Source organism: Vibrio amylolyticus (assembly GCF_023145695.1).
In the GTDB taxonomy this organism is placed as follows: Bacteria; Pseudomonadota; Gammaproteobacteria; order Enterobacterales; family Vibrionaceae; genus Vibrio; species Vibrio amylolyticus.
The window spans coordinates 1-57671 of record NZ_JAJHVV010000003.1 but is presented as its reverse complement, the minus strand read 5'-3'; the positions used below and the strand labels follow the sequence as shown (position 1 = coordinate 57671).

Below are 57671 nucleotides of genomic sequence, written 5' to 3'. Positions count from 1 at the left end.
CTGGAATAAATGCAACACCTAACTCTAATGCTAAAGGGGCGCCAAACAAGAACCCACGAGCTTCAGTACCCACAATTTTGGTGAAACCCATATCTTTGTATTTCTCTACAAGCAGCTGAATCGTTGCACGGTAAGCCTGTGCGTCTTCCATTAGGCTGGTAACGTCACGGAATAGAATGCCTTTCTTTGGGTAGTCAGGAATGCTTTTGATACTAGATTTGATTAATGAAATCGTTTCGGTAGTCATAATTTAACTTACTTAGAATTGGCCAACTTGCCCTGAATATTTCATCTCTAGGGCTAACCAGCATGGATTACAATGCAACAAATGGCGTAACCAGTTGCTGTAGAAAAAACAAACGCCCACTCAATGAGTAGGCTTATTTAATTTTAGTGGCTTTCTTTTGTGCCATCAAGCGACTCTATCACAGGTAAACGGATAAACCACGCTAACAGGACAAACATGAATATCAACAGAGCGGCATTTAACCAAAGGTGTGGGATAACCCAAATTGAGAACGAAAAACTCAGCACAATCATGAATGCGCCGCGTTGTTTCACTTTCCGTGTCACCCCCCTATGCTGGTGCCAGTTGTCCAACATTGGCCCAAGCGTGGGGTGCTGATGTAACCAACGATGAAAACGAGGGCTGCTGCGCATAAAACAGGCACTGGCTAATATGATAAATGGTGTGGTCGGAAGTAGCGGAACCACGATACCAATGACGCCTAGCACTAAGCTCAAACCACCAACAATATTGAGGAAAAAACGTCGAATATTGATGGGATACTCCAACATAATCACGAGTAAAATCTATTGCGTGAAACTATAGCGTATCGTCAAAAGAAAAAATACCAACAAACCGGAAGGAAGCTTATTGGTATTTTAGTAAACATAAAATGAAACGGTTGAACTTGTAAGAGCCTTGGATGAAAATTAAGCACCTAAGTTACATCTACTCAACTCAAGCATTAGCCCCATGATAGATATCGAGTGTAAAGCTACTGCTCCCCAATTTACTTAACGAGATTTGGCATGCACCATTAATCGAAAGATCAGAGGTCATAAAGTTCTTATTACAGTTTTCACCCAACTTCACTCCACCTGAAATATGCTGTGAAAGATAACCGTTCGCCCACTGCCCTTCCAAACCAGCAGGCAATAATGTGACTTTGCCTTCTGAAAGATCAGCAACACCAAACAGTGCATCTACCGGTCTCGCACATTCTGAACACTCTATACCTTTTTCAATAATCGTACTGAGATCTTTCAGATCCGCATTAAAGCACTTCAGATTTCGTAAATAGTCGTGAAATAAGGCACGAACAAGTAAAGTGGTTGCAGCGCCATGCTCATCACTTGATGAAGCATCCACTAAATAGAAAACAAATTGTCCATTCATTAGCCAAGCATAGTCAAAGACTAACGGCATCATGTCGGTCGATTGAAGTAATCGATAATTACATTTCCATATCCCTTGCGAAGTATCCTTCTCCGGCAGCAAGGCATGAAGCAGATCTCTTGCAGCGCTTGGATTGTCTTGTAAATATTCTAAATGCCAGTGCAGTTCCTGATCTTCTGGCATGTCTCCGCCACCATCAACTTGAAACCATTGAGTGGAAAAATCACGCATATCAGACATGTGATCAGAACTGTCTTCCATCGTACTTTCAATTGCACTGCCCAAATGCTCAAAATTGGTCATTGGCTTTGGTAAGAAATCTTTAATACCAAATTTAAGTGCTTTCGCTACGTCCGACATATCATCGGTCGCTGAGACAACAATTAACGGTAACGACGGATACTCTAAGCTCACCTCTTCTGCGAATTCAATACCATTTAAAATTGGCATCGCAAGATCACAGATAATTAAATCAGGTTCATCCACTCGAAGCTTTTGTAGCCCTTCGAGTCCGTTTTCGGCCTCTACGATGTCATACCCCTGGCTTTCCAGATACCCACTTGTGATACGACGAAAAATAGGGTCGTCATCGACAAGTAAAATTAGTTTCCTATTTGTTGCTGGATACGCCGAATGCACCGTTGCCGTATTATGACTTTTGTACATAAGCTTTCGCCTCTTATCTCCAAATATACTAACGTCTCTAATTGCTATTGTTATTTTTGTTAGCTACACATCACTCTATAAAAAGTAGCCCTGAAAGCGAGTTTATACAAATCTTCCACTTTAAAACGCCGTTGCATACTATATGTACCAATATCACATTTTTCATCACTTGTTGACGCGCCTCAAACTTTAGTGCTTGATAAGCGTATAAATTATCCATACCTGTACATTTCTGTGCCGAGAATAATGAAATTAGACGACCTAAATCTCTTTAGACTTGTTGTGGAGAATGGGAGCTACACGGCAACTTCCCGTAAAACTCTTGTTCCAGTTGCAACAATTACTAGACGCATACAAGCTTTAGAAGAATCTCTTAATCTTCGATTGCTGAATCGCCACGCGCGTAAACTTTCCTTAACAGAAGCAGGTGAACGATTTTTTCAAGAATGTGCTCCCATGCTGCAACGTTTGACTTCACGGGCGGAAGAGCTGACTGATGAGTGCCGAGGCGCAGCTGGAAAGATTCGTATCTCCGCACCTTCAAACCTCACGAAACGTATGATGATGCCAATGCTAAATACGTTCATGAAACAGTTTCCTGATATTAATATTGAACTTGCGACCAGTAACCTTGCCGATCAACTCGACCCGACCGAGTGGGATGTCATCTTCCGCGTTGGCCCGCAACGAGACTCAAGCTTAATCGCGCGAAAGATCAGCGAAGTAAAAGACATTTTGGTGGCAAGTCCTGAGTACCTTGCTTCAGTGCCCTCCCTAAAACATGCAGAAGACTTAAGTGACCATGCTCTTCTAAAAGGACAGCCTCTTACTCGCTGGCAGCTATCAAACGTCTCAGGTGAGACGGTTGTGAATAATGAAAAAGGGCGCTTTCATGGCAGTGATCTTAGTATTGTTCGCAGTGCGTGCTCCGATGGACTGGGTATAACCCTAATGCCCGATGTGATGTTAAAAGAGTACATCGAAAGTGGGAGCTTAGTGAGAGTGCTAGAAGATTGGAGTGCCAACCCTAGAGATATTTATATGCTCTACAATCACAAAGAGCACCAACCAGAAAAAGTGCGGCTGTTTATCAATTTTGTCATCGACTATGCGAAGTCTAAATCGCTCTAGCTCTAGCAAAACGTAACATAACCATTTAACCATCAAGTGGTACGCTCAATAAAAACACAAAAGCGCGAGGCTCTTCTTAAAAGGCTCGCGCTTTTTGTATATTATCGGCTTCACTAATAAAAAACTGGGCTTAATAAACAATTCCATTTAATAAGTGAAGGGAACTCGGTGACTTTAGAGATATTCAACAAACTTGGAGAGATCTCGTTCAGGTACCTTCATTGGCGTACAACCCGGTGTACCAAGGTACAAAAAGCCCACGATCTCATCTTCGTCGCTCACACCCAATGATTGCTTAACCGTTGCATCAAACATCCACTTACCTGAACGCCAGAAACCTTGGAACCCTTGTGCGACTGCTGCCATTTGCATTGCTTGAACAGCACACCCTGCGGAAATCACCTGTTCGACTGCGGGTACTTTCTCATGCTCGGTGATTTTAGCAATAACCGTAATCACCATTGGCGCTCTGAAAGGGGCTTTTTTCGCTTTTTCAACAACAGCAGCATCACTTCCAGAATTAATAGCTGCTTGCTCTAATATAGATGAGAGTTTATTAAGCCCTTCACCTTGCGCAATAACAAAATGCCATGGGGTTAACGCTGCATGGTCTGGCGCTCGTAATCCAGCCTTAATAATGTTCTCCAACACGGTTCCTTCCGGAGCTGGTGCTGACAATTTGGCAATAGAACGACGGTTAATCAATAAGTCGAGAGCATCCATCTTTAATCCTTTCATTATTATATTTTTCTGACCTTGTTGATAATAACTCTCGATAACAAAAAAGGCGAACGTTAAACGTTCACCTTTTCAACCTATTACCGAAGTAGTGACAACAAAGGTGTTCTGCTACAACTGATTGTCAACATCACTCCTTTCTAGTGACGTACTATTGAGCTAAGTGTTTTCTTCGTTAGTTCCTTCACTATAAAAGCCTTGGTCTAAACCGGCTCTCGTTAATAAGCCGTCAGAGGGTGCGAAGCGATTACCATATTTCTCTGCATGCTCATTCAACATTGCCACTACCGTTTTCACACCAAGCTTATCAATATACCGGAAAGGACCACCTAGGAACGGCGGGAAGCCGATCCCGAAGATCGCGCCGATATCGCCGTCACGAGGGCTTCGAATGATCCCTTCATCCAAGCAGCGAACCGCTTCATTGAGCATTAGTAACGTACAACGAATGGCGATCGCTTTTTCGTTCAAGCGAACTTCTGGCGTTAATTTCAGAAGTTTATAGACGGATTTATCCACCTCTTTTTTCTTACCTTTGTAAGAATAGAAGCCTTTATTGCTCTTGCGCCCTTTTCGACCATCATTAAGCAACGTGTCAAATACATCTGGCCCTTGGAATCGCTCGCCTAATTCTGAAACTAATATCGGCATAATCTTCGCACCGATATCAATACCAACTTCATCAAGCAAAGTAATTGGCCCAACAGGGAAGCCAAAGTTCAATAGCGCTTTATCAAGATGCTCGATAGGCTCACCAGAGAGTAAAACTTCGGCGGCTTCATTCATGTAAGGAGCAAGGATGCGGTTAACATAGAATCCAGCACGATCTTTAACGACAATGGGTGTTTTACCCTGTTTTTTCGCCAAAGCGACAACAGTAGAGATGGTTTCGTCACTGGTTGTTTCATGAGGAATAACTTCGACCAACGGCATTTTTTCAACTGGGCTGAAGTAGTGTAAACCAATGACGTTTTGTGGCCGCTGTGCATTCTCTGCAATTTTTGAAATCGGTAATGATGACGTATTGGTTGCGAAAATGGTGGTATCTTTCGCGTTTTTCTCTATATCTGCCACCATTGACTGTTTTAGTGATAGGTCTTCAAAAACCGCTTCTACCACCACATCCATTTGATTAAACCGCGCAAAATCAATACCACCAGATATTTGCATCATCTGGGACTGTTGCTGCGCTTTGGTGATAATACGGCGCTTTCGCTGCTTATCGAGTAACTTATTGTTGTATCTAAGCGCATTAAGCACACCGTCATTAGAGACGTCTTTCACTCGAACTGGCAGCTTGGCTTTGGTTACGGTCACATGGCCAATACCCGCCCCCATTAAACCTCCACCAAGTATTGCTACACGATCGACCGATGCCGGATCCGCGCTGCTACCATGCTCTTTTTTCATCTCAGTGGTGGCAAAGAATATCGATCGAAGTGCTTTCGACTGTTCGGTCATAACAAGCTCGCCAAAACGCTTGGCTTCAAGCTCAAAGCCTTTTTTCAGACCTTTCTCTAGGCCATGACGAATCACTTCTAAAATACTGTCTACAGCAGGGTAATTACCGCGTGTTTTCTGATACGATTTTTTCGCCGCTTGTTCAAAGACAACTTTTCGCCCCAAGCCTGTTTTCGACATCAGCTTTTCTTTTGTCGACGCTTTATGAGACTTCTCTTTTGAGCCTTTTTTCTTTGCCGCTTTATCTAACAATGAAAGGGCGACATCGAATAAAATACTTTGCGGTACACACGCATCGACTACACCAAGCTTTTTAGCTTTTTTAGCTCGAAGTTGTTTACCCGTCAGGATCATATCCAGTGACGGTAGTAGCCCAATTAGGCGTGGCAGTCGCTGCGTGCCACCAGAACCAGGTAGAAGGCCGAGTTGCACTTCAGGTAAACCTAAACGAGTTTTATCAGAGTCAGTACAAACGCGATGATCACAGGCAAGCGCAAGCTCTAAACCGCCACCTAAACATGGGCCATGAATAGCCGCCACACTTGGGTATGGTAAATCAGACAAGGCTTGGAACATCTCCTGCCCTTGCTTCGCCAATGCTTCCGCTTCTTTTGCAGTGTTGCAAGCCGCTAACATACGAATATCAGCGCCAGCGACAAAATTGTCAGGCTTTTCAGAGTAAAGAATAACGCCTTTGAGCTCACCTTGATGAGACTCGAGTTCAACCAGAATATCCTTCATTTCATCGGCGAACGCCGCTTGTAAGGTATTCATTTTTTCGCCCGGCACATCAATGGAAAGCCAAGCCACCTTATTCTCATCCACTTTTAAGTGGAACGCTTTAGTATCAGACATTACTCAACCTCCAAAATCATCGCTGCACCTAAACCACCGGCGGCACACGCAGTATTCAATGCTAAACCACCGCCACGGCGTTTCAACTCACGCAATGTTTGGGTCATCATTCTCGCACCGGTTGCCGCGAACGGGTGACCATAAGCAAGTGACCCCCCGAGAACATTGAATTTATCCATATCAATTTCACCTATCGCTTTGCCTCGCCCTAAATGTTGCTGAGCAAACGAGTCACTGGCAAACATCTTAACGTTAGAAAGGGCTTGAGCGGCAAAGGCCTCGTGCATATCAATCAAAGTTAAATCTGATAACTCAATTCCAGCCCGAGCCAATGCGAGTGGCGTTGCAAAAGAAGGCCCCATCAGCATATCTTTCTCGACACCAATGGCAGAAAACGCGTACGAACGAATAAAACCCATCACCTCAAGGCCAAGTTCTTTTGCACGCCCTTCTCTCATTAACATGACGGCCGCTGCACCATCGGTAAGTGGTGTACTGTTCGCTGCTGTAACAGAACCGTATTGACGGTCAAAAGCAGGGCGGAGCTTAGCGTAACTTTCAAGCGTCGAATCAAGACGAATATTGTTATCTTTATCTATCCACTTTTTATAGGGTTCAGGGAAAGCGGTCATCACCTCGCCTTCTATTTTTCCGTCTTCCCACGCTTTAGCGGCTAATGTATGAGAGCGGTGTGCTAAAGCATCTTGATCAGCACGCGAAATACTGTGCGTTTTCGCCATTTGCTCTGCGGTTTGGCCCATTGAAATGCCCGTTGAGTATTCAGCAACAGCAGGAGGAACAGGAACCAGATCTTTTAACGATAGACTTTTTAATATTTTAAGTTTTTGTCCTACCGTTTTGGTTTTGCTCAACGCCAATAAATTCGCCGCTAGTTTTTTCGAGACACCAATAGGTAAAACAGAAGAAGAGTCGGCGCCACCTGCAATACCGATATCAACGCTACCAGATACTATACTTTCGGCGACGTTCACTGCAGATTGGAAGCTAGTCGCACAAGCACGAGTCACACTGTACGCGTCGGTATGGACATTCATCCCAGTACCCAACACAATTTCTCGTGCAATATTTGGGGCTTCTGGCATTTGAACCACTTGTCCAAAAACCACTTGATCAATCAAGTCTGGTGAGATTTCGCTACGGGCCATCATCTCACTGACCACCATTTTCCCAAGATCGACAGCAGGAACCTGGCCAAACTCAGTACTTTGACGAGCGAATGGGGTTCGTAAACCCGCGACGATGGCTATGCGTTCACCTGAACGAGTTTGCAGTATTTGCTTATTAATATTGTTTGGCTTGCCCATTAGTTCTCCTTACATACCCCATCAAAGATTAGAGGTCAGACCTGATGCATTGTAACGAAGTTGTTAATACAATCAAACGCTCGTTTGAATAAACGTGACCTAAACAGTATTGAACATCTTTGGGATAATTCAAAAAAAGCGGAAAGAATAGATAACTTAATGATTTAACAAAGTTACAATAACAACGTGATGTGTTAACGAATGAGTAACGGGTTGTAAGACTGAAGAAAAACGTAAACGTAGAAATGACAAGCAAAAGTGACGAGCAAAAGTGACGAGCAAAAAAAAACCACACAATATTGTGTGGTTGGAATGTATAAAGCAATTAACATAACGCCAATTGAAATAATCAGTTTCCTGATTAGGAGAAAGTAAAGTCAGCCTTCAAAAGGAAGTGTCATCTTGCTCAACACGCTAGCTCAAAGAGCTAACTAGATGACAGAATGTACTATAGCCACAATTAGGTATAATATTTTGAGGTAGATCAATTAATCTCAAGTTTGAACTCATTGACCCTTAAATGGAGAGTTATGTGTCAATAATCGAATTGTTTGGAAATAAAAAACCAAAACGTACGGTCAACTCTGATATGGACAAGCAAAGAAAATATGAAGCTCTTGTACGCGCCTATCATCGTGACCTGTTCCGCTATGGCTTTTGGCTCTGTAAAGACAAAAGCGTTGCCGAAGATTTAGTCCAAGAAACCTGTTTAAGGGCTTGGAAGTCACTTGATAGCTTACAAGATGAAAAGGCAGCGAAATCATGGCTCATTACTATTTTGAGACGTGAAAATGCGCGCCGCTTCGAAAGAAAGCAGTTCGACCTAGTCGACATCGATGACTACGGCAATGATGCCATCGTGAGTGATGATGCACACCATCAATCAGAATGGCTACAGATGTTGATCATGAAATTGGATGTCGAATACCGCGAACCTCTTTTTTTACAAGTGATCGGCGGATTCAGCGGAGAAGAAATTGGGTCGATTTTGGATCTTAATAAGAACACCGTGATGACACGCTTATTTAGAGCACGTAACCAATTAAAAGAGATGATGGATTCATCGCAGTCAAGCAGAGGGCAGCAAAATGGATGATTTAGAGTTTCGCCGCCATGTGATGTCAGATCCTAAATATAGAGACAATGACATTATTGAAGCAATTAACGCTAGCGAAGCAAACAGTAAGTTCTTAGACGAAGCGCTTGAGCTCGATTCGCAAATCTTAAATGCAATGAAAGTCGATGTGCCAGACGATCTGGCCGACAAAATCTTGTTTAATCAGCCAAGTGACGATTCGAATGTTATTCACCCAAGCTTTGTTAAGCGTGCAATGGCACTTGCAGCGTCAGTAGCTTTTGCTGTTGGCTTATTAGCAGGTCAACTAAACTGGGGGAAACTACTCGTGTCACCGGCTCAAGCGAGCTTGGCCAATACGGCAATGGAACACGTCATGAACGAGAAGGCATTCATTATGCCATTGGATGAGCAAGTCGGCTCTTATCAGATCAACGTAAAAATGCAGCCATTTAACGTTAAGTTTGATCAAGACTTTCCATATCATGTCTATTACCTTAATCATTGCGGTTTTGGCGACACCAATGCGATGCACATGGTCTTTAAAGGTGAGAAAGGAAGAGTCACGCTGTTTGTTACCAATATCTTTGAACAAGATCGTAACGAATTCACCCAACAAGGGATGACGGGTATTGTTGAACCAATGAATAAATCCAGTATGGTGATAGTGGGAGAAGAAGGTGAAGATGTCGCTAAAATAGCCGAAAAGCTTAGCTCGATGGTGATCTCCACGCTTTAACCTGATTCAAAACACTCAATGGCTCTAGTTTCATATTAGAGCCTTTTTTTTGCCTATTTTATAGAGTCAAAACTCTAAAAACAGTGTTTTATTCGCTTTTTCGTGTCAGTTAGGCGTCATTTCGATAATTTTCCCGCCTAATTTTAAGGTGGTCGGATATGTTTGCTATATACTTGAGTCTAGGATCAGCCACCAACTGAGCATTTGCTCAAATATATCGCCCAACTAGAGGCGAATATTACAAAAAGGAAAAAGCAACTATGAACAACTCGCGTCTGTTTAAAAAATCGCTTCTCGCAGTGACTATTGCCTCAGCTTCTCTTGCATCAACGCAAGTAACAGCAGCAGGTTTCCAACTAAACTCTCAATCAGCAACGGGCCTTGGCCGTGCATTTGCTGGTGATGCTGTTATAGCCGATAATGCTTCATCTATTTCACGTAACGCAGCATCTCTAGCGTTATTCGAACGTACTGAGATTTCTTTGGGTGCTAACATTATTAGCTCTGAAGTTGACGTTACGGGAACAACATATACTTCACCGATCTCTGGTGGTGCTGTTTCTATTGACGATACTCAAAATGATGCGACATCTTTTGTTCCAAACATTTTCGTAGCAGTCCCAATTAATGACAAATTCGCAGTTGGTTTTGGGGCCTACTCAAATTTCGGTACTACTAATGAATTTGATGCTAGTTGGGGGGCAGGAACTGGTGCTGTCATTACAGATAATGGTGCAGTCGTTCCCGGTGCTGATGCATTCGGTGGCACTACAAATGTAAGCTCAGTAAACCTATTGATTGCAGGTTCTTACCGCATTAATGATCAATGGAGCATCGGTGCTGGTATTGACATTATTCACGGTGAAGGTGAGTTAAAGCGTGATTCAGAAATGAATATCGTTTCTGGTGGCTCTCCGACTGGAAGCACAACAAGCGCAAATCTAATGGATGTAGACGCATCTGGCTGGGGTGTTGGCTTTAACCTTGGTGCGGTTTACGAATTGGATGAAAACAATCGTTTCGGTCTAAGCTATCATTACAGCCCTGAAATTGAAGCAAGCGGTACCGTTTCTTACGGTGGCGATGCAAACATTGGCGATCTTAAGATGCCACTGCCTTCAATGGCAGAGTTCTCTGGTTACCACCGCATTGAAGATACCAAATTTGCAGTTCACTACAGCATTCAATACATCAGCTGGAGCGACTTTGATGCACTAGTGACAACTGATGGAACAAACATCAAAGATTACAAGTGGCAAGACACTTACCACTACTCAATCGGTGGTACGTACTACATCAACCAAAACTGGGAAGCACGTATCGGTTACATGTTTGATGAAGGCGTACAAGACTCTTTAACTTCAGTATCTGTCCCTGATTCTGACCGCCAATGGTTCTCAGCGGGTGCAAGTTACCACTTCAATGCAGACCAAACACTGGATCTTGGCTTCACTTACCTAGTTGGTAAGAATGTTGCTGTAACTGATACTATCGGTGGTGGTGTCGAGCAAGGTGGACTAACTCTGAACACAACAACCAAAGCCACGGCTATTCTTGCTGGTGTTCAATACACACACAGATTCTAAACTTCAATATTTAGACTGTTTTAAAGGGCTGGTTTTCCAGCCCTTTTGTTATTCTGCTCGATTTCCTCACTTCCATTCTTACAAAAAACATACCTTTCACAGCACATCCGTTCGCTGAAAATTTGAAACAAGCTCATAACATCTGGTTTTTTTCACTAAGATTAAACACTTAAAAAGACTTTTAGTCTAAATACTCTAGTTTTACTCTATTTCATTTTTAAAGTAATAACTCTAATTGTAGCATTCAGCTCCACTATGGATTTATTTGGGCGTACATACGGATGAACTTTACTAATAAAACTCACAAAACATGCTTATCTACTGCAATTACACTTGGTCTATTGGCTAGCTCTCCAATCGCTTCTGCGGCAGGCTTTCAGTTGGCTGAATACTCAGCAACAGGATTAGGCCGTGCTTACGCTGGCGAAGCAGCAATGGCAGACAACGCAAGCGCGCAATGGCGTAACCCCGCTATGCTAACTTACCTCTCTGGTACACAAATCTCCGTAGGTGCTATTTATGTGGACCCAAATGTTGATGTGAGCGGCCAAATCAATGGCGCACTTGATACCCACTCGAAGGATTTTGCCAATAACGCGGTGATTCCAAATTTTTATATCTCTCATCAGCTTAATGAGCAAATATTTCTCGGTGTAGCACTAGGCACGAACTACGGCATGGAAACAGAACTGGACAAAGACTTTGCTGCTAGCCATTTTGGTAACGAAGCGATGGTTAAAAGTATGGAAGCGAACTTAAACCTTGCTTACCAACTAAATGAATCCGTTAGTATTGGTGGCGGTCTTCGCTACGTTATGGGTGAAGGTCACTTCGGTGCAACGTCTCCAAAACAGTCAGAGCCAAACCTTCCACAAGGGACAACCTTAAAGTACATGGAAGGCGACGACACGGCGTGGGGATGGCAAATTGGTTCAGCTTGGCAAATCAACGATGACCACCGAATTGGGTTCGCCTATAAATCTGAAGTGGAACTCAAACTTGAAGGTTACGCAGAAGGCCTAGGCTTTGGGTTACCGCAAGGTACTCGCGATAATGGCTATATGAACTTAGCGTTACCCGCAACCGCAGAGCTTGCGAGTTTCCATCAGCTAAACGAACAGTTGGCCGTACATGCAAGCATAAACTGGACAGACTGGAGCAGCTTTGAAAAACTGGAAGCTCACCTAGAAAACTATGGCACGCACATGGTGAAAGTAGAGAACTGGGAAGATAATTACCGTTTCGCAATTGGTGCCACTTATCAGCTGAACCAAAAAGTCGCTCTACGCAGTGGTATTGCTTACGACATGTCAGCCGTTAATGATAAAAACCGCACAATTACCATTCCAGAGACCGATCGGACATGGTTAAGTGTTGGCGCGAGCTATGAAGTGAGTAAACAACTTAGCTTTGACGGCGGCTTTACTTATATTCTCGCTAAAGATGCTGATATTAAAGAATCACGTGGATATGAATCAGACGATACGGCTCAGGCCATTGGCGGCGCGTTTTCTGGTACCACATCGGGAAGTGTGTGGTTAGTTGGTGTACAGGCAAACTACACGTTCTAAGCAGCGTAAACCTTTAAGGGGTGGACCGTGGAGTTCACCTCTTTCTTCTCCCTCTTCTTCTTTCGATCCTAATTTACTCTTTTTCTCGTTGACTAAAAGTCTTCATCTAAATAGTCATCAAAGAAGTCTTCTTCATCTTCATCTTCATCGTAATCGTCACTTTCGATCTCGGCGCGATAGTCTTGGTGCTGTAGATAAACATCTCGAGTCAGCGAGTATGGATCTGGAGAGTTATGCAGCATCGACTCTTGAGACACTAATCGAGCACGAGACTCCATGCCTTCTAATGCCCACTTTCCTAGCCCCGCCCAAAAGCTCACATAAGAGAGTGGCGCATAAAAACCATCAACGACATCTGTCGCTTCTCTTACTGTCCACGGACCATAAGCAGGTACCATTACATACGGTCCATCCCCAACACCATAATGACCAACGGCATCACTAAACGCTTTATCACCATGATTGGTAATACCCGCTTCAGAAGCAATGTCTATCAAGCCTAACAGGCCAAACGTAGAGTTGAGCCAAAAACGATTAAAGTGATCCAGCGCTTTACCGCCATTACCCATCACAAGGTTATTCACCATGCTAGACGGCTCATCAAGATTAGAAAGGAAATTAGCGACACCAGAACGGATTGGTGAAGGAATGTAGTTTACGTAGGCTAAAGAGACAGGACGGACTAAGTAAGGGTCTAAATAATCGTAGTTTATTTCCCACATTGCTCGGTTGAAGCCTTCAAAGGGATCATTGGCTTGATTGTTTTCAACTGTGGTATCTTCTGGTGCAGACGCGCACCCTGTTAAAAGAACAGAGGCCAGTGCAAGTTTAATGATCAGCACTCGATTTAAATCCATTTCGCTTTCATCCCTAAAGCACAACCTTAACGCTATCTATATACATCCTAACTATTTATATCGTTCAATAGCGCATACAAAAAGCCTACAACGAAAATCTTATAACATGCTGCTAGTAAACACAAAGCACGTAAGTTAATCAGCGGCTAAGTTCAAACTATATAAAAAGCAAAAAGGCCGATGAATGCATCGACCTTTTTCACAACGCTAACCATGCATTGTCTTTAGTATAACAGCTGTTACTCTATCAATACTGCTTATTGACCAATACGTTAACCGCTTCTCCCATTTGTGCGACTGAGCTTTCACCATACCAATCGCCCGTTTTGGTTGAAACGTTACCATCGCTGTCGATTCGAACACGTACGATAAATGAGTCTAGGTCAGAGAACTTACGTCCTTCAACCATACTGTTACCGTCATCAATAACGACGGTTCTCGGGAATGAACCGACTGGGTAACGTGCCGCAGCGATAGGCATTGGCATGCCATCGGCGCTATGAATTGAAACGATAAGAGCGTTGCCTTGACTAGTATCGACATTATCTCCCAATGAAATAGTGATCGCTGCTGAGCTCCCTTGAAGCTGTTGATCGCCAGTGCTATGAGGATTTTGAGCTACTCCACCAACTGGATCACCCATTTTTTCTAATGCACTCTCAATACTACGAGATAACATTTCATAGCGGCTGTCTTCTGGCCCGATCATTTTCTGCATGATACGCCAGTATCGAGCTGCACTAGCAAAGTCGTTACGTTCAAACGAATCAAAAGCCAGTAGCGAAAATACGCGTAAATCAACATATTCCTGCTGCACTAGATTATTCAATAGCAAACGGGCACGGTTTTGATCTGCTTCATCAGGCGACATCATGAGTGCCTGAGCAAATCCTAATTGCGCATCTTCATCACTCGTATCTAAACGGTAAGCACGTTTCATTGCACCCATAGCAGTTTCGACATCACGATTAGCTAGAGCAATACGACCAAGCAACAACCAACCTGTTTTATCGTTAGGTTCCGCGTGTAAACGCGTACGAAGGCCTAACGTTAAATCATCCATTTCGTCATCGGTTAACATGACACCATCTGGGTTCATTAACTTTTTAGACAGCTCTGGAAGTAAATGGGTTGTTTCATTCCATTCAATGACTTTATCCATTGCACCAAATTTGGCGTACATTCCGTACGACAAGATAACAACAAGTAAGACTGATGGAACCACAAATAGCATTGGAGAGATTGACGATTCACTGCTCTGTTTTTCATTAGCAGGGACGTCATCAAGTAACGATTGCTTAAGATCAGAGATCAGCTCTTGTTGGTCATCGACCAAACCTTCCTTCGCTTCTTCTTCAAGCTCAGACAAACGGTCTTTATAAAACGCTTTGTTTAATTCATCTCGTTGCGATTGATCTTCGTTCGCGCGTTGTTTAATTGCAGGTAATACAATTAAAACACACGCAAAAAGGATCAATATTACGGAGGCGACCCAAAATAATGTCATTACTGCTTATCCCCATCATTTTTATCATCTAGCAACGCTTTCAAGCGAGCTTCTTTATCAGCATCCCATTGTTCATCGCTCGAAGAGTCGACCACTTTGGATTTTTTGCTACGAAGAATAATTAAACCAAAACCAATAAAGATAACGAGGAAAGGACCTAGCCAAAGGACTGAAGTCGCGAGCGTTAGTGGTGGCTTATAAGTAACGAAATTTCCATAGCGCGCAATCATATAATCAACAATTTCTGATTTTGATTTACCCTCTTTCGTCATTTCATACACTTTTTGGCGCAAATCTTGTGCTAATTCCGCATTAGAATCACCAATGGTGTTATTTTGACATTTTGGGCAGCGCAAGGTGTGTCCAAGTTCCTTGAATTGCAGTTCTTGCTCAAGTGTTTCAAATTCGTATACGTCAATCGCAGCAGATGCTCCCATTGAGATAGCGAATACAGCAAAAAAAGACATCATCAATTTTTTCATTGTTTCGCCTCCTCAAGTAACTCAGCGTACATTGGACCAAGTTTATCAGCCCAATTTCTTGCATTAACGTCACCAACATGACGGTAACGTACTACGCCATCTGCACCAATCAAGAACGTTTCTGGAGCACCATAGACACCAAGGTCGAGACCAAGCATGCCATTACCATCGAATAAACTAATAAGGTATGGGTTTCCAAGATTCGTTAACCAACCTACGGCTTTATCACGCTCATCTTTATAGTTTAAACCGATAATTTTAACGCCTTGTGAAGCAAGTTCATTTAAGTACTGATGCTCGGCATAACACGTTGGGCACCACGTTGCCCAAACGTTCAATAATAGCGGCTCACCTTTAAAGATATCCTGACTATACAGTTTTCCTGGTTGGGCTAAGTCCTCTAATCGAAACTCAGGTACCTCTCTACCAATCAGAACAGACTCAAGTTTTGTCGGATCATCCCCTTGCGAGTTTCGTACTAGCTGAGTCGCAAAGACCCCAGCTAGAATCATGAACGCGATGAAAGGGATAAAGACTATTTTCTTGCTCATTTATGCCTCCTGCTCGCGATCTTTTTTGTCGGTTTTACGAAAACGGTATCGCTTATCACTTATCGCTATGGCACCACCAAGAGACATTAGGAGTGAACCTGCCCAAATCCAGCGAATGAACGGCTTGTGGTAAATACGAACCGCCCACGATACGTTATCGTCAAGCTGCTCACCCATCGCAATATAAAGATCGCGAGTCACAGACGCATCGATAGCGGCTTCTGTCATCATTGATCGTGCAGTACGGTAAAAGCGCTTTTCTGCATGCAGAGTATTCACGTACTCACCGTCTCTGGTGATCACGAAATCTGCAATATAACCATCGTAGTTCGGGCCATCTTTATCGCGTAAACCTTCGAAGTAGAAGTCGTACCCTTTAATTTGATAGTGCTCGCCAGGCGCTAAACGAACATCTCGTTCAATGCTGTAGTTTTGAACCATTGCAATACCAATGACAGTGATTGCAAGACCAATATGACCACAAATCATTGCCCAGTGACTGCGTGGGAGCTTTCTAATACCCGTGGCAAAGCTGTGACGGTGTGTCGCTCGTTCATACAACTCAAAGCCGTGCATGGTAATGATCCAGTACGCCATCACCCAACCCATGTATGCCATCCCACTGTAGTGCTCAGCAAAAGCAAAAATGGATAGGCCAGCCAGCGCAAGTGACGCCGCACCAGAAATCATCATAGGCTTAATGAGCTTAGACAGGTGATCACGCTTCCAACGAATCAGTGGGCCGATACCCAATAAGAAAGAGAACGGGATCATCAGCCAAGCAAACAACATATCAAAGAATGGTGCGCCGATTGATACTGAACCAAGGCCTAATTGTTTGTGTACAAGCGGTAGCAACGTACCTACCAATACAACAGCCAGTGCTGCCATTAATAGTACATTGTTACCTAGTAGCGCATTTTCACGCGATACTAATTCGAAGTTACCACGAACTCGAACTTTCGAACCTTTCAGAGCAAACAGCAGTAATGAGCCACCGATAACACAGATTAGGAATCCTAAAATGAACATGCCTCGGGCTGGATCTGATGCAAACGCATGAACGGATACCAAAATGCCAGAACGTACTAGGAACGTGCCTAATAAACTTAATGAGAATGCTGAAATCGCCAGTAATACAGTCCACGCTTTAAAGGTGCCGCGTTTCTCTGTCACCGCTAATGAGTGCATCAATGCGGTACCCGCTAACCAAGGCATGAAAGAAGCATTTTCTACTGGATCCCAGAACCACCAACCACCCCAGCCAAGTTCATAGTAAGCCCACCATGAGCCTAGCGCGATGCCTAGTGTTAGGAATAACCATGCTGCGGTTGTCCATGGACGAGACCAACGAGCCCATGCCGTATCTAAACGACCTGTCATCAGTGAAGCAATGGCAAATGAGAATGCTACTGAGAAACCCACGTAACCCATGTAAAGCATAGGCGGGTGAATAATCAAACCCGGATCTTGTAGCAATGGGTTTAGATCGCGACCATCAACAGGGAAAAATGGCAACGTTCGTAAGAACGGGTTGGAAGTAACGATAATAAACAGCAAGAATCCGACAGTAATCATGCCCATTACCGCTAACACACGTGCAACAGACTCTTGCGGCATTCCTCGGCTAAATTGTGCAACAGCAACGGCCCAACCAGCTTGAATCAATGCCCATAACAACAAAGAGCCTTCATGTGCTCCCCATACTGCAGTTAATCGGTAATACCATGGTAGTTGGCTATTGGAGTTAGTTGCAACATAGTTAACCGTAAAATCGTTGACATAAAATGCCCACAACAGAACGATAAAAGAGATCAAAATGAGTAAGAACACACCCCAAGACAATGGCCTCGCTGTGTTGATCAGCATGCTATTATTTTTAGACACGCCAATCAGCGGAACTATGCTTGCAAGCACTGCCAAACCAAGAGAGATTATGAGGGCAAAATGACCTATCTCAACAATCATTGGTTGCTTCCTTGTTTTTGTTCTTTCGTATATTGCAATGGTTCATGCGTTTTCTTCATTGCTTCTGCGATTTCTGTAGGCACGTAATCTTCGTCGTGCTTAGCTAGAACCTCAAACGCTTCGATAGTCGTTGCATCTAAAAGTACACCTTGAGCAACAATCCCCTGCCCTTCACGAAACAGGTCAGGAAGGATGCCATCGTATACAACCGTTACTTTAGGGCCAACATCATTTAGATCAAAGCTAACACGAAGAGACTGAGAGTCTCTTGAAACGGATCCAGGTACTACCATTCCACCAATTCTCAATCTCTGGCCTACTTCAGGTTTCGTACCATCTGGTTTACCATTTACAATTTCGGTTGGGGTATAAAAGAGATCCATGTTTTGATTCAATGCATACAACATTAGACCTACGGTAGTAGCGATACCAAAAAATATCGCAAGAACAATACCGAGCCTCTTTTTACGTCTTGGGGTCATAAAGTGTTCTCCAGATCCTTCGCTGCATCAATTCGAGCTTGACGGTCGACTTTGGCTTGAACCTCTTTAAGTAGGCTCTTTCCGCGTCGGATGCTTGTGACTAAAATAATTAACAATGATAAAAAAGTAATGCCAAAGGCACTCCAAACATAGACAGCATAACCGCCCATATGAAACAGGTCACTCAGTGATTCAAAATACATAATTAATTCCCACCCTGAGTTTCTTTACTAGCTAGTTGAACAATCCAAGGCCTGTGACTCTCTTTACTGATAATTTCATTTCTGAAACGAATCATAGTGACCCAACCAAAGAAGAAAGCAAAGCCAAAGATATTAAGTAGTAACGGCCATAACATATCATTAGAGATAGAAGGCTGTTCAAATTTTGTAATGGTTGCACCTTGGTGCAGTGTATTCCACCACTCTACAGAGAAGTGAATAATTGGAAGATTAACTACACCAACAATCGCTAGAATACCTGCCGCTTTGGCAGCGGTTTTTTGATCATCAAAGGCGTGATATAGAGCAATAACGCCTAAATAGAGAAATAGAAGAATAAGTTCAGACGTTAATCGAGCATCCCAAACCCACCAAGTTCCCCACATAGGCTTACCCCAAACGGCGCCAGTTAGAAGAGCAATAAAAGTAAAGACAGCACCTATCGGCGCCATTGCTGCCGCAGCCATACTCGATAAACGAACCTGCCAAACTAAACCGATAAATGCAGCAATCGCCATCGACATGTAAGCGCCCATCGACCATATAGCAGAAGGAACATGAATGTATATGATTCTAAAGCTGTTACCTTGTTGGTAATCGGACGGAGCAAAAGCAAGCCCCCAAACCGTTCCCAAAGAAAGACACAACAGCGCCAATACGGCGAACCAAGGTAGCAACTTACCACATAGCTGATAAGAAGTTTCAGGCTTTGCATAAGGATGAAGCCATTTCCACATTGTAATTTCTCACTCTAACTTCGTTTAGACGAACTTAATGCCCGTTCTAGAATTATAAAAATAAACTGTTAATGAACACTGACTCTTAGTGCTGCACTGATTGCCAGTGGTGTTAAGGTCATTGAGCCGGCCAACATTGCACCTAGTATTGCTAGCTGACCATTATATGCTACCCCTAATGAGGCGGCATCTATCGCTGAAGTTGCGAATATCAAAATTGGGATATACAGCGGCAAAATTAACAAACTCAATAATACCCCTCCCTTTTGTAACCCAACGGTCAATGCGACGCCGATTGCACCAATAAAACTCAACGTTGGCGTTCCTACAAGCAATGTTAATACCACCGCCTTCCAAGTATTAAAATCGAGGGATAATAAGATCGACAACAGCGGGCTAATGAGAATTAACGGTAGACCCGTTAATACCCAGTGAGCAAACACCTTTGACATTACAACGATAGGCAATGGGATTGGCATAAGCATCATCTGCTCTAAAGCACCATCTTGGAAATCGTCGCGAAACAACCGCTCTAGAGATAAAAGCGCAGAGAGTAAAGCCGCAACCCAAACAATACCCGCAGCTATACGAGCAAGTAAGTTTGGCTCGGGGCCAATGCTGAGCGGAAACAGAGTAATCACGATGATGAAAAACCACAGCGGATTAAAAATGTCGGCTTGTCGGCGAAAAGCGATCAAAAGCTCTCGTCGAACAATGATGTTCATGGTTGAAATCATCGTTAATTCCCTAGTTTAATTTTTCTTAGCTTGGGATTGTCGGTGAACATATCCTGATGGGTCGTTAACATGACGATTCCGCCATTCTCAGCATGCTGCAAAAATAGAGACTCGAGAACCTTTACACCTTGTTTATCGATTGCCGTTAACGGCTCATCTAAAATCCATAACTTTTGCTTGCTTAACCACAAACGCGCTAACGCAACGCGACGTTGCTGGCCAGCCGAAAGTTGTGCAACAGGTACATCTTCACGACCCGCTAAACCAACTTTAGTGAGTGCTTGAAAAAGCGTGTCTTTATCTCGATGCTCAGGTGCGTGGATAGATTGATAGAAATGAAGGTTCTCAAAAGCTGTGAGCTCTCGCTTAATCCCAGTTTGATGACCCAAAAATAAAAGATCTTGATGGAATGCATCACGGTTAGATTCGATATTTTCTTCATTCCAGAAGATATCACCCTCATCGCGATCGCCAAGACCAGTAATAATACGTAACAGTGTCGTTTTACCGGTTCCATTACGCCCTTCAACTTGAACTAGCTCGCCTTCTTTTACCTGAAAGGATAACGATTCGAACAGTACTCTTTCGTCTCGAATGGCAGTTAGCTTCTTTACTTCTAGCATGTGTGATCATCAAGAAAATTCATGAAACTTATACTAACACAGCCAACATTATACGAAATAGGATTACCGCTTCATGAGTCACGAAACTACGTAAGAAACTGTTAATTTCTAATCACTTTTTGTCTCATTTACTACTTTAGAGTTACATAATGAATAAAAGGAAGCTGAGCTTCCTTTTAGTATTATTTACGATGGCGAGCTGTTTTTTGAGTCATTGCTCTTTTGTCAGGTGTTGTTTCTAATGGTGGGATTTTTTCTTTACCTGTTAACTTATTTTGAAGCGACATCATGAGCTCCGCTTCTGCTTTTGGAAGCTCGCACTCTTCAATTAGCTCGTGCAACCCAGCGCCCAACTGAACCATTTTACTGGCTCGTGTATATAAGCGGCCATCACCATCTGCTTGCTCGAGTTCAGAGATTCGTTCATTTAAATGCTTAATGAGGTCTTGCTGCTCACTCACTCTTTGCCCTAATCCGACAACGACTGATCGCACTTCAAGCAGCTGCTTATTCGACTTTTGCAGCTCTTTGTCCAGGTTTCGAAATTGCTGGCGGTAAACTTCACGCTGTTTAATCGCTTTACTGCGTGAGCGAATAGCAGTAAAGCTTACAACTGCAACAATAAAGCTTATCACTCCCACTAAAATGGGAGCAGTAATCACAAAGTCAGCTGCCATTATAGGTGAGCCATGTCATCCCATTCTTCGTCTGAAAGCAATTTGTTCAGGTCAACCAAGATCAGTAGTTTGCCATCACGATTACTCACACCTTGAATGAATTTCGCACTTTCATCGGTACCAACACTTGGAGTCGTGTCAATTTCAGAAGAACGTAGATAAACCACTTCAGCAACACTGTCGACTAAAATGCCGATAACTTGTCTCTCTGATTCAATCACAATAATACGAGTATTATCTGTAATTTCACCTTCCATAAGGCCAAATCGAGAACGGGTATCAATCACTGTCACAACGTTACCACGAAGGTTAATGATACCTAGCACGTAATCTGGTGCACCTGGAACAGGCGCTATTTCAGTGTAGCGTAACACTTCTCGCACCTGCATTACGTTGATGCCATAGGTTTCTTCTTCAAGCTGGAACGTCACCCACTGAAGCACTTCGTCATTAGACTGATCTTTTCTTACTTCGACTTCATTAGATTGAGACATACCTTTTCCTCTCTAAGTCGTTTTCGACACAAATACGTTATTTATTGAGTGCTTTTACATCAAGCCCTGCATTAAGCATAGCTATCAATGCTTCAACATGAATCAAAGCGCACATTTTTTCTTTAACCATTCCCGCAAGCCATGGCCTCTTTCCGGCGGTTTCACGCCAACGGACTTTATCTGTATTGAGTGACTCAGTACCTTTAAGTTCAGTACTTGCAAGCCCCCACATACTTTCACCCAACATGACAATATATTGATACTGCTCTTTATGGCTGTCGTCGCTTAGTTTTTCAGACATCACCCACTGCGCAGTGTCTACCACATCGAGTTGATTCTCTTTACTTGTTTGTAATCCCAAATACCAATTAGGTCGCCCAATCAGATGACTTAACTCTGCCAAGCGGTGAATGCCACCTAACTCATCTAAAGGAACTGCAAACATGACACCATTTACATCAAAGTAGAGTACCTGAAAATCCTCTGAGCGTTTGGTGCTCTGCCAAACGTCCAACCCAGACCCACCCGTTTGAGTTTCTAACTCAACACTTTCCTCTACCTCAACGTCAGGTATTGTAATATCAGGTTCTTGAGTGAATGCTTGTACTTGCTCTTCAGGTAAATGTGTTTCTTCTTGTATTGCGTCTGTCAGAGTCGTTTCTAGATCCTGAGCAACGGGTGTTGAGTCACTTAGATCTATTTGCTCTTCTGCAACTACATCATCAACAGGCCAATCTTGGACTTCTTCAATCTCATCTTGGAGTAGCGATTTTTTCTCTTCTGCTATCTGGCGAGTGTTCTCTTCTAATATCTCTTCAAGATCAAGCTCAGCTACAGGGTTACTCGCTTCAAGCTGCTGCAATAAGCGCTCAACATCTTCAAGATTTGGAGCAACAATTTCTTCGCGCTGAACTTGATAAAGACTTTTCTCTTCCTGTGGCTGTAACTCAGGTGTGAGTGCAACATCATCAGTAGAGGCGTCAATACTGTCTGCGTCGGTTAATTCTGTAAGTGAGATTTCCTCGTCATCTAGCAGAGCCGTAAAATACTCATCAAGAGCTTGTTCACTGGAGATCAATGATGCGTTACTCATTAATGTCTAGCCTCTCAAGAAACAGGAGTAACTGCTTATACGCAAATACACCGCGACTTCCGGCCGCAAAGTGAGAGACAGGCAAATGCTTTAGACTTGCATCTCTAAACTTAGTATCAATAGGCACCGCTGAGTTCCACACTTGTTCTGGATAATCCTTTTTTAGCTGATTGAGAGTTTGTAGTGATGCGTTCGTTCGCTTGTCATACATCGTCGGAACAATGGTCACTTTAAACCCTTTATTCCTAGACTTCTGCATGATCGCGAGTGTTCGCACCATACGCTCCAGCCCTTTCATAGCTAAAAATTCTGTTTGTACTGGGATTAGGATTCGATCGCTGGCTGCCAGCGCATTTACCATCATAACGCCCAATATAGGAGGGCAATCTATGAGAACGTAATCATAATTAGCGCGTAGCGCCAAAAGAGCTCGTTTTAGAATTAGTCCCATACCACTGCGATTGCCCATTACACGATCTAAGGTCGCAAGAGACATATGAGCAGGGATAATATCGATCCCTTCGATCTCAGTCTTCAATATAAGAGGCGATACACTCGATTCTGTGTATTCTTTTAATTGAAAAAGATCAAATAAGCTCGCAGGAACATTATCTGAATCAAAGCCTAAATAGGTCGTTAATGAGCCATGTGGATCAGTATCGACGAGCAGAACCCTTTTTCCTTGTTTGCTGAGCAAACCCGCTAACGTAATCGTCGTTGTCGTTTTACCGACACCGCCCTTTTGGTTTGCTACGCTCCAAACTATCATTACGACACCTCTACCCAATACCGACTTCAACGAGCATTCGCTCTGCAATACGATCAAGGGGTAAGTCTTCTGTAGAGATCCCCGCTTTCGCTACGGCCTGAGGCATACCATAAACGACACAGCTCTCTTCATCTTGTGCCCATATCGTTGCTCCGGCAGATTTGAGCATTCGAGCGCCTTCTCGTCCATCTGCACCCATACCTGTGAGTACCATAGAGAGTACTTTTTCAGAGTATATTTTCGCTGCAGAGCCAAACGTGACATCAACGCAGGGTTTGTAGTTCATGCGCTCGCCACCATCGATGACTCGAAGCCGAGCTGAACCAGGGCGTCCATCAACCATCATTTGTTTGCCACCAGGAGCTAAATACGCAACTCCAGGACGCAAAATGTCTCCGTCTTGCGCTTCTTTTACCTCTACTTTACAAAGTGAATTAAGGCGACTCGCAAAAGCGGATGTGAACGTTGCTGGCATATGTTGAATCAGCAGGATCGGATGTGGGTAGTTCGCTGGTAGTTTGGTCAATATTTTTTGTAGCGCAACTGGTCCCCCCGTAGAGGTGCCTATTGCGGTCAGCTGATATTTTTTGCCTGTCGCTTTAAATCTAGCCGCTGCCTTTGTAGGCGCTGTTGACGGCCTAGCTGTGCGATTCCCAACCGTTGGGCTTGGTGACAGTGCAGATGTCGATGATGGACGAGCCACAACGGGTGCTCTTCGCATCATCGTGCGTTTTGAGGCAATTTGAATCACACGCTGTTGAAGTAAAGTAACTGCATCATCTCGATTACGAGCGATATCTTCAAACTTCTTAGGTAAAAAATCTAACGCGCCTGCATCAAGTGCATCGAGTGTTGCTTTTGCACCATCATGTGTGAGAGATGAAAACATGAGTATGGGTGTAGGACATACAGCCATGATCTGTTTGACAGCAGTAATACCATCCATCACCGGCATCTCGATATCCATAGTAATGACGTCAGGCTTAAGCTTCTTCGCTTTTTCAACCGCTTCTTTGCCGTTGACTGCCACATCCATCACTTCTAATCGCGATTCTGAATTAATAATCTCGCTGACTCTACGTCTAAAGAAGCTAGAGTCATCAACCACGAGTACTTTAATCGCCATAGGTTCCCTTTTATTATCCGACGCTAGCTAGATTCTTGAAGCAGCTGCGTACTGCTTCAATAAATCTGGCACGTCTAAAATTAGTGCGATATGCCCGTCACTTGTGATTGTTGCGCCCGCCATACCCGGTGTCCCTTGTAACAGAGCATCAAGAGGTTTAATGACCACCTCTTCTTGACCAATCAAGGTGTCAACAACAAAACCGACTCTTTGGCTACCGATTTGTACAATGACCACATGCCCGTGCCCTTTTCTTAACTCGACTAAGCCAGCTTGTGGCGCTAGCCAATTCTGTAGATAGAAAAGTGGGATAGACTTTTCACGAACAATGATCGTCAGCTGTCCGTCGACAATGTTGGTTCGGCTTAGGTCAAGGTGGAATATTTCATTGACACTGGCCAGTGGTAGAGCAAAAGGATGCCCTGCTACGCCCACCATTAATGTCGGTAATATAGCTAGAGTTAACGGTACCTTAATGGTTATTTTGGTGCCTTTAGTCAGCTCCGAATCAATATCGATCGAACCATTAAGGGTGTTGATCGCGGTTTTAACCACGTCCATTCCCACGCCACGTCCTGATATATCCGATATTTTTTCTTTGCTTGAGAAACCAGGCATAAAGATTAAGTTGAAGCACTCTTTATTAGACAGTCGAGAGGCCGCATCTTCATCCATGATGCCACGATTGACAGCAATAGAACGTAACTTATCGGGGTCCATACCACCACCATCATCGACGATAGCCAATTCGATATGGTCGCCTTCTTGAGAAGCAGAAAGTATCACTTTACCGTTTCGAGGCTTGCCTGCTGCTGCACGATCATCTGGCATCTCAATGCCATGATCGACCGAGTTTCTCACCAAGTGAATAAGTGGATCGGCTAACGCTTCAACAAGGTTTTTATCTAAATCGGTTTCTTCACCGCGCATTTCAAGCGTGATGTCTTTATTCAAACTTCTTGCTAAATCTCTTACGACTCGAGGGAAGCGACCAAAAACTTTCTTAATTGGCTGCATTCTGGTCTTCATTACCGCACCTTGTAAATCGGCAGTAACGACATCTAAATTTGAAACAGCTTTCGCCATCTCTTCGTCATTGCTATTTAGACCAAGACTAAGTAGGCGATTTCTTACCAATACTAACTCACCCACCATATTCATGATGGTATCAAGCGTAGAGGTATCGACACGAACCGTTGCCTCTGCTTGTGTTTTTTTCGCTTGGGTTGCGGGTACTTGTGCGTCTTTTTTCGCCGGTGGTTTTGCTTCAGCTTTAGGTGCTGGTTTTGGCGCAGGAGCTGGCTTAGGAGCAGGGGCAGGCGTTGGCGCTGCCGTAGCTACTGGTTTAGTAGCAGCATCTAGCTCATCCGGTGAAGGTCCTTTACCTGAACCATGTAAATCATCAAGAAGCTTTTCAAACTCGGCGTCTGACATTAAATTGTCACCACCAGTCGCGGCCGAAGGAGCCTTAGGCGGCTCTGGGGCAGGAGGTGGAGGTGGCGCTGCTTGAGTTGAAGCTTGTGGGCTTTTACCTGAACCATGAAGTTCATCTAGCAGTTTTTCAAATTCATCATCAGTAATGTCACCACTCATATCGGCACTCACCGCAGGCTCTGGGTCCGCAGCTGGTACAGGTGTTGATGATAAATTTGGAGCTGTGCCTTTACCGTGTAATTCATCAAGAAGCTTTTCAAACTCATCTTGAGTAATCTCATCAACAGATCCTACCGAATCGGCGGCTTCTGTTGAAGGAGTTGGCTCGGGTGCGACAGGTTCTGGGGCTACGGATTCAGGAACGACAACTTCTTCTACTGTTTCGACTTCTGCAACGTCATCTTCGGATTCTGGTCGACATAGTCGATGTAGTTCATCCAATAGATCTTGCTCTGCTACAGGCAAAGGCACTGAGTCTTGAACCGCTTTAAACTGTTCGTTAACAGTATCTAACGCTCGTAGCATGGTATCCATCAGACCAGAAGTCACCGAACGTTGCCCGTTACGCAAAATATCAAAAACGTTCTCAGCACCATGACAGGTATCAACTAGTTCTGTTAGGGAAAGGAAACCTGCGCCACCTTTAACGGTGTGAAATCCACGGAAAATGGCATTAAGAAGTTCTTTGTCTTCTGGGTTATTTTCTAGTTCAACAAGTTGTTCTGAAAGGAGTTCGAGTATCTCACCCGCCTCAACTAAAAAGTCCTGTAGAATATCTTCGTCTAAATCATAGCTCATACGTTACCCCTAAAACCCAAGACTTGATAATAAGTCGTCGACTTCATCTTGAGATGAAACTGCATCCGTTCGTTCATGAGGATTCATAATTGGTCCTTCAGGACTGATTGATGCTTTATTCTTGTCATCGTCTGTTTGTTGTTTTTGGCTTGTTCCAAATACAGTAAGAATTTCGACGAGTCGATCTTCTACTTCATTGACCAACGTTATAACGCGACTGATGATTTGCCCCGTTAGATCTTGGAAATCTTGCGCCATCAAGATTTCCGTTAATTGGCCTTTAAGCTCAGTGCTGTCGCCTTCGACTTCGGTGAGCAGCCCATCAATACGATGACAAAGTTCTTTAAACTTAGCCAACTCTATTCGCCCATGCATTAACTCATTCCATTGAGGCCTAACTTGCAGTAGACCATTATGAAGGTTATCTGCAATCGGCATGCATCGATCAACAGCATCCATTGTCTTATTTGCTGCCACTTCCGTCTTCTCGATGACGTATTTCAGTCTATCTCTAGCATCTGGAATCTCATCTTTCGCGATTTCACTCATACGTTCATCAACATGAAAGTTCTGTAGTGAGTCGTGTAGATCTCGGGTCAGCGTCCCTATCTCTTGAAGCATGGCACTTTCACCACCTTCATAGATAGTTTTAACTAGCAAGTCAGCTTCCTGTTGTTGCTCACTCTCAAGTAGCTCGACAAGTTGTTTTGCTTGTTCTAGTGAAATCATCCTGATTTGGCCTTAATTGCGCTCAATAAACGTCTGAAACTTTTGATTTATAAACGCTCAAAAATTTTGTCCAGTTTTTCTTTCAGCGTTGCTGCTGTAAACGGCTTAACAATGTAACCATTTACACCCGCTTGTGCCGCTTCAATAATCTGCTCACGCTTTGCTTCTGCCGTGATCATAAGAACTGGTAAATGCTTAAGTTCATCATCAGATCGAATATTCTTCAGTAAGTCGATTCCTTGCATTCCTGGCATGTTCCAGTCAGTTACAACAAAATCAAACTCGCCTTTCTTTAACATAGGCAACGCAGTAAGACCGTCATCTGCTTCTTGAGTATTATTAAACCCCAAGTCACGTAGTAGGTTTTTAACGATACGACGCATTGTTGAAAAATCGTCAACAATAAGGATCTTCATGTTTTTATTCAAAATTGCCTCCACTGAGAGTGATATCAGTGATTGTTATTCATGTTCAGTCCAAGCACTTAACTTTGTGCGTAGACGCTGCATTGATTGGCTTAATATTTGGCTTACGCGAGATTCACTAACACCAATTACTTCACCAATTTCTTTTAAGTTTAACTCTTCGTCATAATAAAGCGAAAGTACTAGGGCTTCACGCTCTGGTAGCGACTTTATTGATTCTATTAATGCTTTTCTAAAAAATTCATCCGCGACACCGCTAAATGGCGTGTTCTTATCCGCCTCTACCGGAGCAATAGCATCATCAGATATACCCAAATCTTCGATGCCAACTAACCGAGAACAATTTATGTCTGTTAAAACAGTGTGGTACTGTTTTAGCGACATATCTAGGTGTTTTGCAACTTCCGCATCAGTTGGGTCTCTGTTTAACTCCCCTTCTAACGTTGCAATTGCTTGTCCTATTTCTCGATTATGCTTATGAACAGAACGTGGAACCCAGTCACCACGGCGAATATCATCAAGCATCGCGCCCCGAATTCGTATGCCTGCATAGGTTTCAAAGCTCGCACCTTTTGTTCCATCATAATTTTTTTGTGCTTCAAGCAGGCCAATCATGCCCGCTTGAATCAGATCATCAACTTGTACACTTGGAGGAAGTCTTCCTATGAGATGGTGCGCTATGCGTTTAACCAACACGGAATATTTCTCCAAAAATACTTTCTGGCTATTCTGATTCGCGTATTGATCGTAAGTCAGCGCTTTATTCACTCAATGATTCCCCTAAAATATCGGTCCGATTTAGTAAACGCTCTACAAAAAACTCCAAATGCCCACTCGGGGTTTTTGGTATTGGCCATGTCAACGCTTTATTGGCTAATGAACTAATGGCCAAGGCTGCAGGAGAGCGCGGAAATGCGTCTACTACAATCTTTTGTTTTTTAACCGCTTGTCGCACTTTATCATCTAATGGGATACATGCTACGAGTTCAAGGCTGACATTCAAGAATCTCTCTGTGACCAAGGTCAACTTTGCGAATAATTCTCGCCCTTCTCGGTAGCTTCTGACCATATTTGCAACAACTTTGAAGCGTTGAACCTGATGCTCTTTGCTTAAAAGCTTGATCAGCGCATATGCATCAGTAATCGATGTAGGCTCATCGCAAACAACAACAACGACGTCTTGAGCAGCACGAGAAAAACTAACAACCATATCTGAGATACCCGCTGCGGTATCTATTAACAGTATGTCCATTTCTTCTTCTAAGCTACCAAAAGCACGAATTAATCCGACATGTTGTGCATGGGATAACTCGGTCATGCTCTGCGTTCCTGATGTTGCCGGAATAATCTTAATGCCATGTGGCCCTTCCACAATGGCATCTCGAAGCTCACATTCACCTGCTAAAACGTGCCCTAAATTTCGTTTTGGCCGAATTCCGAGCATGATATCTACGTTCGCTAAACCTAAGTCAGCATCTAGAACCGTCACTTTTTTACCTTGACGAGCCATACAAATGGCCAGTCCTAAGGTTACGTTTGATTTCCCAACGCCACCTTTCCCCCCCGTTACTGATATAACTTTCGTCAGTGAAGGTTGGGTTAATCGGCGTAAGCCACTTGCTTGGTCGTGAATCATTTTATCTGTCATATAATTGCGCCGCCTAGAGCCCCTCTTCTGAGTCACTATTCCAGTAGTGAGGTTCGTTATCTGTCGACTTTTCAAGTAGTTCGTTCGCTTTTGCTACCATGTATTTAGGTTGAGCGAGTACGATATCTTCCGGAACTCGCTGACCGTTAGCAATGTATGCAACAGGTAATGCATTTTGAACAATTACACTTAAAAATTCACCTAAACTGAGTGATTCATCCAGTTTAGTCATGATGCAACCAGAGAGCGGTATTCTTCTAAAGTGCTCTATGGTTTCCTGTAAAACTTTTCGTTGAGCAGTTGCTGGTAATACTAAATAACTGTGTATCACCTCCCCGCTCTCTTGCATTAGGGTATCCAACTGTTCGGACAACCGCACATCTCGCTGCCCCATACCCGCGGTATCGACCAAAATTAAACGGCGATTTCTTAGCTGGTATATTACATCGGCTAACTCATTGGAATCTTTAGCAACTCTTACTGGACATCCCATAATTCGACCATAAATCGAAAGTTGTTCGTGAGCGCCAATCCGATAAGTATCGGTTGTCACCAGCGCAACGTTATCAGAGCCGTATTCCATTGCAGCACGCGCTGCCAATTTTGCTATCGTGGTGGTTTTACCAACGCCTGTTGGTCCCAGCAATGCAACAATGCCACCGCGCTTTAATATGTCTGTTTTAGCAACCGGTATCTGATCGGCTACTAAGCCCAATAAGGCCTTCCACGCTTTAGGTGGCGCAGTGTCTTCAGGTATGTAACACGCGAGTTGATCGGCAAGTTCTAGTGAGACACCCATTCGTTCTAATCGTTTAATTAGCATTGCACGGAGCGGTTCACGACGCTCAACTTCTTGCCACATGAGTCCGGATACTTGATGCTCAAGTAGACGACGAATGGAGGTCATCTCTTCACGCATACCTTCAAGCTCTTCAGCTCCGACATTGGGTTCATCGCGGCGTGAACGATCATAACGAGTCGGATCAAGCTTTGGAGTTCCTCTTTCCGAACGTCGATCTTGCGCAATCAGTTTCGCCAACGGTGACTCTGAATTTGATAGCATGCCACTTGAGCTGTTATCTGCACTGTTACGATTAGATTGCCTCGCTCTATCTTGACCACGTTCCACACCACGACTATTGCTCTCCGCTCTTTCTGCTTGAGCAGCTCGTTGGCGTCTCAACAGAGCAGTAAGTGAATCTTCATTTTCAGACCGATGCTCAGGCTCTTCTTCACCACTGCTATATTGTTTAAGCATATTGGCAAAGCGCTTAGTCATAGATTTACCTGTATCAGCTCCCGCTTGAAGGCTTACTTTATCACTTGCTAACTGGCGCGGTGTCGGTTGCGGTTTGGCAGTCGCAGCCTGCGTCGATTCACTCCGAGGTCGAGAGGAGTAGTTTGTCGCTGATTGGCTGCTGTTTGATTGTCGTGGTGCTTGGTCACCATCTACTGCAGCTACAATTTCCACACCACCGGCGACTTTTTTATTAGACATGATCACCGCTTCAGCACCAAGTTCTTCTTTGACTTGAAGCAATGCTGAGCGCATGTCTTTGGCAAAAAATCGTTTAATTTTCAAAGTCTATGTCCGTATTTGAATTGCTTTGAGCGTCACTTTAGTTTCCAACTGCCTGTACAATTCGTATTTGTTTCTCATCTGGAATCTCTTGATAAGACAAAACCCTTAATGATGGGATCGTGTTCTTAACAAACTTCGCTAGGGTTGAACGTAGTACACCAGAAGTTAATAAAACAGCTGGCTCACCTTTTAGTTCTTGCTCTTGAGTCGCTTGGCTTAATGAGCTTTGCAGTCTCTCTGCAAGACCTGGCTCTATACCCGCAGACTCTCCCCCTGACGCTTGCATTGTCTGATGCAATATTTGTTCCAGCTCAGGAATCAATGTTATAACTGGCAATTCTGGCTCTATTCCATTGATTTCTTGGACAATTAAACGCTTCAGCGATATACGAACAGCAGCCGTTAAAATGTCAGGTTCTTGACTCTTACTTGAATACTCCGACAAAGTTTGAACGATAGTTCTAATGTCTCTTATCGGGATAGCTTCATTCAACAAGTTTTGTAATACCTTAACAACCGTCCCCAACTGTAACTGGTCGGGAACAAAGTTCTCTACCAGTTTAGGGGCGCTTCGCGACAGCATCTCCATCAAGTTCTGTACTTCTTCATGCCCAATTAACTGTGACGCGTTATTGGTTAATAATTGACTCAAATGAGTCGCAAGTACAGTTGATGAATCTACAACGGTATACCCTAGAGCTTGAGCGTGTTCACGTTGCTCTTCACGAATCCACACGGCCTCTAGACCAAAAGCAGGGTCGATCGTGTGCTCTCCTTCAATCATTCCATACACTTGACCAGGGTTGATAGCTAGCTCCTGATCAGGCCTTATTTCAGCTTCACCGACCGCCACGCCCATTAAGGTGATCCGATAGCTATTGGGCGTTAACTCCAAATTATCGCGTATATGAACCGCAGGAATTAAGAACCCAAAGTCTTGGGACAGTTTTTTTCTTACCCCTTTAACGCGCTCTAGAAGTTCACCACCTTGGTCTCTATCAACCAATGGGATCAATCGGTAGCCCACTTCTAAGCCGATGATGTCAACAGGTTGTACATCATCCCAAGAGAGCTCTTTTGGTGTCGATGATTCTTTTTCTGCTGGCACTGGTAACTTCGCGTCTTCTTTCTCTTTTTTCTGCTTTTTGGTGATAAAGTAGGCACTAGCTCCTGCTATCGTCGCCAGTAAAAGGAAAGCAAAGTGAGGCATGCCTGGTACAACCCCCATTACCGCAAGAATCGCCGCGGTTATGATCAATGCTTTCGGGTTATCGAACATTTGGAAGACAAGTTGTTGCCCCATGTCTTCGTCAGTATTTTGGCGAGTTACCATCATTGCAGCGCCGATTGACAACAGTAACGACGGTATTTGAGCAACCAGACCGTCACCAATGGTCAATAGAGTATAAATCTCTATCGCTTCACCAAAGCCCAACCCGTATTGAGCCATGCCGATAGCAAGCCCACCAATGATATTAATAAACAGGATTAGAATACCAGCGATGGCATCCCCTTTAACAAATTTGGACGCACCATCCATTGAACCATAGAAATCGGCTTCTTTGGTGACTTCAAAACGGCGAAGTCTTGCTTGGTCCTGATCGATTAACCCAGCATTGAGATCAGCATCGATAGCCATCTGCTTACCCGGCAATGCGTCTAACGTAAAGCGAGCACTTACTTCCGAAATACGTCCTGCACCTTTAGTCACAACCATGAAGTTGATGATCATCAAGATAAGAAACACCACAAGACCAACCGCGTAGTTGCCACCGATCACGACGTTACCAAACGCTTCAATAACTTTACCTGCCGATCCAGGCCCTTCGTGACCATAAAGTAAAACGACACGAGTTGAGGCAACATTAAGTGCTAAACGCAATAATGTCGCGATAAGTAAAACGGTTGGAAACGCTGCAAAGTCTAATGGCCTGCGGGTATAGACCGTAACCAATAGAACAACCATGGCTAAGGCGATGTTAAAAGTGAACGAAAGGTCGAGAATAAACGCTGGTATAGGTAAAACGATCATTCCTAGGGTTGCTAGGACCATGATCGGTGCGCCTATAGCTGGAATGCTACGCTGAGGAATAGATGGCAGTTTATCCGCGAACGGAAGAGTAAATTTCATAGATTCGTAAGTGGCCTGAATTCTAAAATTAGCGTTCTTTTAATAAGTTAATCGGTGGATGCAAGATTTAGTCCACAGACGTCGTCAAAAATATGGCTAGGCGCACTTCGACTTAGCCAAGAAGTCTTTGGATATTCAGGTTTATTGACTGCAAAACAGCCCCTAGAAACTGTTGACCCTAATTATGAAGATGCCAAAGCAAACTTCCACTCTGGGTCTGAGCATCAAACTCTACACAGGCTAAACCAGAGGTAGGAAACATTGGAGGTACAATATCAGTTGCAAATTCCGCCGTAAGATAGCTCACTAAAGGTAAATGTGAAACGATTAAAACTGACTCATGCTTCTCAACTTCGATTAACGCATTAACAAAATCGAATACATGAGGAGATTGACCGTAAGGCGTTATATCATCGCATCTCTCAACATTATCACTAACGAATACCTTACTGATCGTTTGCCAAGTCTGCTGGGCTCTAAGGTATGGGCTTACTAATACCTTGTCGAACTTGGCAAAGCCTTTTTCTGCACAAGCCTTTGCGACAGAAATGGAGGCTGAACGCCCGCTATCGGTTAATGCTCGATCTGCATCTGACGCAGCAAAATGCTCGGCTTCACCGTGGCGCATGATAAAAATTTTCATTCTTGGCTTCCTAAAAACATTTGAGTTCTAACGACTCGTAAAAGTTGCAGTCTATAGCTGCTCTATCATTTTTTTCTTACTTATGGATAATTATATCAAGTACCTAGACAAACAGGTTGTCTTTTCCAACAATCTATTTAGATCCGAGACTCAAGTAACGTTTATTATAACTGGTTCTAGCCCTAAGTTTGCAGGAGATGGTTTCAAGAGTCATACTTGTTATCAAATTATTACAAATCTTACGTTTTAGCACTCAACTGTGCGCTTATCGAGATGGAGTTCCCCTGTGCATCTAAGCCCAAATGATACAAACACTTATCGTTACATCACGTTATCTAACGGGTTAAGGGTGTTATTAGTTCACGATCAAAACGCACAAAAATCTGCTGCGGCATTAGCGGTACACGTCGGCCACTTCGATGACCCAAAAAATCGAGAAGGATTGGCGCATTTTCTCGAGCACATGCTCTTTCTAGGCACCGAAAAATTCCCTAAAGTGGGGGAGTTCCAAAGCTATATCAGCCAACATGGTGGAAACAATAATGCATGGACTGGTACCGAACATACTTGCTTCTTCTTTGATGTTGCACCTAACGCATTTAACCAGTCTCTCGATAGATTCAGCCAATTTTTTACCCACCCACTATTTAACCCCGATGCATTAGAAAAAGAGCGAGAAGCTGTTGAGTCAGAATTCAAGCTAAAACTGTTAGATGATGCAAGACGACTCTACCAAGTTCACAAAGAAACTGTAAATCCCGAGCATCCGTTTGCTAAATTTTCAGTTGGAAACCTCGATACATTAAGCGATAACGAAGATGGCTCGATTAGAGAAGAAATTATTACTTTTTATCAAAGCCATTACTCCGCCGATCTAATGACGTTAACACTGGTTGGTAATCAATCTTTGGATGAATTAGAGTCTTGGGCGACAGAAAAATTCTCTGATGTGGTCAACAACCATCTCAGTAACAAACGGATTTCTGTACCATACGCGATTGAATCCAGTACCAACATTTTTGTTCAAGTCGAACCCGTTAAAGATATTCGAAAGCTCACCATTGCCTTTCCATTGGCGAATATCGATAACTACTATCAATCTAAGCCTCTCTCCTATCTTGCTCATTTACTCGGTTATGAAGGAGAAGGCAGCTTAATGCTTTCCCTAAAAGACCAGGGCCTCATCACTTCTCTCTCTGCAGGCGGAGGAGTGAATGGTAATAATTATCGTGAATTTACCATCAGTTGCTCTCTTACTCCCGAAGGACTCAATAATACCGATCTCATCATTCAATCTATTTTTCACTCGATTAGAATGATTGAGTCCGATGGTTTCGATGAATGGAGATATAAAGAGAAGCAAGCCGTACTTGAATCTGCTTTTCGCTTTCAAGAGCCAACCACTCCGTTAGACCTTGCTAGCCACCTTGTGATGAACATGCAGCACTACGCCGAAGAAGATGTTATTTATGGTGACTACATGATGAGTCATTATGATGAAATCTTCATTCGTTCATTGTTAGACAAGTTCACCGTAGAAAATGCGCGCATAACCTTAGTCGCAAAAGAGCAGTATTACGATAAGATAGCGAAATGGTACAACACCCCTTACTCTGTCACACCGATCAGCCCAAAGAAGCAACAATGTTATCAGTCTCTATTAGACGACAACATATTAACGCTACCGCCAAAGAACCGATTCATTTGCTATGACTTGGACCCTCAAGAAATAGAAAAGCACCGAGATACACCAGAACTTATCGAAGAAAAAGACGGGTTTAAACTCTGGCATTTGCAAGACAGTCAATTTCTCGTTCCTAAGGGTGTCATATACGTTGCTATTGATAGCCCTCACTCTGTGGCTTCGCCAACAAACATCGTTAAAACACGCCTTTGTGTTGAGATGTTTCTGGATTCATTAGTGAAAGAAACCTATCAGGCTGAAATTGCAGGTATGAGTTACAACCTATACTGCCATCAAGGTGGCGTGACGCTTTCTATTTCAGGGTTTAGCCAAAAACAAGCGGATTTGATGGAGATGATTCTTTCTCAATTTGCCGCAAGGCAGTTCAACCCTGAACGCTTCGATTCAATTAAGCAGCAACTGCTGCGTAGCTGGCGAAATTCATCACAAGATCGTCCCATTTCACAACTTTTCAATGCTATTACAGGATTACTTCAACCCAACAATCCACCTTACTCGGTGTTAATTGAGGCGTTGGAAACAATTGATGTTGATGAACTTTCCATCTTTGTGAATGAGATCTTAAGCGAGCTTCATGTTGAAATGTTCGTCTATGGCGATTGGACAAAAAAAGCCTCATTGGCGTTAGCAGACACCCTAAAGAACGCATTGCGAGTGAGCAATCAATCTTATGAAGAGTCATTACGCCCTCTCATCATGTTAGGTAACAGTGGTACTTTTCAAAAAGAGGTCACTTGTAACCAAGAAGACTCTGCGATTGTGGTTTACTACCAGTGTGACGATACCAACCCCAAGAGCATCGCTTTATATTCACTGGCTAACCACCTGATGTCAGCGACATTTTTCCATGAAATCCGGACTAAACAGCAACTGGGCTATATGGTTGGCACTGGCAATATGCCATTGAATCGCCACCCGGGGATTGTTCTGTACGTACAATCACCCAATGCTGCACCAATCGATCTTATTAGCTCGATCGATGAGTTCCTAAACGCATTTTATATGGTTCTTCTCGAACTCAATGAATATCAATGGCACAGCAGTAAGCGAGGTCTTTGGAATCAAATCTCAACACCTGACTCGACGCTGAGGGGTCGCGCGCAAAGACTTTGGGTAGCGATTGGCAATAAAGATACGGAATTCAATCAACGAGAAACCGTACTGGAAGAACTCAAGCACCTAACACGCAGCGATATGATTCGATTTGTCGTTAATGAGCTTAAGCCAAGAACAGCCAATCGCCTTATCATGCATACTCAAGGCAATGCTCATCATGAAGATGAAACGCTTAATTTAGGAAAAGAGATCGGCTCTACCCGCGAGTTTCAATTAAGACCGACAGATTGTAATTTGGGCTAGCGGATTACGATTACAATTCAGAGGGTAATCCACTATTTGGCTCGGTATGGTGTGATTATCTTGGACTAATTAAAAAGGGCCTGACTCAGATGGATCAAGATCAGGTCCAGTAAGTTCAGATTGTACAATTGTTTTTAATGTGTGTGGGTGTAGCTTAATGCACACCCCTTGCCACTTAAACGCCACGGTTGGATTGTTGACCCTCTCACCCTCTCCTTTTGGGCTCGAGAGTTTAATGCTAACGCCTTTACTATCAAGGCTTGCATAGTCCTTTCTAAATGCAGGGAAGGTTACTTTTAAATACTCAAGGTACTCTTCTGCCGTCGTTGCATCACTAGGAATAACAAATTCAACATGCTCCCAACTTTGTTCTGGGTACATTTTTCCCTCTGCTGGATACGGTAACTCCAAACATTCAATCTTCCAATGTAACGCATCTAGAGGCTCGTCAAATTCCAACACAATAATCGGGCGCCCATTAATTCGAGCCTGCGAAATTACCTTCCCTTCTTTTTGCCACTCACTATGTGCCAACTTTGCCAGTTCTGAGTCATTAATACGAAGTGCAATATGATCGGCTTGAACTTCGCTCAAATCCAACGACAAAATATCACTCAGTAACTGAATTTTCTGCATAAACTCATTAAGTTTTGCTTTCATTTGTGTTGGTGTTAATTCCGCTTTTGCAAGGAGTTGTGACATTATTTGTTATCCAAAACAGTGATTTCGCCATAATACTATCAATAAGCCGATTAAAAGTGGAAAAATTCCCCAAGAACTCTCTATATGCTTTGCCATAAAGTTGTTATTATTGGCGCCAATTGAAGAACGAAATAAATGATGTATACAAGCCATAGGGCCAATTTTGGGGCCGCTTGATACCGCTCTTTGCAATTCCACCGAATTGAAGGAAACCCGTGTGAATATCCAAGCACTTATTAATGACAAAGTATCTCAGGCTCTAGAAGCCGCTGGCGCACCTGCAGGCTCTCCTGCGGCCGTTCGCCAATCTGCAAAACCACAATTTGGTGACTACCAAGCAAACGGCGTTATGGGCGTTGCTAAACGACTAGGCACTAACCCTCGAGAATTTGCTCAAAAAGTATTGGACGTTCTAAACCTAGACGGTATCGCTTCTAAAGTTGAAATAGCAGGCCCAGGTTTCCTTAACATTTTCCTAGATGAAGCTTTCCTAGCAAAGCAAGCTGACGCAGCACTTTCGGATTCTCGCCTTGGTGTCGCAGTAGCAGAAACACAAACAATTGTGGCGGATTACTCGGCTCCTAACGTTGCGAAAGAGATGCACGTTGGTCACCTACGTTCAACGATCATCGGTGATGCTGTCGTTCGTACGCTTGAATTCCTAGGCCACAACGTTATCCGTGCTAACCACATCGGTGACTGGGGTACTCAATTTGGTATGCTTATCGCAAACCTTGAGCGTGTTCAGGCTGAGTCTGGTGAAGTTTCAATGGAGCTTGCTGATCTTGAAGGCTTTTACCGAGAATCTAAAAAGCTTTACGACGAAGACGAAGAGTTCGCAGTTAAAGCACGTGGCTATGTTGTGAAACTGCAAAGCGGCGACGAGTTTTGCGCAGATATGTGGAAGAAGCTTGTTGACGTTACAATGATTCAAAACCAACGTAACTATGATCGTCTGAACGTGTCTCTAACTCGTGAACACGTAATGGGCGAAAGCATGTACAACAGCATGCTACCTACCATCGTCGCGGACCTGAAAGAGCAAGGTCTTGCTAAAGAAGATGACGGTGCACAAGTTGTCTTCCTAGACGAATACAAAAACAAAGATGGCGACCCAATGGGCGTTATCATCCAAAAACGCGACGGTGGCTTCCTTTACACAACAACCGACATTGCTTGTGCAAAATACCGTTTTGAAGAATTAGGCGCTGACCGTGTCCTTTACTTCATCGACTCACGTCAACACCAACACCTAATGCAAGCTTGGACTATCGTTCGTAAAGCAGGTTATATCCCAGAATCGGTTTCTCTAGAACACCACGCGTTTGGCATGATGCTAGGCAAAGATGGTAAGCCGTTCAAAACTCGAGCAGGCGGTACCGTTCGTCTTGCTGATCTTCTTGATGAAGCAGAAGTTCGTGCAGCTAAGTTAATCGAATCTAAGAACCCAACACTTGCAGAAGACGAGAAGAAAGCGATCGCTAACACGGTTGCAATGGCGGCGGTTAAGTACGCCGATCTTTCTAAGCACCGTACTACTGATTACGTGTTCGATTGGGACAACATGCTTGCATTCGAAGGTAACACAGCGCCATACATGCAGTACGCGTACACTCGTGTTGCTTCTGTATTTGCTAAAGCAGGCATTTCTATGGACTCTCTTGAAGGTGAAATCAAAATCACTGAAGAGAAAGAGAAAGCACTTATCGCGAAACTTCTGCAATTTGAAGAAGCGGTACAATCTGTTGCTCGCGAAGGTCAACCACACATCATGTGTAGCTACCTATTCGAACTTGCTGGTCAATTCTCTAGCTTCTACGAAGCGTGCCCTATCCTAGTTGCTGACGATGATGCAATTAAGCAGAGCCGTCTGAAGCTTGCTGCACTAACAGCGAAGACGATCAAACAAGGTCTATCGCTTCTAGGTATCGACACTCTAGAGCGTATGTAATTTTAGTCACAGATTGTTAAATGAAAGGTTGGCGTATTGCGTCAGCCTTTCTTTTTGCCTGTCGTAAACTTACTATCTTATTTGGTCGTTATTATACTAAAGAAACGGATACCCAAATATCTAGTCAAAAACCGTGACACACCATTGATGGAACTTACATTATGAGCTTTGAACTCCACCCACAACTAGCAAAAGATACGAGTGTTATAGGCGAGTTTCCGCTCTCACTTGCTCTGCTTCATAAAGATAATGCCGTTCCATGGGTTATCCTAGTACCAAAACGTGCAAACCTAAAAGAGCTTCATCATTTAACGATGAATGAACAGCAACAATTTTTATACGAATCACAAGCCGTAAGCCAAGCATTAGAAGCAACCTTTAAGCCAGATAAACTCAACTTAGGTGCTTTAGGGAATATGGTTCCTCAGCTTCATATACATCATATCGCTCGCTATAAAGACGATATTGCGTGGCCTGGACCTGTATGGGGGAATACTCAGGGCCAATTTAGAAGTGAAAGTGAGCAATCCGCAATGCTTTCAAGAATTAAAAACGTGCTTTCTCTTAGCTCTATTTTCAACCCTTACGCGAACTAGATAACTAAAGCAATTCACAATAAAAATGCCGCTTTATAGCGGCATTTTATAATCAACGAACAGTGCTGGTATCACTTACATCCTACTAGGCCTGTAATCACATCGTCACCATCATGGAAAACCCTTCATTTCTGTTTGAACAATAACGAACTCGCGTAGTATGACCTAGCTTATTTGTGTCGTTTATACGACTTATCTTTCCTTTTTTAATCCAGACACCAAGCATTGCATCAACGCCGTCTTCACTTAAAGCAAATTGCTTAGCAAGGTCCTTTCGGCTACTGGTTCCCTGCACTTCAATGTATTCAATTAGGTCACTTAGGATCATGCTATTTTCACCTCTAGCCTTTGCTGCTTCTTTCCTATAGATTTCATATATCGGTAAGTGAATAACATAATAGACAGTATTGAAATTATCCAAATTGCACTGGTTACTGGCTGAGTCGTTAATAGCGAAGCTTGGTAATACAAAGCGGCACTTCCATACGCTAGTCCCATCGTCCAAATAGCAATAAACTGCGCAAACTTTTGGCCAAACTCCCTTACATACGCCCCCATCGCCGCAACGCATGGTGTGTAAAGTAATATGAAAATCAAATAAGCAAATGCCGCATGGCCTGAAGCAAAGTGACCTTTCAGGTTTTCAAATATAGAACGGTCAACTTCTTGCTCATCGGCTACTGATTCCATATCGGTAAGGTCACCGACTTCAATACCTAATGGATCAGAGTAACTAATTCCAATTAAGTTCTCCGGAATAGACAAGACGGCCTCTTCTAAACTCGCCATTAAGTCATACTCTTCATCCGTTTCATCAGCAGAGGTATACAGGCTATTTAGCGTACCAACGACTGCTTCTTTCGCAAAGATACCGGTAATAATACCCACTGTAGCTGGCCAGTTGTCTTGATCAATACCTATGGGAGCAAAAATCGGAGTGACAACCTGTGAAGCTTTTGACAATACAGACTTCTCACTATCTTCATTACCAAAACTACCATCTGTACCCAAAGAATTTAGGAAGCTAAGTATCGTCACTACGATTACGATTGTCTTACCAGCTCCTAAAACAAATCGCTTTAATTTTTGCCAAGTTTTAATGAGAACATTTTGTAGCGTCGGAAGTTCATAGTCAGGCATTTCCATTATCAAGCTATCACTTGATCCCGGATAAATGGTGTACTTCAACACTAAACCAGTGAAGACAGCTGCAACAATCCCTAGTAAGTACAATGCGAAAACAACGTTCTGGCCACTTTCCGGAAAAAATGCAGCAGCGAACAGAGCGTATACCGGTAAGCGGGCACCACACGACATAAATGGCGCCATCGATGCCGCTAGCTTACGCTCTCTTTCTTGATCTAACGTTCGGGTCGCCATAATCGATGGGACGTTACAGCCAAAGCCAAGAACTAAAGGAACAAAGGCTTTACCCGGCAATCCAATTTTCTGCATCACTTTATCTAGGACAAACGCGGCACGAGACATATAGCCTGAACTTTCTAAGAGCGCGAGAAAGAGATAAAGAGTTGCAATAACAGGGATGAAGGTTGCAACCGTTTGAATACCGCCACCGACACCATCGACAATCAACGTAACTAGCCATACGGGTAAATGGTCATCAAACAGATAATGGCCCCCATCAACCAGAATAGCCCCTACACCGATATCAAAAAAGTCGATAAATGCACTGCCTATATTTATTGAGAACATAAACATCAGATACATAACAAAGAAGAATAATGGGATACCTACCCACTTATTAAGAATTAAGCTGTCCGCTTTCTCTGTGAAGTTTCGGTTCAACTTACCTTCTGAACGTCTTACACTTTTACACACCTGGTGTAAGAAGGTGTACTTAAAGTCAGCAACGAGTAAATCAATATCGATGTTACTGGTTTCGATAGAACGAGCAACGGTGGCTCTATCATTTTCTGAAAGACTATTTATAACCAAGCGATCGTTTTCAAGTGCTCTAATCGCCAATGCTCGACTTGCTACTGTTCCTTCATTAAACATTGGCTCAATGCCCTGAATCATTTGCTCAAAGTCATCACTATAAGAAAATGAGAGCTTATTAAGAGCAACGCCTTGAATTACAGTTTTATGGAGTACATCTTTAAACTTGGCGACTTGATTTTTTTCATTCGCCGACAGCGCAATAACAGGGCAACCCAGCGATTTTTCTAATTTGTTAATATCAAGCTTTTGTCTTTCCCGCTTCAACACGTCCATTTTATTTAGAACAACGACCATAGGTCGCCCTAGTTCGCGCAGCTGAAGTGTCATATAAAGCGAGCGTTCTAAGCAACTAGCGTCGACAACATTGATAATTAAATCGGTCGAATGAGTAAGCACAGCTCTTGATGCGATAGATTCATCAATGCTATTAGAATCATTACCGCTGTCTAACGCATAGATGCCCGGTAAATCGGTTAGCCTAAACTCATAGCCTGAATGCGAAAATGAGCCTGTTTTCTTCTCAACTGTCACCCCTGCCCAGTTTCCAACAAATTGATTGGCTCCCGTTAGGGCATTAAAGAGGGTCGTTTTTCCGCTGTTTGGATTTCCAACGGTAAGAATGTTATAAGCCATTATTTCACCTCCACAACAATTTGTTTGGCGATGTTATCTCTGAGAGCCAAAGAAACCCCTCTCACATCAATCTGAATTGGGTCTCCTAGTGGAGCCCGGCGGATAAGTGATATGGGTGTATTGGGTAATACTCCCATTACCATAAGTTTTTTACGTGTCTCAATGGGTAATGTATTGAACGACAGTACAACTGCGTACTCGCCTTGTTTAAGCTCAGATAGTTTCATAGTGAGTTCTTAACGAAAATGAGAAGGATTATTATTTAAAGCAATTGTAGGCTTATTTTAGGGAGTGAATATTGTGTGAAATCAAATTTTGCAATTTTGAAACCGTTAAATACGTAAACCGATCTCTCGTTAAAAACGTTAATATCTATTTTCTTTATCACAACTGTAATTCTTATCTTATAGAAAATCTCACATATCGGTCCAACTTTCCGAATTAATACAGTGACTTATAAATAAACTAAAATACTGTCGCTTTTCTTACAGTAAGTTGGCGTTAATTTTATACGTAAAATAAGTGGGATATTTTATAGTTAATTCCGTCGAGAGGTATTCCCTCTAAACAAATTCCAGAGGTGATATAGCACACGCTATGTCACTCCGGCAGCAAGCGAAGGTGTCATTGACACCCGTGGTATAGTCCCCCGGCTATGCCACGATATTTTTTTTCTTACTCCCCCTCAACTCTTCACTACCATTTTTTTCTAATCAAAATATCTTTAACCAAATATCCGCTACGAGCACATTATCTATTGATGCCCAAAACTAAATAAGCCACCAGTTTATGACTTTCCGCCTGAACAATGATCTGATTATTTGTAATAGTGCTAGGCAATTATCTACAGATAGAGCAGCTAGGTTAGCTCCTCTCTATCTCATTTAGCTCGAATCAAGATAGTTAAGATGCCTGGTACTTTTGGAATGGAATAAGTGAGATATACGTACGCTCGTCTACAGCAATCTAATAAAGCAGAACACGTCTAAGGGTATTGAAATATAAGAGGGAAAGGGATAGCGTACCATTTGAATTAAGCTTCGTGCAGTACCTGATATGGGCCCAACTCGCACACATTAGCCGTGTACTCAGATAAATGTGTACTAAGTATCAGCACTCTAGCGGGAGGGTAAAAATCGGAACGGTACCTATTCGGTGATTTTATCTTGCTGCTCGTAACCTCCAATAAACTGAGACGGAGGAGCACCGAAGTGATGTTTAAATCGCTGGCTAAAGTATGAAGCGTCGTTGTAACCACAATCAAAAGCAACATCCGACACTTTTTCTCCCGCTAAGAGTTTTTTGACCGCTTTGTCTAAGCGATACTCATTAAGATACTCTTTGAATGTACGACCATGGCTCGCTTTAAAGCGCCTTTGAAGGCTACGTTCAGAAATAAACAGATGTTTAGCGGCTGAAGCGGTACCAAAATCAGAATCGGCGTAGTGCTTCTCTAGCAAGTTATCTAGTTTTTGCATCCAAAGTCTATCCGCTTCATTAACCTCCTCACTATCATCATGTAAGCGCTCAGTCGACGCCTCATCTTCCGTACTTATTGTTGTCAGACTCAAAGGCCAAGATATCTCAATTAGGTTTCGTTCTTTAGAGATATGATAGGAAAGTCGTCCACCACTTTCTGAGACGAGTGACGGTAAATTGTGCACACTGAGATCCATCGACATGACCTGCTCGTAATGTTCCAAGTCAGGAAACGCTCTTCCAGAATCCATCATTTTCATTACAGCCATCTCATCAGCGATATAAAGTTCAATTTGAACCTCTTGATTTTTAAAGCACCTTGCTAGAAGACTATCTAAGAGCGTGTTAATGACCACATCAAGGTTAAAGTTATCTAACTCAACCAAGACATCACTATCATTGCAACGAAACTGAATGCCAATACCTGACTTTTCGAACTCCGATTTCCAGCCAGACAATACGGATTCGATCACTAGGGACAAATCAAATATTTGCTTCGTTCCATTCCCATTACTTTTAGCATTTCTTAATATTTCTAACTCTTTAGAAACCAACCTAATAACATCCTTTGAGGATAAAGAGTGCTCCCGTTGTGTATTACGAGCAAGATTATTCAAATTATCCTGAACCGATGTGATGACCTGATTATAAATAAGGTGGCGAACCTCAAGCTGCTTTCTAAGTTGCTGGTTGTTTGTTAATAAAATTCTACTTTGATGACGAAGCTGATTGGTCTTCAATGATACTTTGCCTTTCAGCATTTTGTTTGAAGCACTCATCAATCTTGAGCGCCAGAGAGAAATCAGGCCTGCGAACAATAATGTCATCAATACGCTAGAAGCGATCGCCCATCGAGACAAATACCAAGGTTCCAATACTGTAAACACTTGACTTACTACGTTACTACTATCCCCAATCATTGATGTTCGCTTGACTTGCAAAGTATGAGTCCCTGGTATCAAATGATCAAAAGAGAGCTGATACCCTTCTAGCTCAATCCACTCACCTTTATTTTCTAGCCGATAATAGAGCTGATCATTATGACTCCAAGGGACTATGCCAATGAGAAAGCTTATAGAGTCGCCGTACTGAATGGTAAAGCTTGTAGGTAATTTACTGCCTAATGAGATCGTCTTTTGATTCACATTAATTTGACTAAAAAGAACTTGGTGGCTTGGCAAGGGTTCCTCGATCAGCGCCGATTCCCCTACTTGAATCAAGCCGTTTGTGGTCCCTAATAGTAAATTATCTATACCATCGTTAGACGGGTCACAAAGGCTAGAGACAAACTCATTATTTAGTACACCGAACGGTGCGCTAATGTGTTTAATAATATTGGCGTTATTATCGTAATAAGAGAGTCCTGCAGACGAGGTTAGCCAAACGCCATCGCTTTTTTTCAGCAAACACTTTGGACTAATATTCTGTTCAATCATAGGGATTGATTGTGGCAACAAATCGTCACTTGAAAGTCGATAGAGGCCATAGCTTGATGCTACCCAAATAAAACCTTCTACTTCTTTGATAGCAACAACATGGCCAAATTGCGTACTCTCTTTAAAAAATTGAATTCTTCCATTTTTTAATTGATAAAGGCCATGATCGGTTCCAATCAATAAGCCTAATGACTCAGTGGCTCTAAGTAGTGTCACTTTCGAAGGGGTAAAGTGGTTCACCATCCATGAATCACCATAATTTTTAAAGCTTTTTTCTTCTAAATCATAAGACCATAGCTGTGGGCCTTTCACTCCCCAGAGCATCCCAGAGTAACCTCGTTCTAACTGTTCGACTTTCTGCTCTTTGATCGATACGGGAAGCCCATCTTCTTTTATAACTTCACCCGTTGTGATATCAATACAAACAATGCCAGACTCCGTCGCAAGCATCAGGACGCCTTGATGCTGAATAAGGTCAAACACTTCGCTCTTGTTATAAATCACGGTTGTAGAGGGCTGCCCCTGTAACGAAATACGATAAAGCGCGTGATTAGAGACTAACCAATACCCTTCTCTATCTTCATTTTTCATTACTTTTTTCAACGACTCGCCAACACTTCGATAAGTCAGAAGGTGCTTGGGAATTCGACGAAACTTTTCACTGTAAAGAGAGTAGTAACGAATCCCTTGATCCGTTCCAATCCATATCCCCTGTCTCGAGTCGTTAAGTAAAGAGTAAATTTTTGACCCTTCAAGGTCGTAATTAAAGCTTACACCACCCTTTAATTCGGTTATTTCACCCGTTTCAAATGAATAAACAAACAGACCGCGTTCCGTCCCTATCCAATACTCTTTCGACGTTTCAACAATTGAAAGTACGTGATGACCTCTTATCAATTGGAGGGGGGAATCCGGTTTAAAAACATCAACAATCAATGCTCCCGACAGTGAGCCAATCACTAGCTCATTGCGTGTGTTTGAAAAGTGGAGCGTTTCTGTATAGCGCTTACCGGATGCGCTGATATGCGAAAACTGCGATGCTTCAGATAGGAATACACCAATATTTGTTGCCAATACCCATTTCGACATGATGAGCTGTGCGTCATTAATCACTACTCGACTTGACTGGCTAGATTGATATAACTCCATGAGCGAATAGGATTGGAAATCGCCGGAGTCGATATGATAGGTATAGAAATTACTGTCATCGGCGACCCAAATATAGCGCTTTGATATACCGATAGATCGTATTGTTGTCCCCGGTGTTAAACTAAACACCAGCTCTCTTTGCTGGTTAGGGTAGGAGCGATAAATCTCATTGTCTGCAAATGACCAAAAAGCTTGATCGAGGTAAACCAACTGATCAGAAGTAAAATCTAATACCGAGCCTCTTCTAGGTAAGGTGTTTTTTCCATCATAGAAAACAACTCGGCCATGGACATCATGGATCCAGATCCCGCCTTGCTCACTCAGGAATAGATTTCTTGCCGCAATGGTTCGCCCTTCAGCCTGAGTGGATAAAGGGTAGAAAACTGATGGGGATACCTCTACCGCCACAACGATGTGAGGTAATAAAAGTAAGATGGGAAAAAGAAAACGTAATAGCAAGTTTTACCCTTTCAGCAACAAAAGTAAGGTCGTAACTTCGCCATTATTTTTAATTTACACCACCAAACTTGAACTATGTTCAAACAAGGTATAGTTTTTTTGCGGCGACAATTTTGTCTAGTGTATATGAACCTAGGTAAACATTCAGCAAGATTGGCCGCAAAAGAATCGTTTGTTTGTAATTTTAAGTGTCTAATCGTTGACGTCTAGTCAGCCAAGCACCGTATGAAATTATCTGCCATAGAGTTCAAGAAAACAAAATAACTTCCAGCTTTAACTTCAATATCAATACCTATAGGGTCTAGTTCACCTAAGTGAACATTAGTGCCTCTTGTGACTGACTCTACGACTGCCGGAGTAAATTGAGGCTCAGAGAATACACACTTTGCTTGTTTTTCTTTTAGGGTGGTTTTTATTGCTATGAGTGTCTTAGCCCCTGGCTTTCTATCCGGGGTCACAGTGAAATAGCCTAAGTGATTCATTTGGTAATCTGATTCAAAGTAACCATAAGCATCATGGAATACGTAATAACCATATTTGCGTACAGGCTCAAGCTTAGCGGTTAGTTGTTTCTGCTCGTCCAACAATCGCTGTTTAAAATTATCGTAATTGCTCTGATACTGTTGTTTATACTCGGGATCGACCTTAGAAAGCTTTTCAGCAATGGCTTCCGCAACCTGTAAAGAGGGTTCAACACCTAACCAAAAATGAGGATCATGATCGCCATGATCATGGCCGTCATGCTGATGTTGATCGCCAGAGTACTCTCGTAGAGCGAGCTGAGGGATTGAACTTAACGTTAAAACATTATCTTGTTGTGCTAAGACTCTATCTAAAAAGGGCTCTAAATCGTAACCGAACCAAATCACAAGATCAGCACCTCGAATTCGACGGATATCAGACGGGCGCATTGCATAATCATGAGGCGACGTATTGTTCGCAAGAAGCACATCCGGCTCACCAACATTGAGCATGATTTCTGTCGTGATCATTTGTATAGGCTTAATGCTAGACAGGACATTAACAGCCCAAGTGGGACTAGCGGTTACAATCAGTGCTAAAGCAATAGCTAAACGAGATTTCATTAGGGTACCAAACAACGTGCTGTAGAATTGAAGAGAAAGGAATGTTACATTATAACATTAGTTAATTGCAAATGAGTTCTATTTATGTCGGTTTTGGTCGAATTAAACGATATTTGTGTTTCGTTTAATGACAAACGAGTCTTAGATAACGTCAGCGTTACTTTAAAACGCAAACATATCACTACTCTAATTGGGCCTAATGGTGCGGGTAAATCTACACTAGTGAAAGTGTTACTCGGATTACAAAAAGTGGACTCTGGTACGATAGAAAAGGATAAGCCATGTAAAATAGGCTATGTCCCACAAAAACTTCAGCTAAACGATAGCTTGCCACTCAATGTAAAACGGTTTCTGCAATTAGCTGGACGTTATAGTGCGCAAGAGATTTTAGATGCACTTAAATTGGTTCGTGCTGAACACCTCATTAATTATAATATGCACCAGCTCTCTGGTGGTGAGAATCAACGTATTTTAATTGCTCGCGCTTTGCTGCAACGCCCTGATCTTCTCGTGCTTGATGAACCCGCTCAAGGTGTTGATATTCAAGGGCAAATCGATCTGTATGATCTTATCGATGAAATTCGCCACCGCTTTAGTTGCGCAGTCTTCATGGTTTCTCACGATCTTCACTTGGTCATGGCTAAAACGGATAATGTTATCTGTTTACAGCATCACATTTGCTGCTCTGGTGCGCCTCAAGACGTCACTCAAAACCCTAAATACATTGCTCTTTTTGGTCATAGTAGCCGAGAATCACTCGCCCTTTATCAGCATCAACATCAGCACCACCACGATTTATCAGGAAAACCCGTAAAAGGTTCCGCATCTGATTGTTGTGATCACAACCATGGACATTCGCATGATTGATTTTTTGCTCCCCTCACTACTTGCTGGGTTGGGAATTGCCACAATAGCAGGACCATTAGGCTCTTTTGTCGTTTGGCGTAAAATGGCTTACTTTGGTGACACCCTCGCTCACGCATCATTAATGGGGTTAGCTCTGGGTTTCTTACTAAATATTAATATTTATTTAGCACTACTTATTTGCTGCTTCGGTCTCGCTATTGTTCTCGTTACCCTTCAAAAACAAAAGCTAGTCGCGACTGATACACTACTGGGAATACTGGCTCATAGCTCACTGTCACTAGGGCTAATTACAGTGAGTTTTATGGACTCTGTAAGAGTCGATTTAATGAGCTACTTGTTCGGTGATTTACTTGCTGTATCCCCTGCGGACTTGCTCGTTATTTATGCTGGTGTCGTCGTGGTGGCTATAGCACTGTATGTTTTTTGGCGACCATTATTGTCATCCACAATTAATGAGGATCTCGCCGCTGTCGATGGTATCAATATTGACCTAATGCGCCTTATTTTGATGCTAATGGTTGGTTTGGTTATTGCTGTCGGTATGAAGTTCGTGGGTGCGCTTATTATGACCTCCTTACTCATTATCCCAGCTGCAACGGCAAGAAAGCTTGCCCATACCCCTGAACAAATGGCTATGATCGCCTCTGTTATCGGTGCTATCTCTGTCTGCTGTGGTTTATATCTATCTTGGACCTTTGATACTCCAGCGGGACCATCAGTTGTAATCAGTGCAACGGGAATGTTTTTGATTAGCCAGATGTTCCGAGCAAGAACGGATTAAAGCTTGTTAGGAAGATAAAAAACTTACAAAAAAGGCTTCCAACTGGAAGCCTTTTTTCGTTCTAAGTCACTACATCAGTAAAGCCGCAGTCAATTAAGAACCTTCATTGTGAATATCAAGGTTAGCAAGCTCAACTTCAGCTTCTGCCTTTGCATCATCACTACGTAATGATTCTAGGTAATCTAAATAATCTTGATTAATATCGCCAGTCACGTATTCACCGCTGAACACTGATGACTCAAAGCGAGCAATATCTGTATTGCCAAGACCAACTGCCTCTACTAGATCGTCCAGTGTTTGGAAGATCAGCTCATCGGCACCGATTTGCTTACAAATAGCATCGTTGTCACGTCCATGAGCAATTAACTCATTAGCCGTTGGCATATCGATACCGTATACGTTAGGGAAGCGAATTTCTGGAGCAGCCGAAACCATGAAGACTTTCTTAGCACCTGAATCACGAGCCATCTCAATGATCTGCTCAGATGTAGTACCACGAACAATAGAGTCATCAACAAGCAGTACGTTCTTATCTTTAAATTCTGAACGGATAGCATTGAGCTTACGGCGTACTGACTTCTTGCGCTGTTGCTGACCCGGCATGATGAAAGTGCGGCCAACATAACGGTTCTTTACAAAACCTTGGCGGTAAGGAGTATCAATCGCTTGAGCAATTTGAAGCGCAATATCACATGACGTTTCTGGGATTGGAATGACCACATCTATATCTAGATGGGCATACTCTTCTTTAATACGCTCACCAAGCTTTTTGCCCATTTCAACACGTGCGCTGTATACCGAGATTTTATCAATAAACGAATCTGGACGAGCAAAGTAGACGTATTCAAATAAGCATGGATTTAATACTGGGTTGTCCGCACATTGTTGCGTGAATAATTGACCGTCGAATGTCGCGTAAACGGCTTCACCTGGTGCAACGTCACGTACGAAGTCAAATCCAACAGCGTCTAACGCAACAGATTCAGAAGCGACCATGTATTCCGTTTTTCCATCAACTTCGCGCTTACCTAAACATAGAGGACGAATGCCATTTGGGTCTCTAAAGGCAATCATGCCGTGTCCAATGATCATAGCGACGACAGCATAAGCGCCACGAATAGTACGATGAACATTAGTAACCGCACGGAAAACATCTTCAGACGTAACGTTGCCTTTAACCATGTCAATTTCGTGCGCTAATACGTTTAGCAGTACTTCTGAATCAGACGTGGTATTGATATGACGACGATCTTTTTCCGCTAGTTTCGCACGAATTTTATGTGCATTCGTTAAGTTACCGTTGTGAGCTAAAGTAATACCAAATGGAGAGTTAACGTAAAATGGCTGAGCTTCAGAAGCACTAGAACTGCCTGCTGTAGGGTAACGAACGTGACCAATACCTACAGAACCTTGAAGGCGCTGCATGTGTTTTGCTTCAAATACGTCTTTCACTAAACCGTTCGCTTTACGCAAACGGAAACGATTGCTTTCTATGGTACAAATACCCGCAGCATCTTGGCCACGATGCTGCAGCACAGTCAATGCATCATAAATAGACTGGTTTACAGGCGTTGTACCCACGATTCCAACAATACCACACATGACCTAACCCTCGATAATCGGCAATTGCTGGCGCTATAATGCGCCAGATAAAAAAGTTGATGTTGCTTGTAAGTGCTCAAAAAACGGCTCTATTATTCGTTTGAATTCAGGAGCCAATTGCGAGTTTCCAAACCACTCTGATTCTGGAAATGCGGTAAACAAATCCATAAAGAACAACGCTGCCGAAACAATTAGCACCCCTCTCAATCCGCCGAACACAATACCTAAAACTCGGTCAGTGCCAGAAAGTCCCGTTTTCTCGACTAATTGTGCGATCACATAATTAACGATCGCGCCCACAATGAGAGTAGCGACAAACAGCGCTGCAATCGCGGTACCATTGCGAAACATGTCATCTTCAATATTGGTGAAATAAACCGCCAATTTTGCGTAATATTGACTGGCGATAAAAAATGCACCACACCAAATTACTAATGACAACGCTTCCTTCGCAAACCCGCGAATTAAACTGATCAAAGCTGATAGCCCGATCACCCCTAAAATGACAATATCTAACCAATTCATGTTTTCTGCATCTTAAGTTGGCGCGCATTTTAACAGAAAAAATGCTGACGCAAACGTTTTCTTATGGGTTTAGTGGTTTAAATTTAAGCAACCGACCATTTGAACCAGTAATTTTATCCAGTTCTACCAGCTGTTGCTCAAGTTTACTTTTTGATACATCCGGGCCAATAATCACTCGAGTGAAATCATTTTCTTTCTTAGTATGGGCTTGATACCCTCTTTTTTGTAAGTCCTTTACTAAAGTATTGGCATTTTCTTCATTCTTTAACGCCATTAATTGAATGATCCATGCGCTATCTTGATAGTCATTCTTTTCAGCAACAGGCTTGACCTTTATCGGTAAAGGATCGTCCCTATTACTTTCATTATCTCCCTCTTGGGCAACATTAAGAACAACGTCGACAGGCGATTCAGGCAGGGCAATTTCGTCCTCTACCGGATCAAGAAGTTCAAAAACTTCCATCTCGCTATCTAGCTCTGGCTTAATTGGAATGCTAGCCACTTCTTCTTTGTAATGAAGCTTTTCACCATCAAGTAGATCAGGCAACACAATAATGCCAACCGCCACTAAGATGATGGTGCCAACTAATCGGCTTTGAAACTTACTTGCCATTTACTCTCCTTTGCTCTGCCAGTGCTCTAATACTTCGCCTACAGTATGAAATGAACCAACGACAATAATGACATCGTGTTCATTTGCCTTTGTCAAAGCGCTATTAAAAGCTTCTACAGGGGTTTGATACTTTCCTACGACATTAGGTAGGTAGGTTGATAGTTCATCAACAGTCGCTGCTCTAGGGCCTTCTAGTGAAGCGGGATACCAATGCTCGGTAATTGGTGACAGCTCATCCAGCGTTGCCTTGATATCTTTATCGTGCAGCATTGCAACAACAGTGTGAATAGTTTTCTCTGGATAGCTCTCTTCTATAGACTTAACTAAGTACTGTGCAGAGTGAGGGTTATGCGCTACATCCAAAATAATCACAGGTTCGGCCGATATAATTTGCATGCGCCCAGGAAGCTGAGCTGATTTTAGACCATTAACAATGTTCACATCGCTGAGATCAAGCTCTGCTGTCGCAAGAGCCATTAACGCGGTCGCCGCGTTCTGAATCGGTAGCTTTGGAATGGGTAAAGCGCCTAATTCAAACGTCCCACTTTTCCATTGCCAAGTCGTATCACTCTCTTTTTGATAGGTATATTGAATGCCCACTTGGTGGAAGTTTGCGCCAATATCATCAGCATGAGCGGCTACGGTCGCAGGCGGTTTAGGTTGTCCACAAATAGCAGGACGATTAGAACGAAAAATTCCTGCTTTTTCAAAACCAATCACATTGATATCGTCACCAAGCCAATCAACATGGTCAACCGCTAAGCTTGTGATAACAGAAACATCATGATCTACTATGTTCGTCGCATCCAAGCGGCCACCAAGGCCCACTTCAAGCAATACAACATCAACTTTCTCTGATTGAAAGACTCTCAGAGCCGCCAGAGTGCCATATTCAAAAAAGCTTAAGCTGATATCGCCTCGCATACGCTCGATATAATCAAAAGCGATACAGTGTTTCTCATTTTCAAGGTCAACACCATTAATACGAACTCGTTCATTATAACGAATCAAATGCGGGGAGCTATATACACCAACGCTATAACCAGCGTCTAGAAGGATGGCTTCCATCAATGCACATGTTGAGCCTTTGCCATTGGTTCCAGCAACAGTAATGACAGTTGGAGCAGGTTTTGTAAGGTCAGTCTTTTCAGCGACCGCTTGAACGCGATCAAGACCTAAATCTATTGCAGAGGTGTGGATATTGGATAAATAATCAAGCCACATCGTTAAGGGAGATGTGGCTTGAGGAATTGGGTTTTGAGTCATCTAACTATAACCAAATACTGTGGTGTTTTGTTAGTGTCTACTTTACCCTTTTTCAGTGGCTTCTGGTACTTGATATCCCGATTCCTTTGGAGAATCGTTCACAGAAACAACTAATGGTGACTTTCGGTTAGTCAGTTTAGCGATAAGGCTACCGACTCTTTGACGCATTTCACGGCGATCAACGATCATATCAATCGCACCATGCTCTAGTAAAAACTCACTACGTTGGAAACCTTCAGGAAGGTCTTCTCGAACCGTTTGTTCAATAACACGACGACCAGCAAAACCGATCAGTGCTTTTGGCTCACCGATATTCACATCACCGAGCATCGCTAAACTTGCAGACACACCACCCATTGTAGGGTCAGTCATGACTGAAATGAACGGTAACCCTTTAGCGGACAAACGTTCTAATGCTGCACTGGTTTTCGCCATTTGCATAAGAGACATTAAAGCCTCTTGCATACGAGCACCACCACTCGCTGAGAAACAAACCAAACCACAATTGTTCTCAATAGCAGCGTCGACCGCACGAACGAAACGAGCACCAACAACTGAGCCCATAGAACCGCCCATGAATGAGAACTCGAAAGCACAAGCAACAAGCGGCATACCTAGTAGCTCACCTTGCATTACAACAAGTGCATCTTTCTCACCGCTGTTCTTTTGTGCAGCAGAGATACGATCTTTATAACGTTTAGAGTCTTTAAACTTAAGCTTATCTTTTGGCTCTAAGTCATTCGCTAATTCAACACGGTTATCCGCATCTAAAAATGTTTCAAGACGACGGCGCGCCTTCATTCTCATGTGGTGGTCACATTTAGGACACACTTCAAAGTTACGCTCTAACTCAGCGTGATAAAGCACTTGTTCACAAGAGGTACATTTTGTCCATACACCTTCAGGGATAGACGCTTTACGAGAACTAACTATGTTGCTTTTTTCTAATATTTTTTCAAGCCAACTCATGGAAGACCTTTCTATCTAGTCTTACGCTTGATTGCGTAAGAAACAAATTCGGAATTTATGCGTGAAGGATTAAAGCATATTAAATGCCAACTGTAGACAAAAAACTGGTTGTACCTATTTCCTGTATCGATATCTCACACATAAAATGTTTAAATTTTGACTTAAATACCGCTTCAATTTAAGTCATCAGGTAAAAATAGCGGGCCAATCGGCTCTCTAGGCAATTGATAATTCAACGGGTAATCAACGTCTATTAGGTACAAACCTTCCGCCTTTGCGGTGGCTGATGCGAGTTTGCGATCTTTCGACTCAAGCAACCATTTAATCCACTCCGGTTTCTGCTCACCTTTACCGACGGTAATTAAGCTGCCTGTAATATTTCTAACCATATGATGTACAAACGCATTGGCTTTGATATCTATCACCACATAATGCCCATGACGGGTCACGTTTAGATGCATGATATTACGCCAAGGGCTACGAGATTGACAATGAATCGCTCTAAAGGACGTGAAGTCATTCTCACCAATTAGATACTGACCCGCCACGTTCATCTTTTCTACATCAAGATCCCCGTGATAATGACTTAGCCCCGATGAGAGAATTCCAGGTCTCAACGCATGATTATAAATAATGTAACGATAACGACGAGCCGTTGCTGTAAATCTTGCGTGAAAATTTTCATCCACAACATGAGCCCAACGGACGCATATATCTTTAGGTAAGTTGGCATTCACACCCATAGTCCAAGCGGCAGGCTTTCTGATCGATTCACTATCGAAGTGAACGACTTGCCCTGTGCCATGAACACCAGAATCGGTACGGCCCGCGCATTGAACTTCAACAGGATGGTTTGCGACAATACTAAGAGATTTCTCTAGCTCTTCTTGAACACTATTTACATCTCGTTGACGCTGCCAACCATAGTAATTCGTGCCATCGTATTCAATGCCCAGTGCAATTCTCATGTTCATCTACTCTTAAATTTGGGTCGCAGAGTATAAGATCAATAACGACAAATATCTAACGACTCTAAAAAAACAGGCGGCTAATGCCGCCTTTTTTACTGTTTTTTAACTTAGGAGTTATTCACTTAACTCTTTCTTATTGTGTCGATCAAGCCTTTCGCTTCTTGGCGAATTGCATCTGAACCATCCACAATAGCCTCTTCCAGAAGTTTAATTGCCCCAGCGGCATCGTTCATTTCCATATATATTTTCGCTAAGTCTAACTTTCCGACCGCTTCAGCATTGGTATCAACATCTTCAAAGCCAATATCACCAATCACATCAGGGAACTCATCAAGCCCAACATTCAGATTTAGCTCCTCGTCATCAGGGGTAGTTTCCTCTTCATGATCGACTTCCGCCATTAATTCATCAATGGTGCGATACTGATTAGAGGTTGAATCAAAGTCTTCTTGCTGCTCCCAATTTTCGTCTGAAACTTCCGCCTCTTCGGGCTTATTATCTTCACTCCAAACCTCTTTCTCTTCGTCTGGAATATCGGTTGAAATGCTAGCTTGTTGCTCTGGAGATAGATTAAAGCCATTCCAATCTTCTCCTCCCATCTCCAACATTGCATCAATATCCATCCCAGCACTGTCAGAGGTCTGAGTATCAATAGCAGTATCGAATGAGAAAGAGCCTACATCAAGATCCTCATCGGACTCTGAAAGTAGCTCACTCAACGCACCCTCATCAAACTCATCGCGAGAGAGAGATTCAATATCTTGTGCTTGAAACACATCAAATAGAGCATCTTGTTCAGAACTAGCCTCAGACTCTGGTGAATCAATAACAGGCTCACTTTTCAGTTCCTCGTTACGATCATCGAGAGTGACACTTTCAGAAATAGAATGCTCTGACTCTATCAACTCAGAGGTTGATTCCTCTAACACATCAGTATCATCTGCTAGATCGTCTTGAGCTGCTTCTACTGGCATGTCAGCCAGAGCGTCATCCTCACTATACTCAGGAAGATCTTGCTCATCGAAGGTTTCTACTGCCTCCTCATAAGAGCCCGATTCTACATCATTGGATAGCTCATCATCGACGGGCATATCCGCCAAAGCATCTTCTTCGTTATATTCAGGAAGTTCTAACGCATCAAAGGTTTCCGGAATCTCATCAAGGCCATCAGTAAGCTCGACCTCATTGTCAGCCACCGTTTCTTGCTCAGGCTCTACCGTTGACTCTTCAACGTCCGCTATTACGTCTTCTGGTTCTTGTTCTGACTCTAGCGCTTGAACCTGCTCTTCGACTTCATT

Annotated in this window: 52 protein-coding genes (1 of these 52 running past the window's edge); 10 read left to right on the top strand and 42 right to left on the bottom strand. The window is 43.0% G+C overall.

Features of this window, described 5'->3' with window-relative positions:
* The 3 genes from apt to KP803_RS05375 form a co-directional block, all read right to left on the bottom strand.
* Positions 1–247 carry the beginning of an adenine phosphoribosyltransferase gene (gene apt, locus KP803_RS05385; RefSeq protein ID WP_248007818.1) on the bottom strand. The gene continues 299 nt to the left of window position 1, outside the view, so 247 of the gene's 546 nt are visible here — the first part of the coding sequence; its start codon is at positions 245–247; its stop codon lies beyond the left edge, outside the window.
* A 143-nt stretch (positions 248–390) separates the two neighbouring features.
* Positions 391–798, bottom strand: a complete 408-nt coding sequence (locus tag KP803_RS05380) for a YbaN family protein (protein WP_248008104.1) — start codon at positions 796–798, stop codon at positions 391–393.
* 166 nt (positions 799–964) lie between these two features.
* A complete protein-coding gene (locus KP803_RS05375; RefSeq protein ID WP_248007817.1) occupies positions 965–2068 on the bottom strand; it encodes a response regulator in 1104 nt (367 codons plus the stop codon).
* A gap of 246 nt (positions 2069–2314) precedes the next feature.
* On the opposite strand from KP803_RS05375, the gene KP803_RS05370 reads away from it, so the two are divergent.
* Positions 2315–3199, top strand: coding sequence for a LysR family transcriptional regulator (locus tag KP803_RS05370; RefSeq protein WP_248007816.1), 885 nt, complete (start codon positions 2315–2317; stop codon positions 3197–3199).
* A gap of 174 nt (positions 3200–3373) precedes the next feature.
* Here the strand turns inward: KP803_RS05370 and KP803_RS05365 are convergent, their stop codons facing one another.
* The 3 genes from KP803_RS05365 to fadI form a co-directional block, all read right to left on the bottom strand.
* On the bottom strand, positions 3374–3922 hold the full coding sequence (locus KP803_RS05365; RefSeq protein ID WP_248007815.1) for an NAD(P)H nitroreductase: 549 nt from the start codon (positions 3920–3922) through the stop codon (positions 3374–3376).
* A 174-nt stretch (positions 3923–4096) separates the two neighbouring features.
* Complete coding sequence (gene fadJ / locus KP803_RS05360) at positions 4097–6253, bottom strand: fatty acid oxidation complex subunit alpha FadJ (protein ID WP_248007814.1); 2157 nt, start codon at positions 6251–6253, stop codon at positions 4097–4099.
* Positions 6253–7578 carry an acetyl-CoA C-acyltransferase FadI gene (gene fadI, locus KP803_RS05355; protein ID WP_282437199.1) on the bottom strand — a complete coding sequence of 442 codons (1326 nt, stop codon included), beginning with the start codon at positions 7576–7578 and terminating at the stop codon, positions 6253–6255. Before fadI ends, fadJ begins: the two co-directional genes overlap by 1 nt.
* Positions 7579–8098: 520 nt before the next feature.
* Here fadI and KP803_RS05350 point away from each other — a divergent pair.
* The 4 genes from KP803_RS05350 (at position 8099) to KP803_RS05335 (ending at position 12549) form a co-directional block, all read left to right on the top strand.
* Positions 8099–8674, top strand: a complete 576-nt coding sequence (locus KP803_RS05350; RefSeq protein WP_248007813.1) for a sigma-70 family RNA polymerase sigma factor — start codon at positions 8099–8101, stop codon at positions 8672–8674.
* Positions 8667–9392 (top strand): DUF3379 domain-containing protein, encoded by a 726-nt coding sequence (locus KP803_RS05345; RefSeq protein ID WP_248007812.1) that lies wholly within the window; start codon positions 8667–8669, stop codon positions 9390–9392. Before KP803_RS05350 ends, KP803_RS05345 begins: the two co-directional genes overlap by 8 nt.
* Positions 9393–9652: 260 nt before the next feature.
* Positions 9653–10978, top strand: a complete 1326-nt coding sequence (locus KP803_RS05340; protein WP_248007811.1) for an outer membrane protein transport protein — start codon at positions 9653–9655, stop codon at positions 10976–10978.
* A gap of 281 nt (positions 10979–11259) precedes the next feature.
* A complete protein-coding gene (locus KP803_RS05335) occupies positions 11260–12549 on the top strand; it encodes an outer membrane protein transport protein (protein WP_248007810.1) in 1290 nt (429 codons plus the stop codon).
* Between the two features lie 92 nt (positions 12550–12641).
* Here KP803_RS05335 and KP803_RS05330 read toward each other — a convergent pair whose 3' ends face one another.
* The 23 genes from KP803_RS05330 to sixA all read right to left on the bottom strand — a co-directional run bounded on the left by KP803_RS05330 (position 12642) and on the right by sixA (position 34263).
* Complete coding sequence (locus KP803_RS05330) at positions 12642–13406, bottom strand: MlaA family lipoprotein (protein WP_248007809.1); 765 nt, start codon at positions 13404–13406, stop codon at positions 12642–12644.
* Between the two features lie 247 nt (positions 13407–13653).
* Complete coding sequence (ccmI, locus tag KP803_RS05325) at positions 13654–14913, bottom strand: c-type cytochrome biogenesis protein CcmI (protein WP_248007808.1); 1260 nt, start codon at positions 14911–14913, stop codon at positions 13654–13656.
* The gene (locus KP803_RS05320) at positions 14913–15395 is read right to left on the bottom strand and encodes a cytochrome c-type biogenesis protein (RefSeq protein ID WP_248007807.1); all 483 of its coding nucleotides are present in this window, start codon (positions 15393–15395) and stop codon (positions 14913–14915) included. The genes ccmI and KP803_RS05320 overlap by 1 nt, the downstream gene beginning before the upstream one ends.
* Positions 15392–15946: a DsbE family thiol:disulfide interchange protein gene (locus KP803_RS05315; RefSeq protein WP_248007806.1), complete on the bottom strand. Its 555-nt coding sequence runs from the start codon at positions 15944–15946 to the stop codon at positions 15392–15394. The genes KP803_RS05320 and KP803_RS05315 overlap by 4 nt, the downstream gene beginning before the upstream one ends.
* Positions 15947–17914 (bottom strand): heme lyase CcmF/NrfE family subunit, encoded by a 1968-nt coding sequence (locus KP803_RS05310; protein ID WP_248007805.1) that lies wholly within the window; start codon positions 17912–17914, stop codon positions 15947–15949.
* A complete protein-coding gene (ccmE, locus tag KP803_RS05305; RefSeq protein ID WP_248007804.1) occupies positions 17911–18396 on the bottom strand; it encodes a cytochrome c maturation protein CcmE in 486 nt (161 codons plus the stop codon). Before ccmE ends, KP803_RS05310 begins: the two co-directional genes overlap by 4 nt.
* Positions 18393–18599, bottom strand: coding sequence for a heme exporter protein CcmD (ccmD, locus tag KP803_RS05300; RefSeq protein ID WP_248007803.1), 207 nt, complete (start codon positions 18597–18599; stop codon positions 18393–18395). Before ccmD ends, ccmE begins: the two co-directional genes overlap by 4 nt.
* Positions 18600–18601: 2 nt before the next feature.
* Positions 18602–19354, bottom strand: coding sequence for a heme ABC transporter permease (locus KP803_RS05295; RefSeq protein ID WP_248007802.1), 753 nt, complete (start codon positions 19352–19354; stop codon positions 18602–18604).
* 68 nt (positions 19355–19422) lie between these two features.
* Positions 19423–20091 carry a heme exporter protein CcmB gene (ccmB, locus tag KP803_RS05290; protein ID WP_248007801.1) on the bottom strand — a complete coding sequence of 223 codons (669 nt, stop codon included), beginning with the start codon at positions 20089–20091 and terminating at the stop codon, positions 19423–19425.
* A gap of 2 nt (positions 20092–20093) precedes the next feature.
* Positions 20094–20714 carry a cytochrome c biogenesis heme-transporting ATPase CcmA gene (gene ccmA, locus KP803_RS05285; RefSeq protein WP_248007800.1) on the bottom strand — a complete coding sequence of 207 codons (621 nt, stop codon included), beginning with the start codon at positions 20712–20714 and terminating at the stop codon, positions 20094–20096.
* Between the two features lie 182 nt (positions 20715–20896).
* A complete protein-coding gene (locus tag KP803_RS05280) occupies positions 20897–21391 on the bottom strand; it encodes a DUF2802 domain-containing protein (protein WP_248007799.1) in 495 nt (164 codons plus the stop codon).
* Positions 21391–21885: a chemotaxis protein CheW gene (locus KP803_RS05275; protein WP_017035204.1), complete on the bottom strand. Its 495-nt coding sequence runs from the start codon at positions 21883–21885 to the stop codon at positions 21391–21393. Before KP803_RS05275 ends, KP803_RS05280 begins: the two co-directional genes overlap by 1 nt.
* 37 nt (positions 21886–21922) lie before the next feature.
* Positions 21923–22978, bottom strand: coding sequence for a chemotaxis protein CheW (locus tag KP803_RS05270; RefSeq protein ID WP_248007798.1), 1056 nt, complete (start codon positions 22976–22978; stop codon positions 21923–21925).
* The gene (locus KP803_RS05265; protein ID WP_248007797.1) at positions 22971–23747 is read right to left on the bottom strand and encodes a ParA family protein; all 777 of its coding nucleotides are present in this window, start codon (positions 23745–23747) and stop codon (positions 22971–22973) included. The genes KP803_RS05270 and KP803_RS05265 overlap by 8 nt, the downstream gene beginning before the upstream one ends.
* A 10-nt stretch (positions 23748–23757) precedes the next feature.
* Positions 23758–24873: a protein-glutamate methylesterase/protein-glutamine glutaminase gene (locus KP803_RS05260; RefSeq protein WP_248007796.1), complete on the bottom strand. Its 1116-nt coding sequence runs from the start codon at positions 24871–24873 to the stop codon at positions 23758–23760.
* Between the two features lie 27 nt (positions 24874–24900).
* Positions 24901–27105 (bottom strand): chemotaxis protein CheA, encoded by a 2205-nt coding sequence (locus KP803_RS05255; protein ID WP_248007795.1) that lies wholly within the window; start codon positions 27103–27105, stop codon positions 24901–24903.
* A 9-nt stretch (positions 27106–27114) separates the two neighbouring features.
* Positions 27115–27834 (bottom strand): protein phosphatase CheZ, encoded by a 720-nt coding sequence (locus KP803_RS05250; RefSeq protein ID WP_248007794.1) that lies wholly within the window; start codon positions 27832–27834, stop codon positions 27115–27117.
* Positions 27835–27881: 47 nt separating this feature from the next.
* On the bottom strand, positions 27882–28250 hold the full coding sequence (gene cheY / locus KP803_RS05245) for a chemotaxis response regulator CheY (RefSeq protein ID WP_077311652.1): 369 nt from the start codon (positions 28248–28250) through the stop codon (positions 27882–27884).
* A gap of 45 nt (positions 28251–28295) precedes the next feature.
* A complete protein-coding gene (locus KP803_RS05240; RefSeq protein ID WP_248007793.1) occupies positions 28296–29027 on the bottom strand; it encodes an RNA polymerase sigma factor FliA in 732 nt (243 codons plus the stop codon).
* Positions 29020–29907, bottom strand: a complete 888-nt coding sequence (locus KP803_RS05235; RefSeq protein ID WP_248007792.1) for a MinD/ParA family protein — start codon at positions 29905–29907, stop codon at positions 29020–29022. Before KP803_RS05235 ends, KP803_RS05240 begins: the two co-directional genes overlap by 8 nt.
* Before the next feature lie 13 nt (positions 29908–29920).
* Positions 29921–31489 (bottom strand): flagellar biosynthesis GTPase FlhF, encoded by a 1569-nt coding sequence (gene flhF, locus KP803_RS05230; RefSeq protein WP_248007791.1) that lies wholly within the window; start codon positions 31487–31489, stop codon positions 29921–29923.
* Positions 31490–31526: 37 nt separating this feature from the next.
* Positions 31527–33620: a flagellar biosynthesis protein FlhA gene (flhA, locus tag KP803_RS05225; RefSeq protein WP_248007790.1), complete on the bottom strand. Its 2094-nt coding sequence runs from the start codon at positions 33618–33620 to the stop codon at positions 31527–31529.
* Between the two features lie 178 nt (positions 33621–33798).
* Positions 33799–34263, bottom strand: coding sequence for a phosphohistidine phosphatase SixA (gene sixA / locus KP803_RS05220; RefSeq protein WP_248007789.1), 465 nt, complete (start codon positions 34261–34263; stop codon positions 33799–33801).
* A 286-nt stretch (positions 34264–34549) separates the two neighbouring features.
* Here sixA and KP803_RS05215 point away from each other — a divergent pair, with 286 nt between their 5' ends.
* Positions 34550–37327 (top strand): insulinase family protein, encoded by a 2778-nt coding sequence (locus KP803_RS05215; protein ID WP_248007788.1) that lies wholly within the window; start codon positions 34550–34552, stop codon positions 37325–37327.
* A gap of 69 nt (positions 37328–37396) precedes the next feature.
* On the opposite strand, the gene KP803_RS05210 is transcribed toward KP803_RS05215, so the two are convergent.
* Entirely contained in the window at positions 37397–38029 is a 633-nt protein-coding gene (locus KP803_RS05210) for a VOC family protein (RefSeq protein ID WP_248007787.1), read from the bottom strand.
* A gap of 217 nt (positions 38030–38246) precedes the next feature.
* Between KP803_RS05210 and argS the strand changes: the two genes are divergently transcribed.
* The gene (gene argS / locus KP803_RS05205; RefSeq protein ID WP_248007786.1) at positions 38247–39980 is read left to right on the top strand and encodes an arginine--tRNA ligase; all 1734 of its coding nucleotides are present in this window, start codon (positions 38247–38249) and stop codon (positions 39978–39980) included.
* 161 nt (positions 39981–40141) lie between these two features.
* On the top strand, positions 40142–40576 hold the full coding sequence (locus KP803_RS05200) for an HIT family protein (RefSeq protein ID WP_248007785.1): 435 nt from the start codon (positions 40142–40144) through the stop codon (positions 40574–40576).
* 97 nt (positions 40577–40673) lie between these two features.
* Here the strand turns inward: KP803_RS05200 and KP803_RS05195 are convergent, their stop codons facing one another.
* From KP803_RS05195 to znuA, 5 genes are all read right to left on the bottom strand, one after another.
* A complete protein-coding gene (locus tag KP803_RS05195) occupies positions 40674–40904 on the bottom strand; it encodes a FeoC-like transcriptional regulator (protein WP_248007784.1) in 231 nt (76 codons plus the stop codon).
* Positions 40901–43171: a Fe(2+) transporter permease subunit FeoB gene (gene feoB, locus KP803_RS05190; protein WP_248007783.1), complete on the bottom strand. Its 2271-nt coding sequence runs from the start codon at positions 43169–43171 to the stop codon at positions 40901–40903. Before feoB ends, KP803_RS05195 begins: the two co-directional genes overlap by 4 nt.
* A complete protein-coding gene (locus tag KP803_RS05185; protein ID WP_248007782.1) occupies positions 43171–43398 on the bottom strand; it encodes a FeoA family protein in 228 nt (75 codons plus the stop codon). Before KP803_RS05185 ends, feoB begins: the two co-directional genes overlap by 1 nt.
* Positions 43399–44319: 921 nt before the next feature.
* A complete protein-coding gene (locus KP803_RS05180) occupies positions 44320–47643 on the bottom strand; it encodes a helix-turn-helix domain-containing protein (protein ID WP_427916925.1) in 3324 nt (1107 codons plus the stop codon).
* A 257-nt stretch (positions 47644–47900) separates the two neighbouring features.
* Positions 47901–48779, bottom strand: coding sequence for a zinc ABC transporter substrate-binding protein ZnuA (gene znuA, locus KP803_RS05175; protein WP_248007780.1), 879 nt, complete (start codon positions 48777–48779; stop codon positions 47901–47903).
* Between the two features lie 84 nt (positions 48780–48863).
* Between znuA and znuC the strand changes: the two genes are divergently transcribed.
* Together znuC and znuB are read left to right on the top strand one after the other, a co-directional pair.
* Entirely contained in the window at positions 48864–49646 is a 783-nt protein-coding gene (gene znuC, locus KP803_RS05170; RefSeq protein WP_248007779.1) for a zinc ABC transporter ATP-binding protein ZnuC, read from the top strand.
* Positions 49639–50427: a zinc ABC transporter permease subunit ZnuB gene (znuB, locus tag KP803_RS05165; protein WP_248007778.1), complete on the top strand. Its 789-nt coding sequence runs from the start codon at positions 49639–49641 to the stop codon at positions 50425–50427. The genes znuC and znuB overlap by 8 nt, the downstream gene beginning before the upstream one ends.
* Positions 50428–50520: 93 nt before the next feature.
* Here znuB and purF read toward each other — a convergent pair whose 3' ends face one another.
* From purF to KP803_RS05130, 7 genes are all read right to left on the bottom strand, one after another.
* On the bottom strand, positions 50521–52029 hold the full coding sequence (gene purF, locus KP803_RS05160) for an amidophosphoribosyltransferase (RefSeq protein ID WP_248007777.1): 1509 nt from the start codon (positions 52027–52029) through the stop codon (positions 50521–50523).
* A 33-nt stretch (positions 52030–52062) separates the two neighbouring features.
* Positions 52063–52554, bottom strand: a complete 492-nt coding sequence (locus KP803_RS05155; RefSeq protein ID WP_248007776.1) for a CvpA family protein — start codon at positions 52552–52554, stop codon at positions 52063–52065.
* Between the two features lie 61 nt (positions 52555–52615).
* Positions 52616–53167, bottom strand: a complete 552-nt coding sequence (locus KP803_RS05150) for an SPOR domain-containing protein (RefSeq protein ID WP_248007775.1) — start codon at positions 53165–53167, stop codon at positions 52616–52618.
* Entirely contained in the window at positions 53168–54433 is a 1266-nt protein-coding gene (gene folC / locus KP803_RS05145; protein ID WP_248007774.1) for a bifunctional tetrahydrofolate synthase/dihydrofolate synthase, read from the bottom strand.
* A 42-nt stretch (positions 54434–54475) separates the two neighbouring features.
* A complete protein-coding gene (accD, locus tag KP803_RS05140; RefSeq protein WP_248007773.1) occupies positions 54476–55402 on the bottom strand; it encodes an acetyl-CoA carboxylase, carboxyltransferase subunit beta in 927 nt (308 codons plus the stop codon).
* 173 nt (positions 55403–55575) lie between these two features.
* Complete coding sequence (gene truA, locus KP803_RS05135) at positions 55576–56370, bottom strand: tRNA pseudouridine(38-40) synthase TruA (RefSeq protein WP_248007772.1); 795 nt, start codon at positions 56368–56370, stop codon at positions 55576–55578.
* Positions 56371–56495: 125 nt separating this feature from the next.
* Positions 56496–57671, bottom strand: a 1176-nt coding sequence (locus tag KP803_RS05130) for a FimV/HubP family polar landmark protein (RefSeq protein ID WP_282437198.1), incomplete at its 5' end; no start/stop codon positions are given.

Excerpts from the sequence above, each read along its gene's own strand:
- KP803_RS05380 (WP_248008104.1), bottom strand. The coding sequence starts at position 798 with ATGTTGGAGTATCCCATCAATATTCGACGTTTTTTCCTCAATATTGTT.
- KP803_RS05375 (WP_248007817.1), bottom strand. The coding sequence starts at position 2,068 with ATGTACAAAAGTCATAATACGGCAACGGTGCATTCGGCGTATCCAGCA.
- KP803_RS05370 (WP_248007816.1), top strand. The coding sequence starts at position 2,315 with ATGAAATTAGACGACCTAAATCTCTTTAGACTTGTTGTGGAGAATGGG.
- KP803_RS05365 (WP_248007815.1), bottom strand. The coding sequence starts at position 3,922 with ATGGATGCTCTCGACTTATTGATTAACCGTCGTTCTATTGCCAAATTG.
- fadJ (WP_248007814.1), bottom strand. The coding sequence starts at position 6,253 with ATGTCTGATACTAAAGCGTTCCACTTAAAAGTGGATGAGAATAAGGTG.
- fadI (WP_282437199.1), bottom strand. The coding sequence starts at position 7,578 with ATGGGCAAGCCAAACAATATTAATAAGCAAATACTGCAAACTCGTTCA.
- KP803_RS05350 (WP_248007813.1), top strand. The coding sequence starts at position 8,099 with ATGGAGAGTTATGTGTCAATAATCGAATTGTTTGGAAATAAAAAACCA.
- KP803_RS05345 (WP_248007812.1), top strand. The coding sequence starts at position 8,667 with ATGGATGATTTAGAGTTTCGCCGCCATGTGATGTCAGATCCTAAATAT.
- KP803_RS05340 (WP_248007811.1), top strand. The coding sequence starts at position 9,653 with ATGAACAACTCGCGTCTGTTTAAAAAATCGCTTCTCGCAGTGACTATT.
- KP803_RS05335 (WP_248007810.1), top strand. The coding sequence starts at position 11,260 with ATGAACTTTACTAATAAAACTCACAAAACATGCTTATCTACTGCAATT.
- KP803_RS05330 (WP_248007809.1), bottom strand. The coding sequence starts at position 13,406 with ATGGATTTAAATCGAGTGCTGATCATTAAACTTGCACTGGCCTCTGTT.
- ccmI (WP_248007808.1), bottom strand. The coding sequence starts at position 14,913 with ATGACATTATTTTGGGTCGCCTCCGTAATATTGATCCTTTTTGCGTGT.
- KP803_RS05320 (WP_248007807.1), bottom strand. The coding sequence starts at position 15,395 with ATGAAAAAATTGATGATGTCTTTTTTTGCTGTATTCGCTATCTCAATG.
- KP803_RS05315 (WP_248007806.1), bottom strand. The coding sequence starts at position 15,946 with ATGAGCAAGAAAATAGTCTTTATCCCTTTCATCGCGTTCATGATTCTA.
- KP803_RS05310 (WP_248007805.1), bottom strand. The coding sequence starts at position 17,914 with ATGATTGTTGAGATAGGTCATTTTGCCCTCATAATCTCTCTTGGTTTG.
- ccmE (WP_248007804.1), bottom strand. The coding sequence starts at position 18,396 with ATGACCCCAAGACGTAAAAAGAGGCTCGGTATTGTTCTTGCGATATTT.
- ccmD (WP_248007803.1), bottom strand. The coding sequence starts at position 18,599 with ATGTATTTTGAATCACTGAGTGACCTGTTTCATATGGGCGGTTATGCT.
- KP803_RS05295 (WP_248007802.1), bottom strand. The coding sequence starts at position 19,354 with ATGTGGAAATGGCTTCATCCTTATGCAAAGCCTGAAACTTCTTATCAG.
- ccmB (WP_248007801.1), bottom strand. The coding sequence starts at position 20,091 with ATGATTTCAACCATGAACATCATTGTTCGACGAGAGCTTTTGATCGCT.
- ccmA (WP_248007800.1), bottom strand. The coding sequence starts at position 20,714 with ATGCTAGAAGTAAAGAAGCTAACTGCCATTCGAGACGAAAGAGTACTG.
- KP803_RS05280 (WP_248007799.1), bottom strand. The coding sequence starts at position 21,391 with ATGGCAGCTGACTTTGTGATTACTGCTCCCATTTTAGTGGGAGTGATA.
- KP803_RS05275 (WP_017035204.1), bottom strand. The coding sequence starts at position 21,885 with ATGTCTCAATCTAATGAAGTCGAAGTAAGAAAAGATCAGTCTAATGAC.
- KP803_RS05270 (WP_248007798.1), bottom strand. The coding sequence starts at position 22,978 with ATGAGTAACGCATCATTGATCTCCAGTGAACAAGCTCTTGATGAGTAT.
- KP803_RS05265 (WP_248007797.1), bottom strand. The coding sequence starts at position 23,747 with ATGATAGTTTGGAGCGTAGCAAACCAAAAGGGCGGTGTCGGTAAAACG.
- KP803_RS05260 (WP_248007796.1), bottom strand. The coding sequence starts at position 24,873 with ATGGCGATTAAAGTACTCGTGGTTGATGACTCTAGCTTCTTTAGACGT.
- KP803_RS05255 (WP_248007795.1), bottom strand. The coding sequence starts at position 27,105 with ATGAGCTATGATTTAGACGAAGATATTCTACAGGACTTTTTAGTTGAG.
- KP803_RS05250 (WP_248007794.1), bottom strand. The coding sequence starts at position 27,834 with ATGATTTCACTAGAACAAGCAAAACAACTTGTCGAGCTACTTGAGAGT.
- cheY (WP_077311652.1), bottom strand. The coding sequence starts at position 28,250 with ATGAAGATCCTTATTGTTGACGATTTTTCAACAATGCGTCGTATCGTT.
- KP803_RS05235 (WP_248007792.1), bottom strand. The coding sequence starts at position 29,907 with ATGACAGATAAAATGATTCACGACCAAGCAAGTGGCTTACGCCGATTA.
- flhA (WP_248007790.1), bottom strand. The coding sequence starts at position 33,620 with ATGAAATTTACTCTTCCGTTCGCGGATAAACTGCCATCTATTCCTCAG.
- sixA (WP_248007789.1), bottom strand. The coding sequence starts at position 34,263 with ATGAAAATTTTTATCATGCGCCACGGTGAAGCCGAGCATTTTGCTGCG.
- KP803_RS05210 (WP_248007787.1), bottom strand. The coding sequence starts at position 38,029 with ATGTCACAACTCCTTGCAAAAGCGGAATTAACACCAACACAAATGAAA.
- KP803_RS05200 (WP_248007785.1), top strand. The coding sequence starts at position 40,142 with ATGAGCTTTGAACTCCACCCACAACTAGCAAAAGATACGAGTGTTATA.
- KP803_RS05195 (WP_248007784.1), bottom strand. The coding sequence starts at position 40,904 with ATGATCCTAAGTGACCTAATTGAATACATTGAAGTGCAGGGAACCAGT.
- feoB (WP_248007783.1), bottom strand. The coding sequence starts at position 43,171 with ATGGCTTATAACATTCTTACCGTTGGAAATCCAAACAGCGGAAAAACG.
- KP803_RS05185 (WP_248007782.1), bottom strand. The coding sequence starts at position 43,398 with ATGAAACTATCTGAGCTTAAACAAGGCGAGTACGCAGTTGTACTGTCG.
- znuA (WP_248007780.1), bottom strand. The coding sequence starts at position 48,779 with ATGAAATCTCGTTTAGCTATTGCTTTAGCACTGATTGTAACCGCTAGT.
- znuC (WP_248007779.1), top strand. The coding sequence starts at position 48,864 with ATGTCGGTTTTGGTCGAATTAAACGATATTTGTGTTTCGTTTAATGAC.
- znuB (WP_248007778.1), top strand. The coding sequence starts at position 49,639 with ATGATTGATTTTTTGCTCCCCTCACTACTTGCTGGGTTGGGAATTGCC.
- purF (WP_248007777.1), bottom strand. The coding sequence starts at position 52,029 with ATGTGTGGTATTGTTGGAATCGTGGGTACAACGCCTGTAAACCAGTCT.
- KP803_RS05155 (WP_248007776.1), bottom strand. The coding sequence starts at position 52,554 with ATGAATTGGTTAGATATTGTCATTTTAGGGGTGATCGGGCTATCAGCT.
- KP803_RS05150 (WP_248007775.1), bottom strand. The coding sequence starts at position 53,167 with ATGGCAAGTAAGTTTCAAAGCCGATTAGTTGGCACCATCATCTTAGTG.
- folC (WP_248007774.1), bottom strand. The coding sequence starts at position 54,433 with ATGACTCAAAACCCAATTCCTCAAGCCACATCTCCCTTAACGATGTGG.
- accD (WP_248007773.1), bottom strand. The coding sequence starts at position 55,402 with ATGAGTTGGCTTGAAAAAATATTAGAAAAAAGCAACATAGTTAGTTCT.
- truA (WP_248007772.1), bottom strand. The coding sequence starts at position 56,370 with ATGAGAATTGCACTGGGCATTGAATACGATGGCACGAATTACTATGGT.